At 47.4% G+C, this 57,671-nt stretch carries 54 protein-coding genes (1 of these 54 running past the window's edge); 44 read left to right on the top strand and 10 right to left on the bottom strand.

Annotated features, from left to right (window positions below; translation table 11 throughout):
• On the top strand, positions 1 to 1,232 hold the 3' portion of the coding sequence (locus MUB35_RS26320; RefSeq protein ID WP_186971107.1) for a TM1812 family CRISPR-associated protein. 418 nt of this gene lie to the left of the window's left edge; 1,232 of the gene's 1,650 nt are visible here — the last part of the coding sequence; the start codon falls outside the window, past its left edge; its stop codon occupies positions 1,230 to 1,232.
• Between the two features lie 230 nt (positions 1,233 to 1,462).
• Here MUB35_RS26320 and MUB35_RS26315 read toward each other — a convergent pair whose 3' ends face one another.
• A complete protein-coding gene (locus MUB35_RS26315) occupies positions 1,463 to 1,819 on the bottom strand; it encodes an ATP-binding protein (RefSeq protein WP_052099077.1) in 357 nt (118 codons plus the stop codon).
• A gap of 511 nt (positions 1,820 to 2,330) precedes the next feature.
• Between MUB35_RS26315 and MUB35_RS26310 the strand changes: the two genes are divergently transcribed.
• The 3 genes from MUB35_RS26310 (at position 2,331) to MUB35_RS26300 (ending at position 3,975) form a co-directional block, all read left to right on the top strand.
• The gene (locus MUB35_RS26310) at positions 2,331 to 2,663 is read left to right on the top strand and encodes a PadR family transcriptional regulator (protein WP_033140028.1); all 333 of its coding nucleotides are present in this window, start codon (positions 2,331 to 2,333) and stop codon (positions 2,661 to 2,663) included.
• Entirely contained in the window at positions 2,635 to 3,147 is a 513-nt protein-coding gene (locus MUB35_RS26305; protein WP_331477655.1) for a DUF2812 domain-containing protein, read from the top strand. The genes MUB35_RS26310 and MUB35_RS26305 overlap by 29 nt, the downstream gene beginning before the upstream one ends.
• Before the next feature lie 78 nt (positions 3,148 to 3,225).
• Positions 3,226 to 3,975 (top strand): creatininase family protein, encoded by a 750-nt coding sequence (locus MUB35_RS26300; protein WP_244807115.1) that lies wholly within the window; start codon positions 3,226 to 3,228, stop codon positions 3,973 to 3,975.
• A 256-nt stretch (positions 3,976 to 4,231) separates the two neighbouring features.
• On the opposite strand, the gene MUB35_RS26295 is transcribed toward MUB35_RS26300, so the two are convergent.
• Complete coding sequence (locus MUB35_RS26295) at positions 4,232 to 5,707, bottom strand: alpha-L-fucosidase (RefSeq protein ID WP_186971109.1); 1,476 nt, start codon at positions 5,705 to 5,707, stop codon at positions 4,232 to 4,234.
• Between the two features lie 369 nt (positions 5,708 to 6,076).
• Between MUB35_RS26295 and MUB35_RS26290 the strand changes: the two genes are divergently transcribed.
• Positions 6,077 to 6,943 carry an AraC family transcriptional regulator gene (locus MUB35_RS26290; RefSeq protein ID WP_033140024.1) on the top strand — a complete coding sequence of 289 codons (867 nt, stop codon included), beginning with the start codon at positions 6,077 to 6,079 and terminating at the stop codon, positions 6,941 to 6,943.
• Between the two features lie 151 nt (positions 6,944 to 7,094).
• Positions 7,095 to 9,107 (top strand): DUF2264 domain-containing protein, encoded by a 2,013-nt coding sequence (locus tag MUB35_RS26285; protein WP_186971110.1) that lies wholly within the window; start codon positions 7,095 to 7,097, stop codon positions 9,105 to 9,107.
• Positions 9,108 to 9,153: 46 nt separating this feature from the next.
• Here the strand turns inward: MUB35_RS26285 and MUB35_RS26280 are convergent, their stop codons facing one another.
• Positions 9,154 to 11,400, bottom strand: coding sequence for a helix-turn-helix transcriptional regulator (locus MUB35_RS26280; protein WP_244807114.1), 2,247 nt, complete (start codon positions 11,398 to 11,400; stop codon positions 9,154 to 9,156).
• 359 nt (positions 11,401 to 11,759) lie between these two features.
• Here MUB35_RS26280 and MUB35_RS26275 point away from each other — a divergent pair, with 359 nt between their 5' ends.
• The 8 genes from MUB35_RS26275 (at position 11,760) to MUB35_RS26240 (ending at position 21,493) form a co-directional block, all read left to right on the top strand.
• Positions 11,760 to 12,704 carry an ABC transporter permease gene (locus MUB35_RS26275; protein WP_207727940.1) on the top strand — a complete coding sequence of 315 codons (945 nt, stop codon included), beginning with the start codon at positions 11,760 to 11,762 and terminating at the stop codon, positions 12,702 to 12,704.
• A gap of 12 nt (positions 12,705 to 12,716) precedes the next feature.
• The gene (locus tag MUB35_RS26270; RefSeq protein WP_033140021.1) at positions 12,717 to 13,616 is read left to right on the top strand and encodes a carbohydrate ABC transporter permease; all 900 of its coding nucleotides are present in this window, start codon (positions 12,717 to 12,719) and stop codon (positions 13,614 to 13,616) included.
• A gap of 22 nt (positions 13,617 to 13,638) precedes the next feature.
• Entirely contained in the window at positions 13,639 to 15,201 is a 1,563-nt protein-coding gene (locus MUB35_RS26265; RefSeq protein ID WP_054351776.1) for an extracellular solute-binding protein, read from the top strand.
• Between the two features lie 16 nt (positions 15,202 to 15,217).
• Positions 15,218 to 16,363, top strand: coding sequence for a glycoside hydrolase family 88 protein (locus tag MUB35_RS26260; protein ID WP_033140019.1), 1,146 nt, complete (start codon positions 15,218 to 15,220; stop codon positions 16,361 to 16,363).
• Positions 16,364 to 16,572: 209 nt separating this feature from the next.
• The gene (locus MUB35_RS26255) at positions 16,573 to 17,268 is read left to right on the top strand and encodes a response regulator transcription factor (RefSeq protein ID WP_033140018.1); all 696 of its coding nucleotides are present in this window, start codon (positions 16,573 to 16,575) and stop codon (positions 17,266 to 17,268) included.
• Positions 17,256 to 18,176, top strand: a complete 921-nt coding sequence (locus MUB35_RS26250) for a sensor histidine kinase (RefSeq protein WP_186971113.1) — start codon at positions 17,256 to 17,258, stop codon at positions 18,174 to 18,176. The genes MUB35_RS26255 and MUB35_RS26250 overlap by 13 nt, the downstream gene beginning before the upstream one ends.
• Positions 18,177 to 18,268: 92 nt before the next feature.
• A complete protein-coding gene (locus tag MUB35_RS26245) occupies positions 18,269 to 18,952 on the top strand; it encodes an ABC transporter ATP-binding protein (RefSeq protein WP_033140016.1) in 684 nt (227 codons plus the stop codon).
• A gap of 12 nt (positions 18,953 to 18,964) precedes the next feature.
• Entirely contained in the window at positions 18,965 to 21,493 is a 2,529-nt protein-coding gene (locus MUB35_RS26240) for an ABC transporter permease (RefSeq protein WP_186971114.1), read from the top strand.
• 109 nt (positions 21,494 to 21,602) lie between these two features.
• On the opposite strand, the gene MUB35_RS26235 is transcribed toward MUB35_RS26240, so the two are convergent.
• Positions 21,603 to 21,782: a hypothetical protein gene (locus MUB35_RS26235; RefSeq protein ID WP_054351777.1), complete on the bottom strand. Its 180-nt coding sequence runs from the start codon at positions 21,780 to 21,782 to the stop codon at positions 21,603 to 21,605.
• 137 nt (positions 21,783 to 21,919) lie between these two features.
• Here MUB35_RS26235 and MUB35_RS26230 point away from each other — a divergent pair, with 137 nt between their 5' ends.
• Entirely contained in the window at positions 21,920 to 22,744 is an 825-nt protein-coding gene (locus MUB35_RS26230; protein WP_103731157.1) for an AraC family transcriptional regulator, read from the top strand.
• Between the two features lie 13 nt (positions 22,745 to 22,757).
• Entirely contained in the window at positions 22,758 to 23,261 is a 504-nt protein-coding gene (locus tag MUB35_RS26225; RefSeq protein WP_054351797.1) for a GNAT family N-acetyltransferase, read from the top strand.
• 60 nt (positions 23,262 to 23,321) lie between these two features.
• Here MUB35_RS26225 and MUB35_RS26220 read toward each other — a convergent pair whose 3' ends face one another.
• Positions 23,322 to 24,671, bottom strand: coding sequence for an ArnT family glycosyltransferase (locus tag MUB35_RS26220; protein WP_033140012.1), 1,350 nt, complete (start codon positions 24,669 to 24,671; stop codon positions 23,322 to 23,324).
• A gap of 254 nt (positions 24,672 to 24,925) precedes the next feature.
• On the opposite strand from MUB35_RS26220, the gene MUB35_RS26215 reads away from it, so the two are divergent.
• Positions 24,926 to 25,465 carry a DUF3887 domain-containing protein gene (locus MUB35_RS26215; protein ID WP_148391833.1) on the top strand — a complete coding sequence of 180 codons (540 nt, stop codon included), beginning with the start codon at positions 24,926 to 24,928 and terminating at the stop codon, positions 25,463 to 25,465.
• 99 nt (positions 25,466 to 25,564) lie between these two features.
• Complete coding sequence (locus MUB35_RS26210; RefSeq protein WP_103731143.1) at positions 25,565 to 26,716, top strand: amidohydrolase; 1,152 nt, start codon at positions 25,565 to 25,567, stop codon at positions 26,714 to 26,716.
• A 217-nt stretch (positions 26,717 to 26,933) separates the two neighbouring features.
• On the opposite strand, the gene MUB35_RS26205 is transcribed toward MUB35_RS26210, so the two are convergent.
• Positions 26,934 to 27,650 carry an AroM family protein gene (locus tag MUB35_RS26205; protein ID WP_186971115.1) on the bottom strand — a complete coding sequence of 239 codons (717 nt, stop codon included), beginning with the start codon at positions 27,648 to 27,650 and terminating at the stop codon, positions 26,934 to 26,936.
• 56 nt (positions 27,651 to 27,706) lie between these two features.
• Positions 27,707 to 28,639 (bottom strand): DUF1177 domain-containing protein, encoded by a 933-nt coding sequence (locus MUB35_RS26200; protein ID WP_033140008.1) that lies wholly within the window; start codon positions 28,637 to 28,639, stop codon positions 27,707 to 27,709.
• A gap of 239 nt (positions 28,640 to 28,878) precedes the next feature.
• On the opposite strand from MUB35_RS26200, the gene MUB35_RS26195 reads away from it, so the two are divergent.
• The 7 genes from MUB35_RS26195 (at position 28,879) to MUB35_RS26165 (ending at position 37,043) form a co-directional block, all read left to right on the top strand.
• Positions 28,879 to 30,540 (top strand): ABC transporter substrate-binding protein, encoded by a 1,662-nt coding sequence (locus MUB35_RS26195; protein ID WP_033140007.1) that lies wholly within the window; start codon positions 28,879 to 28,881, stop codon positions 30,538 to 30,540.
• A gap of 94 nt (positions 30,541 to 30,634) precedes the next feature.
• Positions 30,635 to 31,597: an ABC transporter permease gene (locus MUB35_RS26190; protein WP_033140006.1), complete on the top strand. Its 963-nt coding sequence runs from the start codon at positions 30,635 to 30,637 to the stop codon at positions 31,595 to 31,597.
• On the top strand, positions 31,598 to 32,500 hold the full coding sequence (locus MUB35_RS26185) for an ABC transporter permease (RefSeq protein ID WP_033140005.1): 903 nt from the start codon (positions 31,598 to 31,600) through the stop codon (positions 32,498 to 32,500).
• A 14-nt stretch (positions 32,501 to 32,514) separates the two neighbouring features.
• On the top strand, positions 32,515 to 33,696 hold the full coding sequence (locus MUB35_RS26180; protein WP_033140004.1) for a M20 family metallopeptidase: 1,182 nt from the start codon (positions 32,515 to 32,517) through the stop codon (positions 33,694 to 33,696).
• Positions 33,697 to 33,709: 13 nt separating this feature from the next.
• On the top strand, positions 33,710 to 34,729 hold the full coding sequence (locus MUB35_RS26175; protein WP_033140003.1) for an ABC transporter ATP-binding protein: 1,020 nt from the start codon (positions 33,710 to 33,712) through the stop codon (positions 34,727 to 34,729).
• Positions 34,719 to 35,705, top strand: a complete 987-nt coding sequence (locus MUB35_RS26170) for an ABC transporter ATP-binding protein (RefSeq protein WP_033140002.1) — start codon at positions 34,719 to 34,721, stop codon at positions 35,703 to 35,705. The genes MUB35_RS26175 and MUB35_RS26170 overlap by 11 nt, the downstream gene beginning before the upstream one ends.
• Positions 35,706 to 35,780: 75 nt before the next feature.
• Positions 35,781 to 37,043, top strand: coding sequence for a M20 family metallopeptidase (locus tag MUB35_RS26165; RefSeq protein WP_186971116.1), 1,263 nt, complete (start codon positions 35,781 to 35,783; stop codon positions 37,041 to 37,043).
• An 869-nt stretch (positions 37,044 to 37,912) separates the two neighbouring features.
• Here the strand turns inward: MUB35_RS26165 and MUB35_RS26160 are convergent.
• The gene (locus MUB35_RS26160) at positions 37,913 to 38,776 is read right to left on the bottom strand and encodes an AraC family transcriptional regulator (RefSeq protein ID WP_244807113.1); all 864 of its coding nucleotides are present in this window, start codon (positions 38,774 to 38,776) and stop codon (positions 37,913 to 37,915) included.
• A gap of 351 nt (positions 38,777 to 39,127) precedes the next feature.
• Between MUB35_RS26160 and MUB35_RS26155 the strand changes: the two genes are divergently transcribed.
• The 10 genes from MUB35_RS26155 (at position 39,128) to MUB35_RS26110 (ending at position 49,338) form a co-directional block, all read left to right on the top strand.
• Positions 39,128 to 39,580, top strand: coding sequence for a VOC family protein (locus MUB35_RS26155; RefSeq protein WP_033139649.1), 453 nt, complete (start codon positions 39,128 to 39,130; stop codon positions 39,578 to 39,580).
• A 33-nt stretch (positions 39,581 to 39,613) separates the two neighbouring features.
• Entirely contained in the window at positions 39,614 to 41,068 is a 1,455-nt protein-coding gene (locus MUB35_RS26150) for an extracellular solute-binding protein (RefSeq protein WP_052098963.1), read from the top strand.
• 84 nt (positions 41,069 to 41,152) lie between these two features.
• Positions 41,153 to 42,010, top strand: coding sequence for a carbohydrate ABC transporter permease (locus MUB35_RS26145; RefSeq protein ID WP_186971117.1), 858 nt, complete (start codon positions 41,153 to 41,155; stop codon positions 42,008 to 42,010).
• Positions 42,011 to 42,022: 12 nt separating this feature from the next.
• A complete protein-coding gene (locus tag MUB35_RS26140; protein WP_033139651.1) occupies positions 42,023 to 42,907 on the top strand; it encodes a carbohydrate ABC transporter permease in 885 nt (294 codons plus the stop codon).
• A gap of 8 nt (positions 42,908 to 42,915) precedes the next feature.
• Complete coding sequence (locus MUB35_RS26135; RefSeq protein ID WP_244807112.1) at positions 42,916 to 43,650, top strand: SDR family NAD(P)-dependent oxidoreductase; 735 nt, start codon at positions 42,916 to 42,918, stop codon at positions 43,648 to 43,650.
• Between the two features lie 25 nt (positions 43,651 to 43,675).
• The gene (locus MUB35_RS26130; protein ID WP_244807111.1) at positions 43,676 to 44,827 is read left to right on the top strand and encodes a Gfo/Idh/MocA family protein; all 1,152 of its coding nucleotides are present in this window, start codon (positions 43,676 to 43,678) and stop codon (positions 44,825 to 44,827) included.
• A gap of 29 nt (positions 44,828 to 44,856) precedes the next feature.
• Entirely contained in the window at positions 44,857 to 45,327 is a 471-nt protein-coding gene (locus tag MUB35_RS26125) for a VOC family protein (RefSeq protein ID WP_033139654.1), read from the top strand.
• 16 nt (positions 45,328 to 45,343) lie between these two features.
• Complete coding sequence (locus MUB35_RS26120) at positions 45,344 to 46,177, top strand: sugar phosphate isomerase/epimerase family protein (protein WP_244807110.1); 834 nt, start codon at positions 45,344 to 45,346, stop codon at positions 46,175 to 46,177.
• Positions 46,178 to 46,329: 152 nt separating this feature from the next.
• Positions 46,330 to 47,685, top strand: coding sequence for a GH1 family beta-glucosidase (locus tag MUB35_RS26115; protein ID WP_244807109.1), 1,356 nt, complete (start codon positions 46,330 to 46,332; stop codon positions 47,683 to 47,685).
• A gap of 186 nt (positions 47,686 to 47,871) precedes the next feature.
• A complete protein-coding gene (locus tag MUB35_RS26110; RefSeq protein WP_130179623.1) occupies positions 47,872 to 49,338 on the top strand; it encodes an alpha/beta hydrolase in 1,467 nt (488 codons plus the stop codon).
• 89 nt (positions 49,339 to 49,427) lie between these two features.
• Here the strand turns inward: MUB35_RS26110 and MUB35_RS26105 are convergent, their stop codons facing one another.
• Positions 49,428 to 50,741 carry an FtsX-like permease family protein gene (locus tag MUB35_RS26105; protein WP_103731153.1) on the bottom strand — a complete coding sequence of 438 codons (1,314 nt, stop codon included), beginning with the start codon at positions 50,739 to 50,741 and terminating at the stop codon, positions 49,428 to 49,430.
• Positions 50,731 to 51,498 (bottom strand): ABC transporter ATP-binding protein, encoded by a 768-nt coding sequence (locus MUB35_RS26100; RefSeq protein ID WP_103731154.1) that lies wholly within the window; start codon positions 51,496 to 51,498, stop codon positions 50,731 to 50,733. The genes MUB35_RS26105 and MUB35_RS26100 overlap by 11 nt, the downstream gene beginning before the upstream one ends.
• A gap of 198 nt (positions 51,499 to 51,696) precedes the next feature.
• Between MUB35_RS26100 and MUB35_RS26095 the strand changes: the two genes are divergently transcribed.
• From MUB35_RS26095 to rplA, 9 genes are all read left to right on the top strand, one after another.
• Positions 51,697 to 52,854, top strand: a complete 1,158-nt coding sequence (locus MUB35_RS26095; RefSeq protein WP_244807108.1) for a radical SAM protein — start codon at positions 51,697 to 51,699, stop codon at positions 52,852 to 52,854.
• Complete coding sequence (locus MUB35_RS26090) at positions 52,844 to 53,458, top strand: TetR/AcrR family transcriptional regulator (RefSeq protein ID WP_033139660.1); 615 nt, start codon at positions 52,844 to 52,846, stop codon at positions 53,456 to 53,458. Before MUB35_RS26095 ends, MUB35_RS26090 begins: the two co-directional genes overlap by 11 nt.
• 179 nt (positions 53,459 to 53,637) lie before the next feature.
• Complete coding sequence (locus tag MUB35_RS26085) at positions 53,638 to 54,786, top strand: hypothetical protein (protein WP_244807107.1); 1,149 nt, start codon at positions 53,638 to 53,640, stop codon at positions 54,784 to 54,786.
• Positions 54,787 to 54,789: 3 nt separating this feature from the next.
• Complete coding sequence (locus MUB35_RS26080) at positions 54,790 to 55,119, top strand: DUF1622 domain-containing protein (RefSeq protein ID WP_033139662.1); 330 nt, start codon at positions 54,790 to 54,792, stop codon at positions 55,117 to 55,119.
• A 193-nt stretch (positions 55,120 to 55,312) separates the two neighbouring features.
• The gene (gene rpmG / locus MUB35_RS26075) at positions 55,313 to 55,462 is read left to right on the top strand and encodes a 50S ribosomal protein L33 (protein ID WP_018597038.1); all 150 of its coding nucleotides are present in this window, start codon (positions 55,313 to 55,315) and stop codon (positions 55,460 to 55,462) included.
• A 21-nt stretch (positions 55,463 to 55,483) separates the two neighbouring features.
• Complete coding sequence (secE, locus tag MUB35_RS26070; RefSeq protein WP_033139663.1) at positions 55,484 to 55,687, top strand: preprotein translocase subunit SecE; 204 nt, start codon at positions 55,484 to 55,486, stop codon at positions 55,685 to 55,687.
• A 15-nt stretch (positions 55,688 to 55,702) separates the two neighbouring features.
• Complete coding sequence (gene nusG, locus MUB35_RS26065; protein ID WP_033139664.1) at positions 55,703 to 56,218, top strand: transcription termination/antitermination protein NusG; 516 nt, start codon at positions 55,703 to 55,705, stop codon at positions 56,216 to 56,218.
• An 80-nt stretch (positions 56,219 to 56,298) separates the two neighbouring features.
• Complete coding sequence (gene rplK / locus MUB35_RS26060; protein WP_033139665.1) at positions 56,299 to 56,724, top strand: 50S ribosomal protein L11; 426 nt, start codon at positions 56,299 to 56,301, stop codon at positions 56,722 to 56,724.
• A 79-nt stretch (positions 56,725 to 56,803) separates the two neighbouring features.
• Positions 56,804 to 57,499: a 50S ribosomal protein L1 gene (rplA, locus tag MUB35_RS26055; protein ID WP_033139666.1), complete on the top strand. Its 696-nt coding sequence runs from the start codon at positions 56,804 to 56,806 to the stop codon at positions 57,497 to 57,499.
• The last annotated feature ends 172 nt before the right edge of the window (positions 57,500 to 57,671 follow it).

Below are 57,671 nucleotides of genomic sequence, written 5' to 3'. Positions count from 1 at the left end.
GTGGCAATTCGGTTTCCTTTAAAGTGGTAGAACTGGATAAAAGAAATGTATCTCATGTGGAGCATTTAAAAAATGGAGAAAATCGAGAGCAGGATTTGAATAAAAAAGACGTTGTTTCCGCAGTAGGAAATGTAGTTGATATTATCCGATTATTAAAACGTAATAATGAGAAAATTAATTTGTATTTAGATATTCATGGCGGTCCAAGGGAAGATCAGGTGGTAATTGAAGCTATTATTAATCTGCTTGCTATGGAAGATATCTGCATTACAGATGCGTTTAGTATTAGTGGTGGTGGTCAGAATGTTCCTATTATGAACGTTACCGAACTCTTTAAAATCTTTAACTTCGTATCAGCAATGAATGAGTTTACGAACTTTGGGCTGGGTAAAAGTATAAAGGAATATGTGAGTGGACTTTCAAGAGAGACATATGAGGACGAATTTTATAAGGAAATATCCAACGGTATTGGAAGAATTTCAGATGCATTGCTGTTGTGTAGAGTAAACGAATTTGAGAGTGCTCTAGATAGTATGCAGAAGATTATAGAAAAACGCGATCATAAAATAGTAATAAATGATTACCTGGATATATTTATTAAAAATATTAAAAATAATTATGGTGTTTTGCTGCAAAAAAATAAAAGAAATCTGCAAAACGAAGTGCTTTGGGCATATAAAAAAGGGTTTTATCAGCAGTGCCTTGCAATCATTGAAGCAAAAACACCGGAATATGTATTTACAAATTTTTTTGAATACTCTGAAACAGATGGGGTGAAATGTGAAATATGGAATAAACAGAATAATTGCAGAAAGAAACAGATAAGTAAGCGGTACTTTTTAAACCGTATTTCAAGAGGAAGATGTAAAGATTCGGTAGAATCACAGTATGAGTATTTATCAAAAACATTGTTGTATTCAAAGCAAAAAATTAACCAGCGTAAAATATATGAAGTCATAGATTACGAACTAGAAAATAACAGAAAAGATAACAGAAAAGATAACAGAAAAGAAAAATATGATATTATATTTTATTGCAAATTTACGCAAGGTGAAGATTTTGCGGGATTTTTGAAAGAGTGGAAAGTGATAAAGGAAATCCGTAATAACGTAATGCATTTGAGAGAGGATAAAAAAGTTTCTATTAATCAAGAAAAGGTGTGGGTGACACTTACAGTCGTTCATGATCAAATAAAAGAATATCTACGTTTACTTAATAAACTTAAAATATAATAGTTAAGTAAAAAAATTGTAATCTGTATATGAGAAAGTAACTGCAACTGGTGGGATGACAGGTGAGATGATTTTATGTACAATCGTATCGGAAAGTATAGGATGGTATGAAGGCAAGATATTTGTATTACACAGGGGGGCTGTAGATTACGACCGTACAGGGCCGTAATCTACAGATGCCGATATTATTTAATTATAAATGCAGCAGCCAGTCGATCACATTTATCAATTTAATACCGTTGTAATTGGATGGATTCCAGCGGACGCATTTCTCTGGCAAAAGTTTCATCTCCGGTCATATCAGCTGTTACCTGGAAATAGGTGTATGCATTTTGATTCCTGGCAACAAAATCTACTTCTGTGTTGCCGAGTTTTCCAATATTAACTTGATAACCGTGACGAAGCAGTTCAAAATAGACAATATTCACGATTGAAAATCCCAAAACATACCGCTGCCACGGAAGGATATATCCACTAAGTCCAAAATCAACAATGAACCATTTGGAATTGGTTTTTAAGAGCTGCTTTCCTACAATATCAAAACGGTCTGCTTTGTAGAAGATAAAGGATTCAGAGAGAGCTTCCATATAATCACTTACAGTATTGGCAGATGTTTTTTTTCCGTTGGATGTGAGATAATCATTTTTACAGAAATGAGACTGCCGACAACACTGGAAAGATAGCAGGCTATTGACTTTAGAAGAGCAATATCTGTAATTTTTCTTTTATTCGGGTCATTTTCACGGCTGATCTGCCGGTCTTCCATATACTTAATAATAACTGTATTATAAATGCCTTTCAGATAGACGTATGCTTTTTCCGAAGTTTTTTTCATGGCGGACAGATAATGGAAGCCGCCATATTGCATATATTCTGCAAATACAATGTCTGCATACCTTCCTGTGTCCTCCATGGTGTAGTAATCCAGAAAGCAAAAGGGGAGTATGGAAATTTCAATGTATCTTCCGGTAAGGAGGGGTGTGAGATCACTGGGAAACAAATAAAATTCCGAAATCGGAATTACAATTACCTCTTGCGTTATGCCTCCCAAAGAGATATAATAATATTACACTAAACGTAATAAAGAAGGGAATATGCATGCGCGAATGCGGAAATGAAATATTGACCGAAATCTCCTATCTGGTATTGCTGGCATTCTGCAGTCCGAATCATGGATATGGAGTTATGCAGTTTCTGGAGGAGCACACAGAAGGCAGGGTAAAACCCGGGGCAGGAACACTTTACGGGGCAGTGAATGCGCTGCTGAAAAAGGAGTGGATCGCTCTATATGCCCGGGATGACAGGAAAAAGACGTATTTGATCACAGATAAAGGCAGAGCTGTTTTGGAAAGGGAAGTGAGAAGGCTAAAGCTGAATTATACATTGGGACAGCAGATATTGAATGGAGGGGATGAGAATGGAAGTGACTAAATTTTTTCTGTCCATAGAAAAGGAAGAAAAGTGGCTGAATGATATGAGCAGTGAAGGCTGCCGTTTCGTCGGAAAGCACGGGTTCTCTTATAAGTTTGAGCCCTGCGAAAAAGGGACATACCGGTACTGTATAGACCAAAGGGGATTTCTTAAAAACAGTGAGGAGTTTGTGGGATTTTTAGACGAGTTAAATATGAAACTTGTTCATGAACAATGGGGATTCTACTATTTTGAAGCAGATAGAAGCTGCAGTACGGAAAAAATATATACGGACATAAAATCTAAGTCCAGTTTTTACCTTCGATGCATTTTATGGCTTGCGTGTATCGGAATATTAAACATCTCCATAATAAACCATGCAAATGGTCCCTATTTTTTAAATATTTCAATTCCTATAGTTGCAAATACGGTTGTGTTATGCCTGGTATTATCTGCAATATTGAAATACGTTTGGAATATCCTTTTGCTGCATCTGAGAAAGTAGTTTGGTATTATGCCGGAGTATATTAAAAAACTTCATGCATCCATACAAAGAAGAGAATAAAAGAGGAGGAAATACCACATGACAGAAAAAGTCCTGTACGAAGAGCTATGCCCGGCAGAATTTCAGGACCGGCTGCAGGCGTGCCCTGTAGCGTACCTGCCGCTGGGGACGCTGGAATGGCATGGGCCTCATCTGCCCCTGGGAGCGGACGGAATTCAGTCGCAGGAATTATTTATACGGACAGCAGAAAGGATAGGCGGAATCGTATTGCCGAAACTCTTTCTCGGGCCTGACCGGTTTTACCATGACCCGGAGAGGGAGCTTTACGGTATGGATATCTGCACAGGCGGGACCATAGTGCCTTATGAAATGCAGCAGCTTCCCGGAAGTGCCTACTGGATGCCGGATGAGGAGTACCGAGGAATGATTCTGCGTATTGGAGCCAATCTGTCCAGAGCAGGATTTAAAATTCTTGCTGCCCATGGCCATGGGCCGTCCATCCGGCAGTTTGGTGCTCTGAAAGAAGAACTGCACAGCAAATGCGGTCTGATCGGGGTGACAGCTTTTGATTTCATGGAAGATGACAGGCTGAGATTTCAGAATGACCATGCAGCAGCCAATGAGACTTCCATTACCATGGCGGTCCGCCCGGAACTTGTTCAGCTTGAAAGGATTCGGAACGGAGAGGAACTGCCCATAGCTGTGGCAGGGGCTGACCCGAGGACAAATGCCTCACGGGAATACGGAATGGAAATATTGGAGATGAATGTAAATGCCCTCTGCCGGGGAATCGGAGATCTGCTGAACATGGAAAAACTTACTTTGTAATGGCGAGAGGGTGCAAAGATAATACTGTTCAAGTTTAATGGTATATGCCCTGCCGAAAGTACGGGAGGGACTCATCTGCCGGTTTTTGCGGAGACAGGTAAGAACTGCTGGTTAGAGTCACCGTTTAACTGTGATTACGGAGGAGGAAAAGAACATCAAATGCCCCATAAATGTCATGATACAGGCACTTATGGGGCATTTTTACCATTAGAGTTATGACAAATGGCTGTGCGTCTTCTGCCATCCGAAAGAGCGGCTATTTGATTGTAATCTTAAACACTACGGGTTTGTCAGATTTCACATTCTGCGTTTCAATTTCCAGCCCGTTTTCTGTTCTTTTCCATATCGGGGATTCCTCAAAACCCAGCACTTCCACATTTTCAACGATGCCGTGGAATTTCGGCAGTCTGGATGCATCCTGTTCGGCCAGGGATTTTATGACAATGCGGCCGTCCTCAGGATAGGAAAGGCAGGCGGCATAGAGGTGTGATCCCTTAACTGTGAACCGGAAATCCTCTTTTGTAAAGACTTTGTCCTTACCATCTGTAAACTGTCCTTCTTCCACCTTTGTGGGACCTTCCGCGGCTGTGCGCCACACGCGGGAGCCGTAAATGGCCTCACCGTTTGCCTTCAGCCACGCTCCGATCTGCAGCAGTATCTCCGTGTCCTCCTCCGAGATGGTTCCGTCTGCCTTCGGGCCTACATTCAGCAGAAGATTTCCGTTTTTGCTGACCACATCCACCAGGTCACAGAGGATATCCTTTGCCTTTTTAAATTCATTATTCTCTGTATAACACCAGGAATTTTTTGCGGCAGCAGTATCTGTCTGCCAGTAAAATGGCTGTACGTCCGCAAACTGTCCCCGCTCAATATCCACCAGGGCGGTACCGAACATGAAGGCGTCGTGTTTATAGGCGATCACAACCTCTTCTTTCCACTCTGCGGCGCGGTTATAATAATAGGCAGCGATTTTCTGCAGATAGGGTTTGGCGCTGCTGTGCTGGATCCACCAGTCAAAGTACAGCTCTTTTACGTGGTAGCGGTCTATAAGCTCACAGGTCCGCACCATCCAGTCCTCCAGGAATTCTCTGGTGGGGACGGGTTCGCTGAATAAGTCCTGATGGTCCCCCTCCGGCATGGCAGGCCAGTACAGGTCTCCTTCTTTTTCAGAGCCGGTGATATCGCTGTCAAAATCCCGCCCATGTCCCATAAAAAACCAGTGTTCAATACGGTGGGTGGAGGCTCCGTTCACCAGCCCGTTTTTATGCATTTCCTCTGTCAGTTCTCCCAGGACGTCACGGTGCGGGCCCATTTCAAAAGCGTTCCAGTGGGAAATATCGCTGCGGTACATCTGGAAGCCGTCGTGGTGCTCTGCAACGGGAACCACATATTTGGCCCCGGCCTTTTTAAACAGGTCTATCCAGGCAGCGGCGTCAAAGTGTTCCGCTTTGAACAGGGGAATGAAATCCTTGTAGCCGAAGTCCTTCTGATCTCCATATACCCGGCGGTGGTGTTCGTATTCCGGACTGCCCTGTATGTACATATTCCGCGGATACCATTCGTTTCCGAATGCGGGGATAGAGTAGGCGCCCCAGTGAATAAAAATACCGAATTTTGCATCCCGGAACCAGGCGGGGGTCTCGTGGGCAGAGAGGGAATCCCAATTGGCTTTGTATGGCCCTCTGTTAATGACATCTTCAATTTGCTGTAAATACATTTCTTTGCTGTACATAGGCGTTCTCCTTTCCGTAACTGTCTCTATTGTATGTCCCGGCACAGGAAATAAAAAGACAGAAAAGCGTCCAGTTTCCTGTCGGGATGTCGTTATTTTCAGGGTGAGGACACCGCGTGCTCAAAACCGGTTTTCATATACGCGGAAAGCATGTATAATTACAAAAAAGGTGTAACTATTCAGCCAGCTGAATAGTTACGGGTATTCGCCCATTAAAAATCGCTTTGCGATGGGACGAATACCTGCTACCACTACTCTTATGCACGGTCAGCGCAGTAAATGCGCAGACCTGACTGAACAGTTATAAAAAGGTAACGATTCCGCCGGCTGAATACTTACCAAGTAAAGCTTCTGAAAAGAGGAAGAAAAATGGCAGATGTGAATTACAAAGTGAATCTGGACGGTGTACCGTTTCATATAGTATCTGTGGGACATGGAATCACAGGTCACATTAAGATGCACGTGCACAGCATAACCAGCTATGAAATTCATTACATAGAATCAGGAGAAGGCATACTGCGCCTCCGTTCGGGAGAGCACGGACTTAAAAAGGGGACCTTTTACCTGACAGGACCGGGAGTGGCACATGAACAGATCACAGTGTCCCGGGAGCCTATGGAGGAGCTGGTCCTCTATTATACGGTTCCCCTGTCCTGCAGGGCGCAGCGGCAGCGGGAGGACTGGATGGAATGCCTGCTGGACCAGCGTTTCTGGATTGGAGATGATGCGGGGGAGGTGTCGGATATCCTTCGGGGGATAATCCGTGAGACAGAGAGGAGACCTGCCGGTTTTCAGGCAATGATACCGCATCTGGCAGGACAGCTTTTTATCACACTTGGCAGGATGTACCGGGCAGGCCAGCCGGAGCAGGGGGAAGTGTACATGCCATGCTCCGATGAGGGGAAATATCTGCAGATAGAGAGAATGTTTCTGGACGACCCGGTACATATTACCATACATGGACTGGCGGAAGCGCTTGGGCTCAGTGTGCGTCAGGTGCAGCGCCTGATGAAGAGCCATTATGGGATCACATTCCGGCAGATGCAGATGGATAATAAACTGGAGCTTGCTTGCCGTCTGCTGGAGGATACCCGTGATTCTGTGGAAAAAATTGCAGAGAAGACCGGGTTTTCCGCGGCGGATTATTTTGGGTACTGCTTTAAAAAGAAATACGGGATGTCTCCCGGTAAGTTCAGAAAAGAGGCGGGCCAAAGACCGTGGATAACCGAGGAATAGTGTACGGTATTTGCAATGTTTTGTATAAAAATAGGAATAAAAAAATTCTTCATTCATGATATCATTCTATAGTGCTGGACACAGCAATACATAACACTGTCCCGACTGTATAATATCTATACATTAGAGTCCGGGCAGGGAGAGGAGATACATGAAGTTCAGAATAAATAACCCGGATCATGAGAAAAGTCCCTATACCGGAATGACAAGAGAACACTGGCTGGATGCTGCTCAGTTTCTGTTAGATGGGATCTTCTCCAACATCGGGGATTTTGATACGCCCATATACTGTCCGAGAACAGAATTTGCGGTCAGTTATCCCAATAAAAACAGCGGGGAATGGAAAACATTTGCCGCCAGATTCGAGGGCCTGGCAAGGAGTTTCCTGATAGCGGCTCCGCTTCTTCACAACAGACCGGAGGCTGAAGCAGGAGGATTTTCCGTAAAGGAGTATTACAGAGAACATATCCTTCGCGCAGTCACAAAGGGAACCGGGGATTATATGCTTACCTACAGAGAACTGGATGCCATGTCCGGGGAAAAGGAGCATTGCTTTCAGCATACCTGCGAGTGCGCGTCGCTGGCGATCGGCCTCTGGCAGTGCAGGGAAGTTATTTGGGATTCCTACACACAGCAGGAAAGGGATAAAATAGCGGAGTATCTGCGCGAATTCGGAGATGCAAGGACAGTGCCCCACAATTGGCGCCTGTTCAATATGCTGATCTTAGGGTTTTTGTGGAGCCAGGGATATGAAATTGATGAGCATAAGATGAAGGATCATGCCCAGACCATTCTTTCCTACTATGCCGGTGACGGCTGGTTCAGGGACGGACACCGTTTTGATTATTACAGCCCCTGGGCCTTTCATGTGTATGCTGCACTCTGGAATGTGTGGTACGGGTACGAGAAAGAGCCGGATATGGCAGAACGGATAGATGCGTATTCCAACTGCCTTCTTCAAAAATACACGGGAATGTTTGACAGAGAGGCCCATGTGACCATGTGGGGAAGAAGCGGTATCTACCGGAACGCCGCCACTGCGCCCTTTGCCTCAGTGTTCTTCCTGAAAAGACACGAGGTGGACCCCGGACTTGCCAGGCGGATCAATTCCGGAGCGCTTCTGCAGTTCATACAGAACGACAAAGTGTTTCAAAACGGTGTGCCTGTTCTTGGGTTTTACGGGGAGTTCCCGCCCATGCTTCAGGATTACAGTTGCGCAGAGAGTCCCTTTTGGATGGCAAATCCGTTCCTCTGTCTGAATCTTTCGAAAGACCACCCCTTTTGGACTGCGAAGGAGAATAACGGGGACTGGGACACTTTGAGGGAGGACGCGTACAGCTCTTATGTTATGGACGGACCGGGCATCGCGGCCTTTCATCAGGGTGCCAACGGGGCGGCGGAATTCTGCACAGCTAAAAATGTGTTCCACCCGCAGGATGATTACATTAAGGCGTATATACGTCTGGCGTTTCACAGCCGTTTTCCCTGGGAGGATTTTGACCGCCGGGGAGCAGAGGCCATGCAGTACAGCCTGCAGTACGATGGGGAACATCAGGCGCAGATTCCCAATATCATGCTGTATGGCGGGGTGCGGGACGGCGTGCTGTACCGCCAGGAGTATTTTAACTTTCAGTATAATTTTCAGGGGCTGGCATGTATGAATCTGGCGGATATTCCACTGCCTAACGGTATCCTGCATGCGGATAAAATGAGGATACATGAGAAACCCTTCACCCTTACTTTGGGAGCGTATGGTTTTCCGAAGGAGGGGAACGTACAGACAGAGCGCAGGTCAGATGGCACAGCGCAGGCCTTGATCGTGAAAAATGAAAAGCGGAGCCTGGCCTTTGTGAGTTATACCGGCTTTGACAGCGTTGAAATGAAGGAGCGCACAGGCGTAAATGCAGTCGCTGAGAGAAGTATTCTGCTTTACGGAAAATGCAGAAGAGAAGAGTATTATGAGTACAGGCCCTATGTGATGGTCTATGCTGTTCTGACCGCGGAGGGCAGGGAGTTTACCGGGGAGGAATTGTTCCCTGTCAGTGAAATCAAGTTTCAGGATGAGGAGCAATGCGGAGCTGCAGGGCCTGTGAGAATCACGCTGCGTTCAGGGAGAACGGTCTGTGTGGATTATGAAGGGCTTGAAGGTAATTTAAGTCTTTAAATAGGCACGTTTATGAACAGGAAAATGAGTCCGGGAAAACCCGGACTCATTTTTTTGCTTTATCAATAACATGTTCCGCATACTTCTGCGGTGTCATTCCCGTATATTTACTGAATACCCTGATAAAGGTATTAGAACTGTTGAAACCGGTCATAGCACTTAAATCTTTTGTCTTTAAAGACGGGTCCTTTTCCGGCAGCGCCCTGGCCTGATTGATGCGGTAATTGTTCAGGTAATCCTTAAAGTTATTGTCACTGAGCTGTTTAAAGAGAATCCCGCAGTATTTGGGGGAGATGTTGAACTGGTCTGCCAGGTCGTTGAGCATGATATTGTCCCTGTAATTCTGATGGATATAGTCAAGCATGCGGGACAAAATAGCTTCATCCTGTGTCTGGCTGCGCCTGTTTTTCTCCTTTATGATCTCAGAGATGACGGTTTTGATGCCTGTTATGGTCACGGAATCGGCCCAGTGTGTGTACCAGTGTTCATAATCAATGGACCGGCCGATAAATTCCTCGGGGCTTGTCTTAAGCTCCTGAAAAACCCTGTTTATGGTTCCGATCAGAGCGTAGACAAAGTTCTGGAGAACCTCCATGGACAATACCTTGTGGACAAGATTTTCCCGGATCAGGCTGTCGAACAGTTCCACTGCCTGTTCCCGGCCGTTGATGATCTCCTGGATCAGCTTGTTCTCCGTTGAGAGAGGATAAGAATAGGTGGCGGAATCTATAGCGGCGATCTGTTCGTGGGTAATGATCTTGTCATGGGGGAGCATGGGCAGATACTCTGCTATTTTCAGCGTCTCCTGATAACAGTGGTAGAGATTTTCAAATCCCCGTCTTACTGTGCTGAGCACGGTCTGCTCCTCCCAGTATTTGCCTGATTCGTCGCCTTCCATAGGCGCAGACAAAGCCCTGGCAGTCAGTAGTTTTGCGCTCTCCATACTGTCGGTTTTCAGGATCAGGGCGCAGCGGTACATGGAAAGCTTCACGAATACAATATCATCTCTCTTTACGCAGTTCTGGAAGATCAGGTTCTTGTACATTTCAAGCTGGCAGAATCCGCTGTCATCCAAAGTCTGGGAGGCATCCGGTGAAAACCATATAAGCCCCACACAGAACAGGCTGTTGTCAGGGAAATACGGTTTTTCTTTGGGGGCCAGATATCCATTGGGGTCTGTGAGCAGATTCTGGTAATACTGCTGGGCCAGAAGGGTGTTGGTGGTCTTCCTGGTTGCCATCAGGCTGTGGTTCAGACTCTGCATCTTTGCCAGGTTGTCGTTCAGGATCTGGAATTCATCGTAGCTTTTGGAACCTTTCTCTATATGAGGCTGCAGTACCTCGTATATGGGCCGGTACAGAAGGTTCACCACATAATAAAAGGCAGCGCTCAAAAGGATAAAAATGACCAAAACCGCCAGAAGAAAGAGGAATATGTTCATGGCATTGAAGCTATACCGGTCATACAAGTAAGAGATATTCCAGTTCATAGACAAAAGGTGGGCGTTGGCTATGTAATAACCGGATTTCTTTACGATATCCCTGCCTGTGTCCAGATTAGTTCCAAGGGATGTAAAGAGTGACACATCATGTTCATCCAGGGAACTGGGGATAAACAGACCGTCCGTGTTGGAAATCCAGTATTTTTCCGGTGTGGCAGTACCCACAAGGGAGCTTATGGGGATATCAGCCATGTAAATACAGGTGCGCGGCTGCTTATACCCCTTGATCAGATAATAAAGGGAAGCCAGCTCGCCCCGGTCATTGTAATGCGGAATCACATAGGGAAACATATTTTTATCAAAATATTCCTGTATATCTGTCAGATCATCTTCCGATAATCCCTTTTTCTTTAAAAATTCAGAGACAGAGAAAGAACCCTCAGGGGACAGGACACTGGAATGTGTGTTGTCATCAAGATCTGTCTGTCCGTTGTTGAGCAGAAGATACACCTGAAAGCGTGTTTCCACAGCGCCTGCGTATTTGAGAAGCGCTTTCTGTGCCCGGGAGGAGAGCAGATAAAAATCACGTGTGCCCTCTGAGACAGACCATTCCTTGATCAGGGAATCATTTACGATATCCGTCATGGTGTTGGATATCTCTTTCAGAGAGACTGCGCTCTTTTCCTCCAGGATCGTGCGGGATACAGAGATGGAGGTCTCATAATTCTCTTCTGAGCGCTGAGTCAGCAAGATGCCTGAGATGGAGGCCAGAACAAGAGTCACCACAGCGGCCAGAAGCAGGAATACGATTTTCAGTTTTTGGTGATATAATCCGGATGGCTGTTTCTGCATATCTGCTGTCTCCTTTTTTCTTTGATCCGAGTCAAGTTCCCGCTGCCAGGTTTATGTGCGAAATGGAAGGGGGATTTTCCTGACGAGATTAAATTATAATTGCATTTTGTTGATAATTCAAGTGGAAGCGCCTTTATTTATGGGCCTTGGGATAAAATGGTGATGATTTGAAAAATGGTGATGCCCCGGAAACAAGCGCTTCTTTGAAAAACAGGGACGAAGTGAAAAATGTGTATCCCAAAAATCCGGAAGAAAATAAGCCGTGGAATTTGATGATTTACATTTCAAAAAATTTCCGTTAAGGTGTGGATATCGACTCGAAGCGCTTCGATAAAGGAGAAAGGAGAGAGAAGAGGACTTTGGCTAAACAACAAATAAAAATACAGAAGAAAAGAAATTTTTCTTTTGTCATAAAAAAGATAGCTTCAAGTAAGGAATTATACCTTCTGCTGCTTCCCGGTATTATATGGTATCTTCTATTTGCTTACCGCCCAATGACAGAACTCAAGATAGCATTTTACGACTACAATGTATTTCAGGGTATTAAAGGAAGTACATTTGTGGGACTGCAGAACTTTATGGAATTTTTCAGAGGGAAGGATTTTCCCAGGGTATTAAAGAATACTTTAATGATCTCCTTCTGGCAGCTTTTGATCTGTTTCCCGCTTCCGATTGCCCTGGCAGTCTGTGTGACGGAGATGAAGAATAAGTTTGTCAGCAGGATGACACAGATGTCCACATTACTGACACATTTCATATCAGTCGTGGTTGTCTGCGGTATCGTGATCAACTTCCTGTCTCCAAGTACGGGGGTCATCAACCTGGTGCTGGAGAAAATCGGTGTGGACCCTGTATACTTTATGACGAAACCGGAATATTTCAAGGGAATCTACACATTAATGACCTTATGGCAGAACGCGGGATTTGACGCCCTGGTGTATATCGCGGCGATCATGGGAATTGACCCGCAGCTTTATGAGGCGGCAACCGTGGACGGCGCGGGGAAAATGAAGAAGATTTTCCATGTGACGATTCCCGCCATTGTGCCCACGATCGTGACGATGCTGATCCTGAAGCTGGGAGGTATTATCAAGGTGGGATACGAGGCAATCTTACTGTTATACCAGCCGGCAACGTATTCTGCGGCTGATGTGGTCTCTACATATTCTTATCGTCTGGCATTTGAGAATGGAAACTATGGGCTGTCTGTTGCTGCGGGACTCTTTGAATCCGTGGTGGCATTTATCATGGTAATTCTTGCAAACAGATTCAGCAAGAAGATTTCCGACAACGCGTTATGGTAAGGGGGAAGAGAGATGGCAGGAAATAAAAGAAAACAGGGGCAGGTCATCGGAATGGGAGAGCGTGTCTTCAATGCGGTAATGATCGTTCTCGGTATCGTAATCACATTCATTGCCCTGTACCCCATATATTATGTATTGATCTCCTCCTTCAGCAAGCCTTTCTTCGTGGAGAATGGGGATGTGCTGCTGAAGATCAAAGAATTTACCACAGCCAGCTATGAAGCTGTGTTTAAGAGGGACGGACTGTGGACTTCCTATGGCAATGCCATTTTCTATACCGTGTTCGGACTCATGGCAAATATGTTTTTTACCACGACCATGGCATACGCATTGTCCAAGAAATATCTGATGGGAAGAAAGCTTCTGACCCTGTTTACGGTATTCACCATGTGGTTCAGCGCAGGTATTATTCCGACTTATATGAACTTCAATAACCTGGGTCTGCTGGATACAAGGACAGCGATCATTTTCGGATTTGCCATTGAGACCTATAACCTGATCATTATGAAGAGCTTTTTTGAACAGGTACCGGAAGCGCTGGAGGAAGCGGCATTCATTGACGGGGCAGGGCATTTCAGGGTATTCTGGAATATATATCTTCCTCTTTCCAAGCCGGCGCTTGCCACAGTGGGGCTATTCTATGGTATCAGCCGCTGGAACGGATACTTCTGGGCAATGCAGCTTCTGAAAGATGACAATAAGATACCCCTTCAGGTTTTCCTGAAAAAACTGATCGTAGAGCGGGTTTCCAATCCGTCGGATGCAGCTATTGTGACAAAGGCATCCTTAACATCACCAACTACACAGGTATACGCACTGATCATTCTGGCAATCGTTCCGATGATCGTGGTATTCCCGTTCATTCAGAGATATTTTAAAACAGGCCTCACCGTCGGCGGTGTAAAAGGCTGATCATAAACGGAGGATTATTATAATGAAGAGAAAACAGATCACAGCATTATTACTGACAGCAGTTCTGGGAGCATCCATGGCGTTTGGAGTGACTGGCTGCGGCAAGGAAGAAAGCAGCAAAGAGACAGCATTAGGCAAGGACGGCAGCAAGGAGTTTACTGCCTTCATGTTCCTGTCAGGGACACCGTTCAATTCTGACTGGGAAGTGTGGAAAGAAGTGGAGAAAAAGACAGGCGTGAAACTAAAAGGCGTTGTGGCTTCCTCCAACTCAGACTACGCCACTGCATTCCAGAACATGGTTGCATCCGGTCAGCTTGCCGATATCATTGCCTGCGACCTGACTACAGATATAGAGAAACTGGGCAAGGACGGCGGAGTTATTCCCTTAAATGACCTGATCGAGGAACATGCACCACATATCAAGGAAGCCCTGGACAGCGACCCGAACCTGAAATACCAGGCGACAGCAGAGGATGGGAATATCTACAATATTCCGTTGGGAAAAGAATTAAAATCTTCACAGTTCTACTGGATCCGCCAGGACTGGCTGGATAAGCTGGGCCTGGAAGCACCTACAACCGTAGATGAGCTGCACGATGTACTGACAGCATTCAAAAACAATGACCCAAACGGAAACGGACAGGCTGATGAGATCCCGCTGTTTGACCGCTCCGCTACCGCAGAAACGGAGATGGGTGAATATCTGGCCTTATGGGATTCCAGTGCTTCCTTCTATCCCCGCGACGGCAAGATCACTTACGAACCGCTGACAGAGAATTATAAAAACGCGGTGAAGAACCTTGCCCAGTGGTACAAGGAAGGACTGATCGATCCGGAAATCTTCACAAGGGGAATGTCAGCAAGGGATACACTTTTGAGCAACAATACCGGCGGATTTACCCATGACTGGGTAAGTACAGGAAACTACAATGACTCCCTGGGTGAGGAAATTCCGGGATTCCAGATGACAGCCATCGCTCCGCTGAAGGACCAGAACGGAAATGTGAAAGAGCGTGACTATCGTTACGCAGAGTGCGGATGGGGCATTTCCTCACAGTGCAAGGACCCGGAGAGCGTGATCAAGTTCATGGATTTTATGTTCACAGAGGAAGGTTCCGATCTGATGAACTGGGGCATTGAGGGCAAGACCTATACAGTGGATGACAAGGGAAATAAGGCATTTACAGAGGAAGTATTTAATTCCGGGCTGGCTCCTGTGGAGTATCTGCGTTCTTTAGGCTCCCAGTACCGTGCAGGCTATGTACAGGCAGCAGACTATGAATACGCTACCATGAATGAAGCAGGCAAGGCGGCAAATGAGCTGTACGATGCACATGACGAATGGTTTAAGGCACCGAAACTTCCGGAGCTGAAGCTGAGCACCGACGGAATGGATGAATATAAGAGTATCATGTCAGGAATTGAGCCTATTGTATATGAAAAACTGCAGAGCTGGATCTTAGGCTCCAGCAATATTGACGATGAGTACGACGCGTTTATCCAGGAGCTGAAGGACAGGGACATTGAGAAGGCCATTGAAATTCAGCAGAAAGCATACGATAACTACGTAAAAGTGACAAAATAGATAAAAGGAGGATGTCATGGAGCGGCAAAAATTGCAGAGAGCTGCAGATACGGCGGTATCCATTCTGAAGGAGAACCTGAAGGATTATACCTTTTGTTTTCCCGGTTCCAACAGTGAAAATCAGTTCTACCCTGCAACGGAGAATGTAGAGTGGACCACAGGATTCTGCACCGGGACTTACTGGCTGGCCTATGAGCTGACAAAGGATGAGGCATTCAGAAAGTCAGCGGAAATACAGGCGGACAGCTTCTATAACAGAATAAAAAATAAAATTGACGTGGAACACCATGACATGGGATTCCTATATACACCGTCCTGTGTGGCAGCCTATCAGCTTACGGGAAACGAGAGGGCAAAGGAGGCTGCTGTCATGGCAGCCGAACAGCTTATCAGCCGTTTTCAGGAAAAGGGCGGTTTCATCCAGGCATGGGGGCCTCTGGGAGCGGAGGACAACTACCGCCTGATCATTGACTGCCTGCTGAACCTGCCCCTGCTTTACTGGGCATCCGATGTGACCGGAGACGGAAAGTACAGGGAGATTGCTGTGCGCCATACAAAGACCAGCATACAGAATCTGGTGAGGGAAGATTTCTCCACATACCACACATTTTTCTTTGATCCGAGGACCGGGGAACCGGTGCGCGGAGTGACGGCACAGGGATATAAGGATGACTCCGCATGGGCCAGAGGCCAGGCATGGGGAATATACGGAACGGCTTTGGCATACCGCTACACAAAAGACGAGACATGTAAGGATTTGTTCCGTAAAGTGACGGCGTTTTATATGGATCATCTTCCGGAGGATTTGGTACCCTACTGGGATCTGAGCTTTTCCCGGGGAAGCGGTGAACCCAGAGATACCTCCGCAGCCGCAGCCGCGGTATGCGGTATGATGGAAATGTGCAGGAACGGCAGTTTAGATAAGAAGGAGAAGGCTTTTTATGAGGAAAAGGCAGACCAGATGCTGGAAAACCTTATAGACCACTATGCAGTCACATCCATAAAAGAGTCAAACGGTCTGCTGCTTCACGGGGTCTATGCCAAGAGCAGCCCTTACAACAGTGTGACAGACAGAGGTGTGGATGAATGCAATCTGTGGGGGGATTATTTCTATCTGGAAGCGCTGACCAGAAAACTGACGGACTGGAAAACATATTGGTAAGAAATGAAACAGAGACAGACACGGTTGCCGGTGACGGCAATGGTGTCTGTTTTGTAATTCGGCTGAATGCGGTGCGGGGGAAGAAAAATATGGTTTCTGTCATTCCGGGATAGGATTTCCCATAAGAAAATGCTATACTGATTACAACTTTTATATAACGGATCATCAGGAAATCCCTGAAAATACAGCAAAGGAAAGTGCAGCAGCCTATGAATAAAATACTGTTGATCGAAGATGACAAAGACCTGAACACAGGCCTTACCTATGACCTGGAAGCAGAAAACTACAAAGTATACTCCGCGCTGACTCTGGGCGAGGGCATGTCTGTCCTCAGTGAAAATGAGGTGGATCTGATCCTCCTGGACGGCAACCTGCCGGACGGTGACGGGTTTGACTTCTGCAGAGCCATAAAAGCGGAAAAGGACATTTCCATCATATTTCTCACTGCCCGGGATATGGACCGGGACGAGATGCGGGGGTTTGACTGCGGAGCGGATGACTATATCACAAAACCCTTTAAGATGCCTATTCTCCACAGAAGGCTTCAGGCAGCCCTGCGAAGGACTTCTGCAGGCGCAGGGGAGCGGATCCAATACGATGACGGCTGTCTGAAGATAGATTTTGATACCATGACAGCCACCCTGGAGGGAGAACCTCTGGCTATGACACCTACGGAATTTAAGATCCTCCGGCTTTTGATCGCCAACGCCGACAGGGTTATGACAAAAACTCTGCTGCTGGAGAAAGTCTGGGACAACACCGGGAACTTTGTGGATGAGCACGCCGTGGCAGTGAACATCAACAGACTGCGCAGGAAGATTGAATCCGGGGACCATGCCTACATTAAGACGCTGTATGGTATGGGATATCAGTGGAAGGGGAAGAAAACAGAATGGAAAAATTAATATTGGCTGTTTCCCTTATCTGCCTGCTGGCGTCTGCCGTTATCATGGCATTGGTGAGAAAGCGGCTGCTCCAGTACAGCCGTCAAATGGGGGAATGCCTGGATGCCATGATCGCAGGCAGCAAAGAGATCGTATTTCAGGAGGAAGAAGATACCCTGACCGGAAAACTGCAGTCCAAGCTGCACCGCCTCTGTGAGATCCTGGATCAGAAATCACAAGAGAATGAGATACAGCGCCGGCAGCTTGAAACTATGGTGGCGGATATCTCCCATCAGGTGAAGACACCTATAGCCAATGTAAGGATGTATCACAGTCTTTTAGAGAAGAAGAACCTGGATGAGGAGAAACGGCAGCAGTTCCTGGCAGCAGCGGAACGTCAGACAGACAAGCTGGAATTTCTCATGAAGAGTATGATCAAAATGTCCAGGCTGGAGAACGGCATTGTGAAGGTACAGCCAAAGGAAAACTCCATCCGACAGCTCCTGGAACAGGCAGTCTGCGATGTCGCGCTGAAAGCGGATGAAAAACAGATTCATATAGAGATGGCATGCGAGGACAGCCTGAAAGCCGTCTTCGACAGAAAATGGACTTTGGAGGCAGTGTTTAACATTCTGGATAACGCGGTAAAATACACCGGTGTGGGAGGAAATATCCGCATACAGGCGCAGGTGACGGATTTTTATGTGCGGATAGGCATAGAGGACGACGGAAAAGGCATTGAAGAGTCACGGATCACAGAAATCTTCAAGCGCTTTTACCGGGAACCGGAAGTGGCGGACCAGGACGGCGTGGGTGTCGGCCTGTATCTGGCAAGAGAGATTGTCATGAAAGAGAGAGGTTTTATAGAGGTACGGTCAAAAGCGGGAAAGGGCACCAAGTTTTATGTCAACCTGCCTGTGGTACAGTAGAGAGATTATCTCAAACTTGTTACTTTTTTGAGAAGAGTTTGAGATAATCTTTTTGTATGCTATATTCATCAAAGGAAAGGCAGGAAAAAAATATGGAATATATTTTAGAGACAAAGAATCTGAAAAAATATTACGGACAGGAACCAAATATCACCAGAGCGCTGGACGGCGTTGACGTACAGGTGGAGCGGGGAGAATTCGTATCCATTATAGGCACCAGCGGCAGCGGAAAATCAACGCTCCTGAATATGCTGGGAGGACTGGACATTCCCAGTTCCGGCAGCGTGAAGATAGGGGGCAGGGAGATTGGTAAGATGAACGATGAACAGCTCACCGTTTTCCGCAGAAGAAATATAGGATTTGTGTTCCAGAACTATAATCTGGTTCCTATTTTAAATGTATATCAGAATATTGTTCTCCCCATAGAGCTGGACGGAAACAAAGTGGATAAAAGCTATGTGAAAGAGATTATCCGGCTGCTCCATCTGGAGGAGAAACTGGACAATCTTCCAAACAACCTCTCCGGCGGCCAGCAGCAGAGGGTTGCCATCGCAAGAGCTCTGGCCAGCAAGCCGGCCATAATCCTGGCAGATGAACCTACCGGCAACCTGGACTCCAGGACCTCTCTGGAAGTCATGCAGCTTCTGAAAATGACCAGCACGGAGTTCAGCCAGACACTGGTTATGATAACCCACAACCCGGAACTGGCGCAGATCGCGGACCGGATGATTCACATTGAAGACGGGAAAATCGTGGAAAGAAAAGAAAACTTTTAGGAGGACAAGGTAATGGTGCTGAACAACAACAATAAAAAATTTATCAAAACCCTGTCCAACAACTGCCTAAAGGCAAACAGAAACAGGAACATCATAGCAGTGCTTGCCATTATTCTTACGGCAGTATTATTTACGGCGCTTGCAACCGTGGCACAGGGGACAATGATATCCACAAAAGAGCAGATGTTCCGCCAGGCAGGGACCAGGTATATGGTATCCATTAAAGGGCTTTCCAAAGGGCAGGCAGATGAGCTGGCAGAGGACCCGGTATTTACAGAGACGGGTATGGAAAGAAGTATTGCCATTGCTGTAAACCCGGAATTTAAGAATTTGACAGCCACAGTCGGCTGGATGAGCAAGGCAGCCGCGGAAAACAGTTTCATGAACCTGGAAAAGGGACATTACCCGGAAAAAGATAACGAGATAGCCTGTGATACCGTAGTTCTGGATCTCCTCGGACTTCCCGAAGAAACCGGCACATCTTTTACACTGGAATATGAAACCATAGAAGGTAAAAAAGAAGCGCAGATGACAGTATGCGGAATCTGGAAGGGAATGGAACATGAACAGCGCACCACGATCATGGTAACCGACAGTTTTGCGGATAAAGTGATCGGGGAACTCAGTTCTCAGTATGCTGAATCGGAGAGGGACAGCTATACGGTCAGAGGAACCTTCGCCTCTGAAAAGAAAATCAGGGAAACCCTGGACAGTATCGTGAAAAAGATGGGTTATAACCCGGATGCGGAACGTGGTGAGGAAGGATTTATCATTCACCATGTGAATCCTGTATACGAGACAAAATCCATGGATTCCGGACAGACCATAGTGATCATGGCAGTAGGGGTGCTGCTCATTTTACTGGCCGGTTATCTGATCATATACAACATTTTTAAGATTTCCATTGAGAAGGACATTCGCCTGTACGGTCAGCTCAAGACCATCGGGACTGCACCGAGGCAGATCCGTTACATGGTAAGCCGTCAGGGCATGATGCTCTCCCTGGTGGGGATTCCGGCAGGCCTGGTACTGGGATGGCTGCTGGGCAATGCGCTGCAGCCTTTGGTCATGGCCAGTACATCTTACAGCGAAACCGTATTTATTAAGCCAAATGTGTGGGTATGGCTGTTTGCCGCTGCATTTACACTCCTTACGGTGAGGATAAGCTGCAGCAGGCCCGGAAAAATAGCCGGAAAAATCTCGCCGGTAGAAGCCCTAAAATACCATGGGGCCGGGAGCGGAAAGAAGAAACAGAAAAAAGGCAAGGATTCCAGGAACCGCATCCTGCAGATGGCAGCAGCCAACCTGGGAAGAAGCAAGGGGAAAACGGTTCTGGTGATCTTATCCATCTGTCTGAGCGTTATTCTCCTGAACAGCGTATTAAATTTTACCGGAAGTATGGATAAGGAAACTTATGTAAACCATCAGACCGCCGCGGATTTTGATGTGCGCAGTGATGAGTATCTGAAGAGTATGACGGAAAATTATCTCAAAGTGGTTCCCCGCAAAGCAGCACAGGAGCTTGCCGGACTGGAAGGCATAAAGGATTTCAGCCAGGTATATGTGCGGATGGTCCCCGATGAGGAGAATACAGAGGATCAAGCAGACCTGGCAAAGGTGACGAAGATAAACGGAGAGGCAACACCTGACGATATAACAAAGTTTGACAGAAACAGGATGATGTATGGTTTTGATGAAAATGCTTTTATGAGAGCAGAGGTGATTGAGGGAGAGATTGACTATGAAAAGCTCTGTTCCGGTGATTATGTTGTGGCGAACGGCTTCCTCAGCGACAGAGGAGAATATAATTTTGATGTACAGGAGTTTCACGCGGGGGATAAGATAGAACTGGATATCCAGGGGAATAAGAAGGAATATACTATAATGGCTGTGATCGGTACAATGAATTCCCTGAATATGTCCTACAGTTCAGGCGGATACGAATCGATTACGTTTGCGGAACCGGTCTTTGCACAGATGTTCCCGGACAGCCAAAGTCCGATTCACTGTCTGTTTGACACAGAAGAAGGTTATTTTGACAGCATAAATTCCTACATGCAGGATTATTCAGAAAAAAACGGATTGTCCGTGCTGACCAGGCTGACAGCGGAAGAGGAGTTTAAAGAAACCCAGGGAACTTACAATGCGGTGGGAATTATTGTATCCCTGATCCTGGGAGTGATCGGTGTGCTCAATCTGATCAACGTGATCTTTACAGGTGCCATAGCAAGGCAGAGGGAATTTGCGTCTATGAGGAGCATTGGCATGACAAAGGGACAGCTCAGAAAATTATTTATATATGAGGGCATCATGTACGCTATACTGGCAGGCACAGCGGGAATCGCCATCAGTGCAGTGGTTTCCCTGACATTGGTTAAAGGTCTGACGGCAGGATGGTGGTTTGCCAGATACCGGTTTGCTATTCTTCCGGCGGTTGTCACTGCGCTGATCTGTCTTCTTCTCTCAGCCGCTATTTCTGCCATTGTGGACAGACTTTGGAACAAAGGCAGTGTGGTGGAGCAGTTAAGGGAGATCGAGTAGGAAAAATAAAGATGTGAATAAGAAAAACAGCAGGCGGCTTTTGATAGCTTATCCTGCTGTTTATTCGTTCCGGTGTGTTTTGAACTGTTTCTCTCTCATAGCGGTTATATTATTTTTTTGTCGGCACGTAATAACCGCCGTTCATCATAATGATACCCGGTGCGATGATGTCTACATTTTCAATCATATAGTTTATGAAACGCTCCCATAAGGATGCTTTCTTTTCTTCTTTTGCTTCCGCTGTCTGGATAGCCCCTGCAGTACCCGCATACATTGTGTATTTGTTCATAATGAAATCTCCTTTCATTTTTTGCTTTTCCTTACTACGTATATTATGTTATCATGAGTTAACAGCAGATTTTAGATATTTCTTTAGCTATTTATTAGGGCAATGTTGACATTGACGGAGGTATTTATTTGCAGAAAATGATTTATGAGCCGTTGTTCGAGCTTGAGAAAACAGGGATCCATATTGCCTACCATACAAAGAAGGGACGGTACAGCCCGCCCCACTGGCATTCCGCCATTGAGCTGATCTATGTGCTGAACGGGACGGCGACTATTACTATAGAAGGAAAAGACCACAGTCTGGTGGCAGGGGAATTTCTTGTTGTGGATTCCAACCAGATCCATGAGGCACAGTGTGCCAGAGTCTCCATGATGGTGGTGATCCACTATTCCAGGGCCATTATGAAGAATTATATGTCAAAGATTGACGAGTACCGTATCCATTGTTCCAGACAGACGCTGAAAAAGGAAAAACTGGATAAATACCTGGAGATATGCGGACTTTTAAAGCGTCTGCCACCCCTGTATGTGACCAGGCCTCCGGGTTACCGACTGCAGAGCCAGGCTGTGGCTATGGAGGTGCTTTTTGAACTGGTGAACCATTTCTCTGCTGCGGAGGATTTTGCAGGAGCGGTGAACGATGAAACTGTTTTGGAACGTTTGGCGGAGATGACGGCCTATATTGAAGAACATCACGCGGAGAAAATATCTCTGGAGGAGATCGCATCCCATTTTTATTTGAGCAGGGAGTATTTCAGCCGTTTCTTCAGACAGAATATGGGCGTGACATTTTCGCGTTATGTAAACCAGATACGGTTGATGCATATTTACCATGATCTGTGCAGTACAGGGGAAGGGGTTATGGAACTGTCGGAGAAGCATGGGTTTGCCAATTATAAGCTGTTTAACAGAATGTTCCGGGAGATATACGGGTGTAAACCCAGTGATGTGAGGAAAAAATAAGGGAGGTGCGGATATGGATGTAAGGCCGGCGTATATAGGAGAGCTGCCGGAATTAAAGGCAATGTTCAGGGAAATAACAGACCATATGAACCACAGCAATGTCCGGATATGGGATGAGATCTATCCCTGTGCGTTTTTGGAGGAGGATATCAGGGCTGGCCGCCTGTATATACTCAAAAATGGGGATGACATAGCGGCAGCGTTTGCCTTATGTGAATCCAATGAGGGGGAACCTTTTGTGAAATGGGAAAATGCAGATGCAAAAGCTCTTTATATAGACCGGCTCGGTGTGAATGTAAAATACCTGCGGCAGGGATTGGGCAGGGTAATGCTTAGGAACGCGGCGGAACTTGCTTTTCGGAAAAATGCGGAGTATCTGCGCCTGTTCGTTGTAGATATCAATGAACCTGCAGTGCATTTGTACCGTGAGAATGGGTTTGCACAGGCAGAGGGCATTTATGAGGAGAAATTTGATGACTTTGTACTGCGGGAATATGGGTTTGAAAAAAGGCTGTAAATACAAGGGTATTTTACCGCAGAAAAAAAGCTTTCCGCACATGGCGTGCGGGAAGCTTTTTTAATAAATACGGAAAAATTCTTTTATGGTGATCAGTACCAGAGCACTGCAGAGAATAGCTGACAGGATATTCCGGTATTTCATTTTAGGGATAAAGCGTTCTGCCAAATATGTGATACCGCATACAGTGAAGTACATCATGGGCACAAGCCCGGGCAGCATATAGCGTCCCTGAGGCTGGTAATCCACCCAGTAGGAGTGATAAAAGTTCAGGATGACAGGCGTGAGGGCAGCGATCAGCATTCCCCAGTTGAAAACAGCCTTTTTCTGTATCTCCCCATCCTTCCGGATTCGGAACATTTTACCCGCCTGCATCAGGCATCCGATCAGTCCTGCTGTGAATAAAATGTAGTAAAGGACAATGATCCAGGAATCCACCCAGTATTGGAACTGCCCGAACACACCCACAAAACTGCGCAGGACATCAAACATCCAGTGTCCGGTGAGCATGGAGAGGATGGTGTAGCCCTGTGCCCGTCCGGAGGAGAGGGCAGTGGAGGGGCGGAACTGCTCCTGTGCATACCGGTCGGCAAAGTCGTTGCTGGTAGCCAGCCCCAGCCAGTCTCCGTCGTAAATCATATAATTGCGGACAAACCACCATCCGCAGATCAGGAGGCCGAAAGCCGCAACCACAAGCCCCCGTTTCAGCCAGTATTTCCAGTCAATCTGCTTTTTACTGTCGGTCAGGCAGCTCAGGGTAAAGACAAAAATGCTGCAGAGCAGAAAGCCGTAAGCGTTCAGATATGACATGGCGCACAGCCCAAGCCAGAGGCCAAGTAGTACACAGCTGGGGATATCCCAATTCCTCTCCATGCCAATGATCCAGTAGTATATGATCGCCGCGCCGCAGCAGATCGCCATGGCGTCGTTATTTACATAGACACCCATGAACAGAGCCTCAGGCAGAACAGCTACCAGACAGACAAAGAACCATTTGCTGTATCCGTCAAACAGTTTTTTGCCGGCGCGGAAGACAAAGAATACAGCTCCGGTGGTAAAGCAGGCAGATACAAGCCTGGCGGCCCACAGAAGATGCTGGGGGTCTGTGGAGAAAATGCTCATGATTTTCATAAACAGGGCTGATATTATATAGGATAATATGGGCAGAAACGCATAGGAGGTTCCCCATATTGGATTTCTTATGGAGGGGTCACCGCCGTGGGGGAGTCTGCCGTGTTCGTAAATGTACATGGGGATATCATAACGCATTTTTTCGTCAGGACCGGCATCCAGAGGCAGCAGGTGTGCCCAGTACGCGCAGAAGACAAAAATTCCCGCGAGAAAGACTAATTCACAGAGAACATAAATGCGTGAACGGTTAGAAAGTATGTTTTTAACTTGTAACTGCATGGTAAATCCTTTCTATTGAATATAGTCAACAGGTCAGTCCTATAGTAACGCATCTTTCCTGAAATGGCAACGGATAATCATCGACAATTTCTGAAGATTGGTAAAGAATGACATTATTATATGAAGAAACTATGTCGTTTTTGAGCATAAAAAACCATATTTTATGTAATGGTGCTTTGCGATTTTTAAAAGACATGGTATAGTGTAAGCAGAAACGAATTAACAGCGGCGCTGCCGCAGACAGGAGGAGTATAATGAGAAAAAAAGCATTAGTCATTTTAATGGCAGCAGCAGTATTTGCACTGGCAGGCTGCGGGGACAAGACAGATAAGGCTGATAAGGATACCGGTAAGGATGATAAGAAGCAGGAAGCTTCTGCAGACGCGGAGACACCGGGGGAAGATGTGCCGGAGGTTGATACGGAAGGGCCGGCAGCAGAGGCAGAACAGATTTCTGAGAGTGATGGAAGGAAGCTCATGGAGACTGCGGTTGCTTTTACAGAGGATCTGATTGCTGCCAATCATGATAATCTGGTAAATAATTATGAGTATGAGGATGAGATGAAAGCAATCGTGGACAGCGGGGAACTGGAACAGTCTATAACGTCTGCTGTGCAAGCGTCAGGTGAATATAAAGGAACAAAAGCCGCTTGGCTGGGAGATCAGGCGGGAGATTATTCCAATGTGCAGGTGCCCTGTGAATTTGCGGATCAGTCCTGGAATATGATGATCTCCTTTACCTCTGACGGCAAAATCGGCGGTGTACATACAGATGTGTATAAAGAGACTCCGTAAAGCCAGTGCTGCGAAAGGGTATTACTGAAAGCAGTATTGTCTAACTGCAGGAATTGCAGTATGATAACATAAGAGTAAAATTTTACGGAGGATAAGATTATGTTATGCATTAAAAATGGTCTGATTTACACAATGACACAGAAGGAACCCATCAAAGGAGATGTCCTGATCGAGGATGGAAAAATTCGCGGAATCGGTGCGGATCTGGAAATTCCGGAGGGGACAGAAGTAATCGACGCGGAGGGTCTGGAGGTGTATCCGGGGTTTGTGGAGGCACACTGCCACACCGGTCTGGACGGTTACGGAATCGGTTATGAGGGAAGGGATTACTGTGAACTCAACGATCTGGTGACGCCTCAGCTTCGCGCGATCGACGGAATCAATCCCTTTGACCCATGCTTCCAGCATGCAAGAGAAGCAGGAGTAACTTGCATCGGAACCGGTCCGGGCAGTGCGGATGTACTGGGCGGAACCTTTGCGGCAGTGAAGACTGCGGGTAAACGGATTGATAAAATGGTAGTGAAATATCCTGTGGCAATGAAGTGCGCGTTCGGGGAGAATCCCAAGAACTGTTACCAGGATAAGGGGGATACCTCCAGGATGACAACTGCGGCACTTCTCAGGAATGAGCTGTTTAAGGCAAAGGCTTATATGGAGAAGAAAGAGGCGGCAGGGGATGATGTGCAGAAGCAGCCAGAGTTTAATCTGAAGCTGGAGTCCCTGATCCCTGTACTGAAGAAAGAGATACCTCTGAAGGCACATGCACATCAGGCTAATGATATATTTACAGCCCTGCGTATTGCAAAAGAGTTTGGGCTGGATATTACGCTGGAGCATGTGACAGAGGGACATATGATCGCAGATGAGCTGGCGGGTGAGCACGTGCCTATGGCTGTGGGACCGACGCTTACTCATGCCACGAAGTTTGAGCTGCAGAATAAGAGTTGGACGACGCCGGGAGTTTTGGCTTCTATGGGATGCCAGGTTTCTATTATCACGGATGCGCCGGTGATTCCTCAGGAATATCTGCCGCTTTGCGCAGGACTTGCTGTGAAGGCGGGGATGGATGAGTTTGATGCTTTGAAGGCGATTACGATAAATCCTGCAAAACATTTGGGAGTTGAGGATAGAGTCGGGTCGTTGGAAGTGGGGAAGGATGGAGATATTGTTGTGATGAGTGGGAGTCCGCTTAAGGTGGAGTCTTTGGTGAAGTGGGTTGTTATTGATGGGGTGGTTGTTTATAACAATTAGGGATTTTTAATGGTTTACAGATGAAAGTGGCACACGGATGAAAGTGGCTCACGGACGGCATAAGCGAAGGAAGAGCAGGCAGACCCCAGCCGTTCTCTTTCGCGGGCAGCCTCCGCGGTCAAGTCCTGCTAAGCCAAAAAAAGGCCCCGGTCAAGGCACCGGGGCCTCGTTTTGCCTAAGCAGGACTAAGCCCGCTGCGGGATGGGGCTCCTGGGGGTCAGGAGCCGTAGAGTTCGTTTAGGAGGGAGGAGATGAAGGTGCGGGGGAGGAGGACTGGGGTTTTTAGGAGGGTTTGGAGCTGGTTTTTTAGGGTGATGCTGTAGCCCATGCAGTCGGGGAGGATCAGGGAGAGGTTTTCCTGCTGAAGGGAGCGGGCGCGCTCTTCCAGGAGGGTGGATTCAAGGTAGGGGGAGAGGGCACGGACCTTGATTTGAATGTCGCTCTCAGAGAACCAGCTTTCCGCCTGGGGGATTTGGGATTCGTCGGGGACCAGGAGGCCTATGGGGCGGTCATCGGCCAGCTTTTTGAGGACGCTGTGTATGAGGGGCTGGGGGATGATGAGCATCTTTTGGTGTTTTAGTTTGGGAAATTTGCCTGTGCATAGGAGGACGGTGGCCTGGCAGCCGTCGGCTTCGGCACGGGTGATGCAGGACTGGACCAGAGGGAGGATGTGCTCCTCACCGATGATGACCTGGGAGGCGTCGCGCATGCGGGTGACCAGAACGGAGCTGTCAGGGCCGGGGGCAAAGTTTTGGTTGATATAGTCAGCGTCAAAAGGGTCCAGGGCACCGTATTCCTGCAGGGTGATGTTGGGAGCCAATAAAGGACAGATGTCCCCGGTAATGTCGGTCCGGGGACTCTGTCCTATGGTGATGGCTCCTATTTTTGTCTGTGTCCGGCTGGCCGGAGTGTTGTTTATATCAGATTTTTTCATAGTGAGCACCTTGTCTTTTGTTGTGAGATTTGTATTTGTTTCGTAACTGTGTTTGTTTATTTGCCGAAGGTCTGGAAGACTTTCATTTCACCGTAGAGTTCCAGAAGGTGAGCGTATTCCTGTTCGTTGTAGAAGGAAATTTTGCCTTCTCCGTAATCTTTGGCTACCTCAACCGCGAATCTTGCTGCAGATTCTACGTCGAGAGGATGGCTGGCACCTGTTGCACAGCCGGCTACCGGCTGCTCTGTGGTGATGGCTACACCGACTACCGGGGCATCTGTAGCGGTTGCGGGCTGCAGGATACTGTTTAAGTGGTGCAGGTCATTGCCGTAAGGTGTGATGTCCTGCTGGGAAACCGGGAATACATAGGGCAGTTTTCCGGTCACGCGGGTCATTACGTCTAAGAGGTCATCGCTGACTTCCAGAATGTAGCCGCTCTTGATAGTTGGGGAGATGGCAAAGCCGTTGGTGTTGATGACTTTATTGCCCTTTGTGGTGTCAATGGAGATAATGGCATCCATGCGCGGGTCCACTTCTTTTTCGTTGTTGGTCTGCATGTCGATGGATGAATCCATGAACGGAACAGGATAGTGGTCCTGTGTAGGAGCATCCGGGCAGATGTGAGTGGCAACCAGGATGTCGCCTTTGAGTACATCGCCGTTTTTGTTCATCTCTGCCAGCTTGAGGCCTGCGGAGAGTGCTGCAAGAGCACCGTCGCCGTCGGAAACGAAGCCTGTCAGTTCCGGACGTGCGCCCAGACCGCCCAGACGTCCGATAATACCCAGAGTCGGTGCGCTGCCGCCGCTTGATTTTCCGTTGCTGCCCTTGATCAGTACAGTGATGCAGTCTGTGCTGCCTTTTTCACTTGTGACGGTTTCCACGGTTACTTCGTGTGCGCCGCGCTCTTTTAATAAATCTGTGATCTGTTTTCCGTTTGCTGACGGTGTGTCGAGCAAGTCGAATAATTCCAGAACCTGTCTTAATATCATTACAAATTCCTCCCATAAATGTGCGTTTTTATCCAGTCTATAACAATGACCGCTGAAAATCAATAGGAATTTGCATATTATGTCGAAAAAGGAGTTGCAATTTAAAGCACTAAAAGGTATAATACCTATAAAATTTGTCTCAGGCTACATTTCGTTGAGGAAAATTGGATAGAGATGGGGCAAATAAATAACTTTATCTTGGTAAAGTATTACAACAAGGCAGTAAAAGGAGGAAAATTATGAAAAGAAAGAGTTTAGCATTAGCTCTTGCTGCTGTACTCTGTGTATCCTCCCTGACAGCGTGTGGAAGCTCAGGAAACGACAGCAAAAAAGACACGGCTGACAAGGGAACCGAAGCAGGAACAGAATCCGGCGGCGAAACAAAACAGGTGGAAAAAGAAAAGATTGAAGTGCCTGATGAACCTACAAAGGGTGGTACCCTTACCGTATCCCTGTCCTCTTCACCGAGGAATCTGGACCCGGCTATGTATACAGGTTCCTATGAAGGCCAGGTAATCAACAATGTATGTGACAGAGTTGTTGAGTACAACAAGGATTTATCAGAAATCGTACCTTCACTGGCAGAGAGCTGGACAGTAAGCGACGACGGACTTACATATGTGTTCAAGATCCGCCAGGGTGTTAAGTTCCAGAAAGGTAAATACCAGGATGGACGTGAGATGACAGCAGATGATGTTGCTTATTCCTTAAACCGTTCCGCAAAGGAATCATCCCTGAACCGTCTGGATATGCTGGAGAACGCAGAAGTGACAGGTGACTGGGAAGTTACATGTACACTGGCTGAGCCGAATGCAGCATTCCTGACAGCCCTCACAGACGCAGGAAACTCCGTAGTTCCCAAAGAAGAAGTTGAGGGATGGGGCGATGAGTTCGGTGCGCATCTGGTAGGTACCGGTCCGTTCGCAATGGAATCCTTCGAGCTTGACCAGCAGTCTGTACTGGTTAAGAACCCGGATTACTGGGTAGCTGAACCGAACCTGGACAAACTGGTATTCAAAGTGATCACAGATTCCAACCAGGCAGCAAATGCCTTGAAAACTGGTGAGATCGACATCGCATCCAGTATTACCGGCGAAGCTGTTCAGTCCGTACGTGATGACTCCAAGCTGCAGTTAATGGAGATGCCGGGTCTGCACGTGGCTTACATTTACTTCAATCAGGTAAATGGACCGACAGCCGACATAAAAGTAAGAGAAGCATTGATTAAAGCAATCAACGTAGAGGAAATGACAGCCAGCATCTACCAGTACGGTGAAGCTGTTCCGGCTAAATTATCTCTGCCGCCGGGATCATGGGGATATGACGCATCCTGTGAAGAACTGGTTCCGGATTACGATCCGGAAGGCGCTAAGAAGCTCCTTACAGAAGCTGGATATCCGGATGGATTTGAATGCGACCTTTATATTTCAAACACAGCATTACGTGAAAAAATGGCAACTCTGGTACAGGCTTACTTAAAGACAAACCTGAATGTTACAGTAAACATTAACAAGAGCGAGTGGGGTACCTTCAGTGAGTCCGCATCTTCAGGAAACGCTGATATGTACGGTATGTCCTGGACATGGTATCCGGATCCGTACTTCTTCCTGAACAAACTGTTCTCCAGCAAAGAGATTGGTGCTCTTGGAAACGGACAGGGATTCTCCAACGCAGAAGTTGACCAGCTGCTTGACGATGCATTGAAAGCGACCGACCAGAATGAACGTGCGGAAATGTATAAAAAAGCACTTAGGATCGTTACAGAACAGCTGCCGGGTATCTTCTACTCTAATGAGAATGTTATCCATGGCCTGAATCCGGCTGTGCAGGATTTCGTACAGAAGGCAGACAACCAGATGTTCTTTGTAACACCTTGGACAAATGTCTGGAAAGTGCAGTAATCAGTTAAGTTAAGAGTAAATGAGGTTGCAGGGGGTATTGCTGTTCGCGATGCCCCCTGCTTGTCAGATTAAATGAAAAGGGCGGTAGAAATTCGTGTTAAAAACCATTTTGAAAAGAATTTTACAAAGTATTCCAACCCTCTTGATCGTAGTTACGGTGACTTTTGTTCTGACCAGAATGATTCCAGGTAATCCTGCCCGAAGCGTGCTCGGGCCCCAGGCATCTCCGGACGCCATAGCGGAACTGGAAGAGGAAATGGGACTGAATAAGAGTAAGGCGGAACAGTATGTAGATTACATGTTCAATGTCCTGAAAGGGGATTTCGGAAAATCCTATGTGTACAATAAACCGGTGACAACCCTGATCGCGGAGAGAATCCCAAATACACTTGTCATCACTCTCACAAGTCTTGTGATCGCTCTGATCATCGGACTTGCCATAGGCGTATTTTCTGCACTGCACCAGTATTCAATTCTGGATTACGTGTTCATGATCCTGGCGCTGGTGGGTGTGTCCATGCCAATCTTCTGGTTAGGTATGATGCTGGTTATGACCTTCAGTGTAAATCTGGGGTGGCTGCCGGCTCTGGGTATGGGAGATCTGAGTAATGGCCTGGGTGATTTCATCAGCCATATGATTCTGCCCTGTTTCTGTCTGGCAACCATACCTACAGCTACATTTGCAAGAATCACACGTTCCAGTATGCTGGAAGTTATCAATAATGACTCAATCAAATCCCTCCGTGCAAGAGGTATCAAAGAGAGCGTAGTCATCTGGAAGCATGCACTGAAAAATGCGCTTCCGCCAATCGTTACCGTGCTGGGCCTTCAGCTTGCCCAGGCATTTACCGGTGCTATCCTGACGGAGAGTATTTTCTCCTGGCCCGGAATGGGTACCATGATCGTAAGTGCCATTGACAACAGGGACTATCAGCTGATCCAGGGAACCGTTCTGTTCATCGCAGTGGTGTTCGTTGTGGTCAACCTGCTGGTGGATGTGGTCTACATGCTGATCAACCCGAGAGTAAGCTACGAAAGCGGAAAAGGAGGAAAGTAAATGAGCGCACAGAATACAGAAGCCTTAGGCGCAAAAGCCCATGAGGAAATGCTGAAAAAAGAACGCCGGGCCAATAATGTCTGGAACAAACTGAAAAGAAACAAGACTGCTATGATCGGCCTTGTCATCGTGCTGTTCATGGTGATCATTGCCATTTTTGCTCCTGTCATTACAAGCGTGGACCCGGATGAGATTCATCCTCTGGATACTTTCCTGACACCAGGACAGAACGGCCATATTTTCGGAACGGACGAGTTCGGGCGTGATCTGTTTGCCAGAATCCTTTACGGTTCCCGTGTTTCCATCATCGTTGCAGTGGGCGGTACCATTGTTGCAGGTATTATTGGAATCCTGCTGGGCCTGATCGCCGGTTACATGGGCGGATTCGTGGACGCGGTTATCATGCGTATCATGGACGGTCTTCTGGCTTTCCCATTCGTACTTCTGTCTATCATCCTGATGACAGTTCTGGGGCCGGGCGTGGTCAATGTTATCATAGCCATCGGTGTGGGTAATGTGCCCAGCTTCGCCCGAGTGGTCCGCGGTGAGGTACATATAGTCAAGAACGAGGAATACTGTAATGCGGGAAGAGTTATCGGTGTATCCAATATCAGGATGCTGTTCTCACACATTCTGCCGAACATTCTCTCCCCGGTTATTGTTTACGCTACATTAGGCGTTGCAGGTGCCATTATTTCCGAGGCTGCTCTGAGCTTTCTGGGACTTGGTATCTCCACACCTACTTCATCCTGGGGAAGTATCCTGCGTCAGGGTAAAGACTGCCTGAATACGGCTCCTCATGTAGCCATGATCTCAGGTCTGTTTATCCTTGTTACAGTTCTCGGATTCAACCTTCTGGGTGACGGTATCCGTGATGTCCTTGACCCGAAGATGAAGAAATAAGCAGGAGGTGCCAGATGAGCGATTTTAAAGAGAGAGTACAGAAGAGGGTAGAGGAGATTCTGCCTGAGCTGATCGGACTTTCCAACACAGTTTGGGAACATCCGGAATATAATTTTGAGGAATTTCATGCCTGTAAGTCCATGTCCGAGCTTCTGAAGAAATTCGGATTTGAAGTGACAACAGGTGTCGGAGGGATTGAGACCTCCGTAAAGGCCGTATACGACACAGGAAAAGAAGGACCCAATATCGGTATCTTCGGGGAGTTCGACGCTGTTCCCGGAATGGGTCATTCCTGCGGACATAATCTGATGTGTGCCATGGCTGTAGGAGCCGGCGAAGCAGTTCATTCCGTCATTGATGATATCGGCGGAAAAGTCACCGTATTCGGCACCCCCGCAGAGGAAGGCGGCGGCGGCAAGATCATCATGCTGAACAACGGCGCTTTCAAAGAACTGGATATTGCCATGATCCTGCACTCTGCCAGTGACACCGTGGTAAATGACATTTCCTATTCCAGAACAGACCTGATCGTGGATTACTATGGGAAGACATCCCATGCAGCCACATGGCCGGAGGAAGGTATCAGTGCCCTGAATCCCATCCTGGATCTGTTCCAGATCGTGAACTCCATGCGTCTGGAGCTGGCTGACAAAGGAAAAATTCTGGGTATCATCTCCAAAGGCGGAGAGGAACCCATCTATATTCCGGACCACTGCCAGGCCAGATTTACAATTCGTTCCTTCAGCATGAAGTATAAGCTGGAACTGCTGGAACGCTTTAAAAAGATATGTGAACACGTAGCGGAGATCACCAATACAAGACTTGAGATTTCCGACGACGGACTTGCCTATGAGGATATCCGTAACAATCAGTCTCTGGAAGAGGCTCTTCGGAAGAATTTTACAGATCTGGGCGAAATTGTTAAGCCAAGGGAAAGAGCCCTGGGTATCGGCTGTACAGATATGGGCAATGTGACCCATGAGATACCGGGACTTCAGTCTTATGTCCTGGTAGTGCCTGAGACCAGAGGTCATACAAAAGAGTTTGAGGATGCCTGCTACAGCGAGGCCGGACACAAGACGATCGCTGTTGGCTCCAAGGCTATGGCAATGACGGCAGTGGATGTTCTGACGAATCCGGAACTTTTGGAGGCGATCAGAAGAGACTTTAAGGAAATGAAGGAAAAATACGAATAGATGAGGAGTTATTATGAGTGATACCTTACTGACAGTAAAAGATTTGAAGACATATTTTTTCCTTGCAAGCGGCGTGTCAAAAGCGGTGGATGGTGTCAGTTTTGAGTTGAAAAAAGGTGAGACCATGGGAATCGTGGGAGAATCCGGCTCAGGAAAGAGTGTAAGCTCCTCATCCATCATACGTCTGCTCCCGCCGCGTACCGGAAAGATCGTGGGCGGTGAGATCAACTTTGACGGCAAGGATGTGCTGAAGCTTAATAAAAAAGAGCTTCTGGACTTCCGCGGCAAGGATATAGCAGTTATCTTCCAGGATCCTATGACAAGTCTGGACCCTGTATTTAAGATTGGAAACCAGATGGTTGAGATGATCTGTGCCCATCAGGATGTGGATAAGAAAACAGCCTGGAATATGGCAGTGGAAGCCCTGAATAAAGTGGGCATCCCCCAGCCGGAAAAACGTATGGAGGCATATCCTTACGAGCTGTCCGGCGGTATGTGCCAGCGTGTCATCATCGCTATGGCTGTGTGCTGCAAGCCGAAGCTGGTTATCGCCGATGAGCCTACCACTGCCCTTGACGTTACCGTTCAGGCACAGGTCCTGGCCCTTTTAAAAGAGCTGCAGGATGAGTACAATACCTCCATTCTGCTGATCACCCATAACCTGGGCGTTGTGTGGGAGATGTGCGATACCGTTATGGTCCTGTACGCAGGCAATACTGTTGAGTACGCAACCACCAAGGAGCTGTACTCCAAACCCCTGCACCCGTATACATGGGGACTTCTGGATTCCATGCCAAAGCTCTCTGACGAGAACAAGGGTATGCTGAACACCATTCCGGGTACACCGCCTGATCTGCGTCTGACAGGTAAATGCTGTAATTTCTACAACCGCTGCCCGTATGTGACGGAAAAATGCCGTGCTGAGGTTCCGCCTCTCGTTGAAGTGGAGCCGGGTCATTTTGTGGCATGTCACAGGCAGAATCTGGAGAACAAATTAGTCAGAGGGGAAGTGAACGAAGAAAATGAAGGATGAGAAAAAGGTTCTTATGAAGGTCAGGAATCTGACCAAAGAATTTAAAATAAAAGCCAGTAAATTCGGTGAGCAGCCCCAGATCCTCCACGCGGTCAATGACGTTTCCGTGGATATCTATGAGGGTGAGACACTGGGTATCATCGGAGAATCAGGATGCGGTAAATCCACATTTGGAAAGACTCTCATCCAGCTTCACAAAGCCACTTCCGGAAGTGTGGAGTACAATGGCAGAGACATTTTCTCCTTACAGGGGAAAGAGCTGAAGGATTTAAAGAGGGATATCCAGATGGTATTCCAGGACCCCTATTCTTCCCTGGACCCCAGAAAAACAGCGGCGAAGATCATTGCGGAGCCTCTTGTGGTACACAAGCTGGAGCCGGACAAGAAGAAAAGGGATGACAAGGTACTGGGCCTCATGCGTGAGGTCGGCCTTGATGTACAGCACGTAAACCGTTTCCCTCATGAGTTTTCAGGCGGCCAGAGGCAGCGTATCAATGTTGCCCGCGCCCTTGCCCTGAATCCCAAGCTGATCATCTGCGATGAGCCGGTTTCCGCACTGGACGTATCTATCCAGGCCCAGGTGCTGAACCTGTTTAACCGTCTGCAGAAGGAATATAACCTGACCTATGTGTTTATCTCCCATGACCTGGGTGTCATCAAGCATGTAAGTGACAGGATCGCCATTATGTATCTGGGAAGGATCGTGGAATTGTGTGACGCGGATAAACTGTACGACAACCCGCTGCATCCCTATACAAAGGCACTGCTGTCCGCGATTCCCACGGAATCTCCTTTTGTAAAGAAAGAGAGAATCGTCTTAAAGGGAGATATCCCCAGTCCTATCGGAGAACAGATAGGCTGTCCGCTGGCAGGCAGATGTCCGCAGTGCATGGAGCGCTGCCGTAAAGAAACACCTAAGCTGATGAATCAGGGAGAGGGCCATCAGGTTGCCTGCTTCCTGTATGATGAGAAATAAAATGGATATCATTTGACAGCAGTGGTTTGGCAAATGAGCCGGATTACTGCATTTGACAAGAAAGTGTGAGCGAAAATGAGTAATATTACAAGAGCAGAGATCCTGAAACTGGCTGAAAGCCAGACAGATGATTTTATTAAACTGGTTTCTGACCTGATCCGGATCCCAAGTGAAAATCCTACAGGAACACAGAGAGAAGTTGTAGACTTTGTTAAGAATTACCTGAAAGAGGCAGGTATTGACAGCGAGGAAGTTGCCGCGCATCCTGATTTCCCGTGTGTACTTGCGAAAATCGGCAAAGAGGACGGCTTCAGCGTGATCTTAAACGGACATGTGGACGTGGTTCCTGCCGGCGACAGAGAACAGTGGGACTTTGACCCCTTCTCCGGTGAAGTGACAGACAAGCTGATTCTGGGAAGAGGAACTTCCGACATGAAAGCCGGTGTGGCAGGCCTTCTGTTTGCCATGAAGATACTTACAGAGTCAGGTGCTCCTTTAAACGGAAATGTCCGTCTGCACATTGTATCCGATGAGGAGAGCGGCGGAGAATACGGTTCTAAATGGCTGTGTGAAAATGGCTATGCCAAGGATGCAAATGCCTGCCTGATCGCAGAGCCGACATCCAACAATACCATTGAAATCGGCCAGAAGGGTGGTCTGACCCTGATCATGAAGGCCTACGGCAAATCTGCACACGGAAGCCTGGGCGGATTCAAAGGGGAAAATGCCATCATCAAGCTTTCCAAGGTTCTGGATAAGCTGCAGGGTCTGACAAAGATTGAAGGCCATTTCAAGGACAGCCAGGCTCATGCCCTGGAGAACTCCAAGCTCATCGCGCAGCAGGAGATCGGCGAGCCGGGAATCGGTGAGGTGATCAGCCATGTTTCCGCCAATGTCGGCGTGATTCAGGGCGGAACACGCCCGAATATGGTTCCTGATTACTGTGAGGCGATCGTGGATGTACGTCTGCCTATCGGTGTGGACCATGAGGAGATTGAAGAGATGGTGCGCACTATCATCCGTGATAGCGGTGAGACAGGCATTGAGTACGAAGCACAGTGGAAGAGTGAAGGAAACTACACAGATGAGGATGCAGCCATTGTCCAGACAGTGAAGAAAAATGCAGAGGCACTGTGGGGAATCGACGTGATCCCGGCTTACCAGTGGGCATCCAGCGATGCCAGAGAGTACCGCGCACAGGGCATTCCGACCATTCAGTACGGTCCGTCCAATACGGAAGGTATTCATTCTTATAATGAGAATGTGGATATTGAGGATGCGGTGAATGCGGGAAGGATTTATATTCTGTCACTGTGTGATCTGATGGGAATTGAGTAAGTTGATATAAAAATATGAAAAACCGGAAAAAGGAATCTACTCCTTTTTCCGGTTATTTTTTGTGCAATATCACAGATTGCCTGTGCTCTGGATAAGTGCTATAATGTGAAGACGGATAGCCGTGTTGCAGGGTGGGATGGCCTCTATTCTATAGAATGGAGGTGATGTCTATGAAAAATCATTTCGATTTTCAGGATATAATGACCTTTGGTCTGTTCTTATTGGCATTACTTACATTCATATTTATGTTTTGTAAGTAATCTACATAGCTACATAGAAAAACCACCCTGAAACTTTGACCGGTCGAAGGGTGGTCTTTCTATACCTTATGATGGTCAACTCACCTTGTGGGCGGCTGTCCTTTATATTTTTAATATATCATGCATTCGCATATTTGTAAAGATATACTTTGCAATTTTTATCCGAGAAAATAATTTACCTTTCTATACGAGTTCGGTGTAGATAAGATTTTCCTAAAGACCGGAAGATGGGACGTTAATCCTTCTTCCGGTTGCTTTTTGTGCAAAATTACAGATTGCTTATGCTATAAGTGAATGCTATAATGTAAAGACGGATAGCCGTGTTGCAGGGTGGGGTGGCCTCTGTTCTATAGAATGGGGGTGATGTCTATGAAAAATCATTTCGATTTTCAGGATATAATGACCTTTGGTCTGTTCCTATTGGCATTACTTACATTCATATTTATGTTTTGTAAGTAATCTACATAGAAAAACCACCCTGAAACTTTGGCCAGTGGACGGGTGGTCTTTCTTCTCATCATAACGGTCAACTCACCTTGTGGGCGGCTGTCCTTTATATTTTCAATATATCATGTATTTGCATGTTTGTAAAGACATACTTTGCAATTCCTATCCGGGAAAATGATCAAACATCTTCCTGAATTGGGATGGCGTGCAGTTATTGATCTGTTTAAATGTTCTGTTAAAAGACGGCAGACTGGAAAAACCCGACTGCAGCGCAACATCCATAATGGACAGGTCCGGATTCTCCAGGAGTTCCGTTGCGCGTGATACCCGCAGGGATGTAATATATTCAGGCAGGGACATCTGGTAATATTCCTTGAAAATCCTTGAAAAATGGTATTTGCTGAATCCGGCAAAGGCAGCCAGGTCTTCCAGGCTGATCTGTTCGGTATAATGTTCTTTTATGTATTCTGTAACCGCATCGAATTTTCTGTCATATGCTTTCTGCTGCGGTGTTTTCTGGGCAGAGAGTGAATTCTTGATCTGATAATTATGTTCCCCTATCACAATGAAAAAATGGAGAAGTTCTTCATACAGACACATTTCCTTGAAACTGATATCGCTGTAGAACAGTCCCTTGATCTTTATAAGTATTTCCAGCGGATTGTCGGAAAATGGTACGGCGTCCGTCACGTCAATGACAGGCTGGCAGCAGAGGAGTTGTCTGTGAATGATGAAATCATGGAGCTGCGGCAGCAGCATATTGGAAAACTGCAGAACCAGACAGGGTACCGTACTGTTTTTAGTCAGAGAGTGCAGGCTGCGGGGAGGTATCAGGGCAAACTGGTTTTCCGTGAGTGCATATGTTTCATTTCCAAGGGTGATAGACATGTCATTGGACAGCGGTGCCACAATCTCCATAAAACTGTGCCAGTGCATGGGAAAGTGGGAATAGTAATGTCCATAGGATACATTGATGGACATATCATGTTCAAAGTACATAGGTTCTGATAAATCGGCTTTGATCATAACAAATTACTCCTTATGATTTTAATTGTAAAAAAGCATAATAAAATATTGTAAATGATAATTAAATAGACAAATTTTAACAAACACACACAATAGATTCTTATACTAGATATTATAGGTTAAATATTGCGATAAATAAATGTGCATATTACACAAAAATGCCACGGTTAATGTGTGAGAATGTGCTAATTACATATTGATAATTTGCATTACTTCAAAATATAAAGCAATAAATAGTGACTATATAGCAATAAATTAATAGAAAACACTCTGCTTCAATGCTATAGTAAACATATCGAAACCGAAGCGCGTGAAGGTTAAAACGAATACAAGCAAAGAAAGGATTTATTCATGGGAGTAATTGATGGCAAGACGATCTGCCAGGTAGCCCTGGTGGTGAAAGACCTGGAAAAGACAACAGAGGAGTACGCAAAACTTTTCGGCGTTCCGAAGCCGGAGATATTCCGGGTTCCCGAGGAATCCGTGGCACACACACAATTCAAGGGGATGCCCAGCAAAACAAGAGCAAAACTTGCGGTATTTAATCTGGGCCAGGTAGTTCTGGAGCTTACAGAGCCTGATGAGGAACCGAGTTCCTGGAAGGATTTCCTGGAGAAAAACGGGGACGGTATCCACCATATTGCGTTTATGACAGATGACAGAGATGCGGCAGTAAAATACTTTGAGGAAAACGATATGCCAATCCGCCATTACGGGGAATATGAGGGCGGAAATTACACAGTCTTTGACAGCAAAGAAAAACTGGGGACATTTGTACAGGTGAAATACGAACCGAAAAAATAAGGTATAGAGGGTAAAGCAGGAAAGGAGAAACGTATGAAGAAAAAATTAGCAGCAGCATTCTTAACGTTATGTATGGCAGCAGGTACACTGGCCGGATGCGGCGGAGACAGCAGCTCTGCATCGGGGGACACGTCCACCACGGGGACAGAGGAAAATAAGACGGAAGAAAAAGGGGAAACCACAGAGGCGCAGGAATCCGTAAAGATGTCTGCAGAGGAATTAAAGTCCATGGGGCTGGAGGCCGAGGATACGGATCTGACAGGTGAATTTACATATTGGTCGGCATTTACCGGGGATTCCCAGGTCTGGGACCAGAGCCGCGTGGATGCATTCAATGAATTATATAAAGATAAAGGTATCAAATGCAACGTACAGTTCGTACCTGACGGCGCAGGCATTAACAACGGCAAGCTCCTCTCTGCGATCGCCGGAGGCCAGGCACCTGACCTGGTAATATGCGATAATGCGACAGCGGCATATTCCTATGCGGCCAACGGCAGCTTTGAGATGCTTGAGCCTTATCTGGAACAGGTAAACCTGAATGTGGACAACTTCTTTGACGGCTGTAAGGATGTAATTTACTACAAGGATGAGCCATACCTGATTCCTCAGGATACGAATGTTATGCTTTTATACTACAATCCTGATATAGCAAAAGAAGCAGGGCTTGACCCGGAGAATCCGCCGAAGACCCTGGACGAATTAGATCAGTGGGCGGAGGCCATGACCATTCAGAACGACGACGGAAGCTATGCCAGATTTGGTCTGATCCCGTGGCTGGATCTGAAGGATGACGCGTTTACCCTTCCCTTCTTCTTCGGAGCTGATGTGTATGATGCGGATACAAACAAATTAAACCTTACCTCCCCGCAGATGGTATCCTGTATGGAATGGCTGCAGTCCTACGGCGAGAAATATGATCCGGAAAGGATTTCCTCCTTCACCTCAGGTCTTGGCGGAATGTTCTCACCTGACCATGCTTTTATGACAGGAAAAGTCGGCATGACTATCACAGGCAACTGGTTCTCCAATGCACTGCGTGTGTACGCTCCTGATGTAAACTATGAAGTATGCGCAGTTCCGGTACCGGAAGGCGGACGTGCGGACAGCACCACATTCCAGACAAATGTGTTTGCGGTTCCGAAAGGTTCCCAGAATCCTGAACTGGCAGCACTGTTTATCAAATTCTGTATGTCAGGTGCAGTCAATGAGGATAACTTTGCACAGTGGAGAAGTATTCCCACAAGTGATGCTGAGTTTGACAATGTAAGTCTGACAAAAGACGGAGATGAAATGTATAAACTGGAGAGAGAACTTGCCAATTCACCGGAAAACGGAATCCCTGCACTCTGCTCCTGCTCCGCAGAACTTGCAAAAGCATTCGTAACGTTCCGTGAAGGTGTGATTTACGGTAATATTACGGACATTCAGGGTGAACTGCAGAAACTTCAGGATAAATATCAGACGGAACTGGATAACGCCGAATAGGCGGCATAAAATCCCGCGGGAATTCCCGTACAGCAGTTTTGCTGCTGTGCGGGGCACTCCTGCCGGGGAGAAAGGAGATTTGAGATGGCTAAACCACAGAGGAAGAGAAAACAAGGGAAAATTCCCAGCCTGGAAGTCATATTTCTGTATGCGTTTTTGATCGTCCTGGCGGTTCTGTTTATTCTGCCCATATTTTATCTGTTTATGGGTTCCTTTAAGGCGGAGAGCGAACTGTTCCGCGTGCCCTTTAAATGGCTGCCGGATAAGTTCCAGTTCGGGAATTTTATCAACATGTTTTCGTCCATTCCCTTTTTTAAATATTTAAAGAACACAATGATCATCGTAGTATGTAATATTGTCGGTTCCCTGCTGTCCTGTTCCCTGGTGGCTTACGGTTTTGCCAGGCTGCGCTGGCCGGGACGTGACAAAGTGTTTATCCTGGTGCTGATCACGATGATCCTCCCTTATCAGGTTACACTGGTTCCTCTGTTCCTGATGTTCACGAAAATGAAGTGGATCGGAACCTTCCTTCCTCTTACGGTTACCTGCTTTTTTGGAAATCCGTTCTTCATCTTTCTGCTGCGCCAGTTCTTCACAGGGATTCCTCAGGATATCTCAGAGGCTGCCAGAATAGACGGGGCAGGGGAGTTTACCATTTTTTCAAAGCTGGTCATTCCTATGGCTAAGCCGGCACTGACAACGGTTGCGATCTTTGCATTTATCCGCTCCTGGAATGACTTCCTGGGACCTCTGGTATTTCTTGGGAAGGATGAACTTTATACACTCTCCCTGGCAGCTTCCATGCTGAAATCCAATCTGGACCCCAACTGGAGTCTGCTGCTGGCACTGGGCGCTGTGATGATTCTTCCTGTACTCATTCTTTTCTTTGTGATGCAGAAGTATTTCATCCAGGGTATCGCAATGTCGGGAATCAAAGGTTAAGGAGGCGGAACAATGAAGAAAATGAATATGAGAAAAAAAGAAGCCATTCATGGTCTGCTGTTCGTCTCTCCGTGGATCATCGGTTTTCTGGTGTTTACCTTGTACCCGATCTGCTCCTCCCTGTACTATTCCCTGTGTGATTACCAGGTCATCAAGGAACCTGTTTTCATCGGGCTTGGGAATTATAAGGCACTGTTTCAGGACAAGACATTTTTAAAGGCATTGAGCAATACCGTGTATATGGTTATCTTCGGAGTACCGATTACCACATTCATTGCGGTGGCAGTGTCTATTATACTCAACAATAAAAAGTTAAAGTATACCGGTCCTTTCCGTGTGATCTTCTTTATCCCCACACTGGTGCCCACAGTTGTAGCGTGTCTTCTGTGGATCTGGGTTATGCAGCCGGAGACAGGTATTGTCAACCGTCTGCTGGGATACATTGGCATCCAGGGGCCGGGATGGCTTTCCAGCATGTTCTGGTCAAAGCCGGCTTTGATCATCATGATGGTGTGGACCTGCGGCAATGCCATCATCATCTATCTGGCAGGACTGCAGGATATACCGGACAGTCTTTATGAGTCAGCGGCCCTGGACGGGGCAGGATTTTTCCGCCAGACCATGTCCGTTACCATACCGCTTCTGCGCTCCACTATTCTGTATAATGTGGTGACACTGATCATTGCCGTGTTCCAGTGGTTTGCAGAGCCGTACATAATGACCAGCGGCGGGCCGGACAATCAGACCATGTTCTATTCCCTGTATTTGTATCAGAACGCGTTCTCTTACTTTAAGATGGGATATGCGTCCGCAATGGCCTGGATTCTGCTGTTGATCGCACTGGCGATCATCCTGGTGCTGTTCAAGGTCTTCCGGTTCGGAGAGTCAGATTATTAGGAGGCAATATGATTGGATTAGTGACTGGCGCCAACCGGGGGTTGGGCTATGAGATGATAAAAGAAGGGCTGCGCCGCGGCCACACCATGCTGGCAGCCTGCAGAAACACCGGGGATGAAACCTCAGTCGGTGGCCTGCTGAAATTAAAAGAGCAATATCCCGGCAGCCTGAGGATCCTGGAGATGGATGTCACGGACCGGGAAATGACAGAGAAAGCGGCGTTACAGGTGCAGCAGGAATTCGGACATATAGATTTCCTTGTGAATAACGCAGGGGTACTGTTTGAAAAAATGGTGATGCCCGGGGATGCCATTGCTGACCTGGATGTGGAGAAGTTCAGAAAAACACTGGATGTAAATGTGACAGGCACTGCCATAGTGCTCAAATATTTTATACGCCTGCTGTATGCGTCCGAAGATGCCTGTATCATGAACATTACATCTGAGGCAGGGCATCTGAGTCCTCAGGGCTACAACTATCTGGCATATTCTGTGTCAAAGCATGCGGCAAATATGTACACCCAGAAGGTACGGAACTATCTGGCAGAGGAGCAGGCAGACCGGCATATGCGGATCTACATGATTCATCCGGGCCGTATGGACACCATTATGGGAAAAGAAAATGCCCAGATTTCGCCTTCCGAGTCAGCAGCAGGACTGTATGACATTCTGGACAGGAAGAAACAGATACCGGATATGGATGTCCCCTTCATCAACTACAGGGGTGAGCCAATGCCGTACTGAGGTGCAAGATCGTGAGGAAGCGAATATGAGAAATGTAAATGTGGGAATACTCGGATGCGGAGTCATCAGCAATACCTATATCCGGGATATCAAGCGTTTTTATCCCTCCCTGCATCTGGCAGTCTGCGCGGATGTGAATGTGGAGCTGGCAAAGAGCCATGCGGAGAAGTATCGGATACCTGTAGGCTGCTCTGTGGAGGAGATGCTTGCCATGGAGGAAGTGGAGCTGGTGGTGAACCTGACGCCGCCGCAGTTTCATACGGAACTGAATAAGAAAATTCTGCTGGCAGGAAAGCATGTGTTCTGTGAGAAACCATTTGCACCAACAGTTGCCGGGGCCAGGGAGGTCATGGCGCTGGCGGATGAAAAAGGACTTCTGGTGGGCAGTGCTCCGGATACTTTTCTGGGGTCTTCCCTGCAGACATGCAGGAAAATACTGGATGACGGATGGATTGGGCGGCCTCTCTATGTGACTGCCAATATGATGTCAAACGGTGTGGAGACCTGGCACCCGGCCCCCGGTAATTTTTACCGGCGGGGAGCAGGGCCTCTGTATGATATGGGACCGTATTATTTTACGGCACTGGCAGCACTGCTTGGACCGGTAGAACGTGTCAGCGCATTTTCCGGCACCGGATTTCCCGTCAGGCGGATATACGCCGGGCCGCTGAAAGGGCAGGAGATACAGGTGGAGACGCCTACCCATTATTCGGGTACCGCGGAGCTTGCGTCCGGGGTGATCGTGAGTATGAATATCAGTTTTGACATCTGGCATTCCAATCTGCCCATGTTTGAGATATACGGGACGGAGGGAACACTGGAGGTGCCGGACCCCAATATGTCCGGCGGCAGACCAAAGGTCTACAGAAAAGAAAGGACCCTGGATGTGCTGTATGATGACAGTGAAGAGACAAAGGCCAGGCAGAATATCAGCGTGGAGCTGCCCGAGCTGTATCCCCATATAGGTGAGTATACCAGGGGAATCGGTGTACTGGATCTGGCAGATTCCATAGTCAGCGGCAGAAAGCCCAGAGTAAATGCAGAGATGGCCTGCCATGTGATCGAGGCCATCACAGGCATGATGGAATCAGCACGTGATAAAAAAGTATATGAAATGAAAACTGCCTGCGAGAGACCGGAGCCTGTGAGGACCGGAACACCGGTGGGAAGAATATAAAACAAAAAAGGTAAAGTGAGGAAAGAATTATGAATGGAGTAGTAGGTACAGATTTAGTTTGTCAGGTTGGGTTTATTGTAAAGGATATCAACGCCACGAAAAAGAAATGGGCAGAGTTTTTAGGCGTTGAGGAGCCGGAGGCAGCTCTCTGCGGTGAATATGAGACCACACAGACGGAGTTTAAGGGCCAGCCTGCACCGGAGGCCAACAGTTATCTTGCATTTTTTGATGTGGGACCGGGACTGCAGCTTGAACTGATCCAGCCAAATGAAGCACCCTCCACATGGAGGAATTACCTGAACGAACACGGTGAGGGCATCCACCATGTGGCATTCAATATCAAAGGAATGAAAATGCCGGAAGCGGTAAAACGCTGCGAGGATTTTGGCATGGTTCTGGAGCAGAAGGGCGAATACGGCGATGCCAGCGGAAGATATACTTACATGAACGCTTATAAAGACCTGAAATGTATCGTAGAACTGCTGGAGAGCGACAGATAATCGGGAGGAAATGCGGATGAGACTGGGATTATCCAGCCCTCTGGAGCATAAAAGTCCATGGGAATGGGCTGAAAAAATGCACCGGATGGGATGTACTTCTGTGAATTTTCCTGTGGACTATACCTGTGACCGGGCACTTTTGGAACAATACACGGAGGCTGCCAAAGAGTACGGACTGATGATCGCGGAGGTGGGAGCCTGGTGCAACCCCATTTCCCCGGATGACAAGGTCAGGGAGGCAGCATTTACAAGATGTGTGGAACAGTTAAAGCTGGCAGATAAGATTGGCGCCAGATGCTGTGTAAACGTCTCCGGTTCCAGAGGAGAGCGGTGGGACGGTCCCTATAAGGAGAATCTGACAAAGGATACCTGGGAACTGGTGGTGAAGAGCATCCGGGATATTATAGATGCGGCAGATCCGAAAAATACCTATTATACGATTGAGCCGATGCCCTGGATGTACCCTATGGGTCCGGATGAATACTTAAAGCTGATTCACGATGTGGACAGAGAGCGGTTTGCCGTGCATATGGATGTGTTCAACTGGATCACAACACCTGAACGGTATTTTTACCACGAAGAGTTTATGGAGGAGTGTTTCCGTAAGCTTGGGCCGTACATCAGGAGCTGTCATTTGAAGGATGTGGTTCTTGGACAGGAGTTTACCCTTCAGTTCAGGGAAACTGCCTGCGGCAGAGGCGGTTTAAATCTGGAGAAGTACGCCGGCCTTGCGCGTGAGGCGGACCCGGATATGCCGCTGATCATTGAACACCTGGATGGAGACGAGGCTTATCTGGAAAGTCTTTCCTATGTAAAGCTGCGTTTTGGACGGGCAGGGATAGAAATATAAACATAAAGACCAAGCGGGTAGGGAAGTTAAATGCTGCCGACGCTTTGGCGCAGGAGTCCGGTTTTCCGGACTCTTTTTCTACGGACAGTTGTAAACAGAGGGTTTTTCACTTAGAATGGAAGTATATAACAGCATATACAGGAGGATATTTTATGGGATTTCCAGAGAGTTTTTTATGGGGTACAGCAACCGCTTCTTACCAGATAGAGGGCGGTGCATTTGAAGACGGCAGGGGGTACACGGTATGGGATGATTTCTGCAGGACTCCGGGCAAAGTCTTCTCCATGCATAAAGGAGATGTGGCCTGTGACCATTATCACCGCTACAAGGAGGACGTAAAGATGATGGCGGATATGGGAATCCGGGCATACCGTTTTTCGATTGCATGGTCCAGGATCCTGCCGGAGGGAAGAGGAGAGGTTAATCAGAGCGGGATAGACTTCTACAACGCATTGATTGATGAGCTTTTAAAGTACAATATTAAACCCTGCCTGACACTGTTTCACTGGGATCTGCCCTTTGCCCTGCACCGGATGGGCGGCTGGCAGAACCCGGAAATCGTCAATTGGTTTGCAGAGTATGCGGCAGTGGCGGCCAGGGCATTCGGTGACAGGGTCAAATTCTTCATGACCTTCAATGAACCGCAGTGTTTTGTCGGATTGGGGCACGTGAGCGGAGAACACGCTCCCGGCAACATTATGTCCCGCCGCAGTGTACTGGAAATGGCCCACCATGTGATGATGGCACATGGCAAGGCGGTACAGGCCATCAGAAGCCTGGTACCGGATGCGCAGATCGGATATGCGCCTACCTCCAATCCGGTGATCCCCGCGTCGGACACCCTGGAGGATATTGAGGCTGCACGGAGAGCTTATTTCGCGGTGGAGGATAAACCGGATTATATGTGGTCCGTGAGCTGGTGGAGTGACCCGGTCATGCTGGGCAGATATCCGGAGGATGGGCTGAAACTTTTTGAGAAGGATATGCCGGAATTTAAACCGGAGGACCTGGAACTGATGCATCAGCCGCTGGATTTCTACGGACAGAATATTTACAATGGATACAGGGTAAAAAGTGATAAAAAGGGCGGATGGGAGACTGTGGAGCGCCCTGTAGGCTACCCCAGGACAGGCAATGGATGGCCTGTGGTTCCGGAGTCTCTTTACTGGGGCCCGCGGTTTTTGTATGAGCGCTACCGGAAGCCTATCGTCATCACAGAAAACGGATGCTGCTGTGCGGATGTGGTGTCCCTGGACGGTAAGGTCCATGATCCGGGCCGGATTGATTTTTACCATAGATATCTGCGGGAACTTGGGCGCGCCATAGAGGATGGAGTGAGGGTGGATGCTTATTTTGCCTGGTCCGTGATTGATAACTTTGAGTGGGCAAAGGGATATTCCGACAGGTTCGGTATGGTTTACGTGGATTTTGAGACACAGGAACGTATATTAAAGGATTCTGCAAACTGGTATGCAGAAGTAATCAGGAATAACGGTGCAAATCTGTAGGGGGAACTGCCAATAATTTAGTGAACAGAGGGTACAGAAAATGTGAGCCTCTGCCGGTACGGATTACAGCAGCTTACGTTATTCTCTGTTTTCTGTACCTTGTGTTAAGGCAGTTGTGATTTTGGGACCGTGTGATATAGTGAAGCCAACAAAGAAAATAACAGACAGTGGTAAGGAGGTTTCGCTATGAAAAAGAAAATGATCATAACCATTCTGGGTATTGCTCTTATGGCGGCGCTTGCAGGCTGTTCCGGCAAGGGCAATGAGAAAGACAAAGGCACAGAGGAAAAGGAAGAGAATACACAGAAGGAAGACAGTACTGCAGAAAAAGAGGACGGAGCATCCGGCGGGAACAGTTCCGGGGATGAGAAAGAAGGGGCTGCAGAGAGTCAGGATAAAGCAGATGCCCGGACGGATGATCAGAAGCTTTTGGAGACTGCCGAGGCATTTGTGAAGGATTTAATTGCAGGCAGTGAAGAGAATATCAAGGGCAATTATGAATACACGGATCAGATGAAAGCTGCTGTGGATAGTGGTCAGATTCTTTCTGCTTTTCAGAGTACCCTGGATGCAGTGGGCGAACTGAAAGAGGTTCAGCCTGCATGGGAGTCGGAACCGCAGGCCGGTTATAATACAATTCAGGTTCCCTGCGATTTTACCGTACAGCCGCTGAATATGGTAATATCCGTGCTGGACGGCAGGATAGGAGGCGTCCATACAGGTGCGTATCAGGAACAGAAAGAAGCGGTATCCATACCGGAAAATGTGACGGAGACAGATATGGATCTGAGTATAGCGGGAGGACGCACGCTGCCCGGAACATTTGCGGCACCTAAAAATCTGAAAGAATATCCCGCTGTGGTATTCGTACACGGCTCAGGCAGCGGCGACAGGAATGAGGCGCTTGGGCAGATCAAGCCATTTCAGGATTTGGCATGGGGACTTGCCGAGAGAGGAATCGCCTCATACCGTTATGATAAGATTTCTTATGTGTATGGAAAGGAATTAGCAGAGGATAAAGATTTTACCGTATACGATGAGACGGTAAATGACGCTGCAGCGGCAGTTAAGATGCTGCGTGAACAGGAAGGCGTTTCAAAGGTATATGTGGTTGGCCACAGCCAGGGCGCCCAGATGATGGGGGCAATCGCAAAGGAAGGCCAGCCGGACGGCTGTATCATGATGGCCGGACCGGCAAGAGGGTTTGCGGATACCCTGGAAAGGCAGTATAAGTTTCTTCAAAGCCTGAACTCTGAGCCGACCGAGCAGGAGAAGGCAGCTTTTGAACAGGGGCTTGCAGCAGTGGAACAGATGAGGAATATAGATTCTTTGCCCGAGGATGAGAGGATCATGGGCCAGACCCAGACTTATATGAAGAGTCTCCTGGACTATGATGCCGTAAAGGAAGCGGCAGACATAACCGTTCCTGTGCTTGTCCTGCAGGGTGAGGAAGACTATCAGGTGACCATGGATGATTTTCAGATATGGAAAGAAAATTATGAGGGCAGTGATAACTGGAAGTTTGTGTCCTTCCCGGGACTTACCCATCTATTTACAGAAGGCAGATATGACGACGGCCCTGCCAGCTATCAGGGAACAAAACATGTCCCCGATGATGTGACAGAGACCATCGCCGCATTTATCAATCAATAAAACAGTATCCCGGAGCTTTGCCGGGCATGGATACGGAGCAGCCTGTTCCGTATTCCTGCCGGCGAACCCCGGGATTTCTAATGTTGTTCCTAAGAAATATTCTTTATATTTGTATGGTAAACCAGATAAAAATACAGGAGATAAAGCAGGGTAAAGCAGATCAGAAACCCCACAGCCCCCTGAAGCACCAGATGCGGTGTCCTCAAAGCGAGGGTTAATTTATGGTCAGACAGCAGAACGGCAGGCAGCATCAGAATGGCCCAGGGAATGAGCGGGATGGAAAATTTCAGACAGATCTGCAGGGCCATAAGTCTTGTCACCTGGAGCCGGTTTTTTCCCAGATACTGCAGAACCTGCAGCCCATGAGCCTCTTTGCGGATGCTTACGATCTGCTGCACAGACAGAACGGAAAAATAGATGACAATAAAAGCAGAGCACATGCAGATCTGAAGAAATCCCATCCATCTCTGTGAGACCGCATCCATAACTGCATCCTTGGCCTGCAGCATGACCCATCCGCATAGAAAAGAGGAAAAGGAGAAAAGCAGACAGGTGCAGAGGACACTGTTTATAAGGATATCGGATCTGCTGTCTGAAAGCAGCAGGGCTGCGGTGTAAAGCCGGTTTTTGTGGTACAGGTGTTCATTTTTCTGCTGTCGGTATTTATTGCCGTTTATATAGGACGCCTTATAAAAAGAAAAGACGAAAAACAGCATAACCGGAGCGATGCAGGAAACGAACGCCATACCTTCATTTCCCGGAAGAAAGGCAATGGCAGACACGAGAGAGCAGAAAAGAAGAAAGCTGATAAGCGAAGCTGCCGGCCATATTCTGCTGAAACGGGTGACAGAGGCCTGCCGGTTCTTCTTTTGAACGGTCATAAGCTGGATGATTTCCAGACGGCTGATAATCCTCCGGCAGTTCAGGAGGGACAGAACCTGTATGGCCATAAAGTAAAAACCGGTCTGTGCAGCAGCCTGCAAAATCAGGATAAGGTTTATCTGTGATCTGTCAAGGAAACGGGAAAAGGGGAGGGAAAGCCCATAGTATAACAGTATTCCAACAGCAAGTCCCAATATAAAACAGAGCAGTCCGAGAAACAAAAATTCTGTAAAGTACATCCAGGACAATCTGTTTTTTTCCATTCCCATCAGAGCATAGGCAGCAAACTCCCGTGCTCTCTGGTTCAGAATAAAGCGATTCATGTAATTCAGCAGAAGGAGGATAATGACTGTTATGATGAGCGGCAGAGAACTCGTCTCAAAGCCTGCCTCCATTTTTCCCGCAGCGGCAGTGAGGTCGGACAACATCATGACCCCGATCAAAATAGTAAGCGTAGTCATATAGATCAGATAATCATGGCCCGAACGCCTGGCGTTTCGGAGAGCAAGTCTAAGATACATATCCGGAATCCCCCATTACTTTTGCAGTGGTATTTAATATTTCCATAAAATAACCCCATTGGTCCTGTTTTTGGTGTGCCAGGGAATGGACAATCTTCCCATCCTTCATAAACAGAATCGTCTTGCAGTAGCTGGCTGAGAAGGCGTCATGGGTGACCATAAGGATTGTGGCGCCAAACTCCCTGTTAAGCATCACCAGGGTCTCCATCAGGTTCCTGGCAGAGTGGGAATCCAGGGCACCGGTAGGCTCATCAGCCAGTATGAGCCGGGGACTGGCAGCGACTGCCCTTGCACAGGCGCATCGCTGCCGCTGTCCGCCGGATACCTGGCAGGGGAACTTGTCCAGGATATCTTCTATTTCCAGTCTGGCTGCAGTCTCCAATGTGATTTTGGTGATCTCTGCTCGGGGAAGTTCTTTTATTGTGAGGGCAAGCGCTATATTTTCCCGCAGGGTCAGAGTGTCCAGCAGGTTATAATCCTGGAAAATGAATCCCAGATGCTCTCTGCGGAACTGTGCCATTTGGTTTGGGTGTATCTGGGAGAGGTCTGTACCGTCAAGTATGATCCGGCCGGAGGTGGTCCGGTCAATGGTGGAGATAAGGTTCAGCAGTGTGGATTTTCCGGAGCCGGAGGCCCCCATAACCCCTATAAAACTTCCTTCAGGTACAGAAAAACTGACATCGTCCACGGCCAGGGTCTTCAGGCCGTCGGCGGAGTATTCTTTTTTTACATGGTTTAATTCCAGTATATTTTTCAAAGAGGTTTCCTCATTTCATATGCGTGCGGATGCGGGTGTCATTTACTGTGATTCTTATATTTTAACATTCATTTCCAAAGAAGTCATGATTTATTTTGCTTGACAAGCTAGTGAATACTAGCTACAATGAGATAAAGAGCTAGTGATTGCTAGCCTGAGGAGCAGAGAGTCTATGCAGAGAAAGGGAGAGGGAAGTGTATGGAAAAATTACAGTTGGAACAATATCTTAACCGCGGGGTGGAAAATATTATCAGAGGCATGAAGAAAGCGTCTATTACAAATCCGAGATCCGCCGTATTTTTGGTGAAATATGCACAGGCAGCCAGACAGGCGGCGGGGAAACGAAGGAAGGCTGAAGAAAATGGGGAGCATATCCCGCCGTTTCTGATCGCCAGCATCACCAGCCGGTGCAACCTCCGCTGTAAAGGCTGTTATGCATGGGCCAATCGTGCCTGCAGCAGCGGGGCTGAGCACAATGGGATGCGCGCTGAACAGTGGGATGATATTTTTGCGCAGGCAGAGGATATGGGGGTGGGCTTCATACTGCTGGCAGGCGGGGAGCCTTTGATGAGGCCGGATGTGCTGAAAGCAGCAGGAATGCGAAAAAATATCTTGTTCCCTGTTTTCACCAATGGTACTATGATTATTAACAATACTCTGCCGGACAGCGGGAAAAGCGGGCCGGACTCGGAGGGAGATGCCTGCCTGCAGCTATTTGCGGATAACAGGAATCTTCTGCCGGTTCTCAGCATTGAGGGGGACAGAGAGAAGACGGATGCCAGAAGAGGCGCCGGGATCTATGACTGTCTGCTGCAGACCATGGAGGCGCTAAAGGCGCGGAATATCTTATATGGAGTGTCTGTTACGGTGACAAAAGAAAATATGGAGGAAGTAACTGCAGATACTTTCTCTGAAAAACTTTCCCTATTGGGCTGCAGAGCTGTGATTTATGTGGAATATGTACCTGTGGACAGAGATACGGCAGGTCTTGCACCGGATGATGAGGATCGGGTATATATGGCAGACAGGCTGGATGCGCTGCGGGAGACGCAGAGGGATATGCTTCTGATTTCTTTTCCGGGAGATGAGAGGGCATCCGGAGGGTGTCTTGCCGCGGGGCGGGGATTTTTCCATATCAATGCCCGGGGCGGGGCGGAACCGTGTCCCTTCTCCCCCTATTCGGACACCAGTCTGCAGGATGTAAGCCTTAAGGAAGCCATGCGTTCTCCGTTGTTTCGCAGACTGCGGGAGGATGGAAACCTCACCGGTATACATACAGGGGGCTGTGCATTGTTTGAACAGGAAGAGACTGTGAAAAAATATCTGGAAGGGATACAACAAAGTTATGTCAACTAAAGAGCGGATTGTGGAGGAGGCCCTGACACTTTTTTCAAGCAGGGGGTATCAGGGGACCAGTGTAAAAAATATCGCGGATGCGGTGGGAATCAAAGATAGTTCCCTGTATAAGCATTTTAAAAGCAAAAAGGAGATTTTTGAGACCATTGTGGAGGAGATGGCCAGAAGAATGGAGGCCATGAGCCACACGTTTGGCCTTCCGGATGATACCACTGTGGAGGCGGCAGCATTTGCCTACGGAGTCATAAGCGTGGAGGAGTTGGTGGAGCTGAGCAGGAAGGTCTTTCTGTTTTACCTGCAGGATCCTTTTGCGGGCAGGTTCCGCAGAATGCTCACCATAGAGCAGTACAGGGACAGGGAGATTGCGGCAGTGTACAGGAAGATTTATATGGAGGACAGTATCCGTTATCAGACGGTTTTGTTTGAGGAAATGATACGTCAGGGAGTCTTTCGAGAGGCGGATGCCAGGGCCATGGCAATTAATTTTTATGCCCCCATATTTTTTCTGCTGAATAAATATGACAGCCCGGAATGCAGTGTGGAGGACGGACTTGAGGAACTGGAGCGGCAGGTAAGAGAATTTGCCCGCATTTACCACAAATAAAAGAAATGTGGAGTGGTTCGGCTGCCCTGCAGTCCGATATTTTAGCCGTAGCACCTGAAGCTGTGGGCGGGATACAGGGTAAGATGATATGTAACTGTAGAAATTAAGAGACAGCAGATTGATCAACAGCCGGGCGTATTTGCCGTACAGGCTGTTTTGAGAGGATGAATGAGCAGATTATGGGCAGAATAAAAAAGAAAAGACAGAGACTGTGGCCGCAGATGATCGTGGGAGCCGTGATCGGCGGAGCGTGCGGGTACTTTGGCATGATGTTTGTGGAGAGAATGCATGGAGGAAAGGTCAGGATTGCGGAAATTCTGGCAGGTCTTGCGTGGATAATCCTGTGCCTTTATGCGGCTGCATTTCTGCAGACGATCGTACATGAAGGGGGACATTTGGTCTGCGGGCTTCTGAGCGGATATAAGTTTTCTTCCTTCCGTGTGGGAAAAGTGATTCTGGTTAAGAAAAAAGACGGAATTAAGCGGGGCCGGTATTCCCTTATGGGAACAGGGGGACAGTGCCTTCTGGCACCGCCTGACTTGGTGAATGGAAGTATGCCGTATCTGCTGTACAATCTGGGCGGAAGCCTTTTTAATCTGCTGTCTGCTGCCATATCCTTAATGATCTGTTTTGCAGCAGACGGACACGGGTATCTGCAGATCCTGTTTATGGCATTTGCTGTTGTCGGTGTCTTTCTTGCACTGATGAATGCAGTGCCCATGCGGCTTGGCGGGATAAACAATGATGGATACAATGCGCTCCATCTGGGGAAGGATAAAGAGGCAGTGCGCTGTCTGTGGCTGCAGCTAAAGATAAATGAACAGTTTACATTGGGAGTACGCTTGAAGGATATGCCACAGGAGTGGTTTGAACCTGTACCGGAAGCGCTGTGGGATAATGCCCTGTGTGTGGCAACCGGTGTATTTGCCGCCGGCCGGAATATTGACAGGCAGGACTTCCCCGCAGCCCTGAAAATAGGCGAAAGGCTGCTGGAACATGCTTCCGGTCTTATAGGAATCCAAAGGTCCATGTTGGAGGCGGAGATGATTTTCTGCAGACTTATGCTGGATGGCCCCGGAGAAGAACTGAGCAGAGAGTATGAGAAGACCGGGATTCAGGAGTTTTTGAAGCGCTCCTCCTCCATGCCGTCCGTGCTGCGTATCCAATACGCCTATAATCTGATCCAGAATCAGGACAGGGAAGCGGCACAGAAATGGAAGCGGCTGTTTGAGAAAGTGGAAAAAAACTATCCCTTTGACGGCGATATTGCCAGTGAGAGGGAGTTGATGGCATATGTAGATAGTTTACATGATGACGAGAGAGGGTAGTCTATGCTGTTTTTAGAAGAGGTGCTGGGTATAATCGTGGACCTGGCGATTCTGTTATTTGAATATATCGGCGTGGGAGTTATTATATTTGCAGGGATCAGAGGGATAATCCACTATGTCAAGCGGGACCCGGGTACAAAGCTGCTTCTTGCAAAAGGACTTGCCATGGGGCTGGAGTTCAAGCTGGGAAGTGAGATCCTGCGCACGGTGGTGGTGAGGGAGCTGTCCGAGATTTATATTGTGGCGGGGATCATTGTGCTGAGGGCAATCCTGACGATTTTGATCCATTGGGAGATCAAGAATGATGAAGGCGAAAAAATGGCCGGGGGTTGAGATAACAAAAGAAAAATAAATTGACAAAGACCTATTTCTATGCTAAACTGGACAAGCGACAGTGGAAGTAGGTCTTTTTTTTGTGCCTAATTTTCAGGCAGAAAATAGGATCTTGTCGCAGGAAACCGAAACGTTGCATGCGGCAGAGACGTGAATCTGCCGGAGATAAAAGACACATGGAGGTGGAGAAGTCGTGCGCGTAAAAATAACATTGGCATGTACTGAATGTAAACAGCGTAATTACAACATGACAAAGGAAAAAAAGAACCATCCGGAACGTATGGAGACAAAAAAATACTGTAAGTTCTGCAAGGCTCACACTATGCACAAAGAAACCAAATAATTTGGCTTGAGAGGTGAAGCTATGGATGCAGAAAAGAAGGTAAAAGCTCCTAAAAAGAACTGGACCAAAGGACTTCAGGCTGAATTCAAGAAGATTATCTGGCCTGACAGGCCGACGCTGGTAAAGCAGACAGTTGCGGTTGTGGTGATCACTGCCATTCTGGGAGTGCTCATTGCCGTGATTGACAGCGGAGCCCTGCAGATTCTGAATCTATTAATCAAATAAGGACAAGGTGATTTTATGTCAGAAACAAATTGGTATGTTGTGCATACCTATTCAGGGTATGAGAACAAGGTAAAAGCCAACATTGACAAGACAATTGAAAACAGACACCTGGAAGATCAGATTTTGGAAGTCCGTGTTCCCATGGAGGACGTTGAGGAAATGAAAAACGGCCAGAAAAAACTGGTGCAGAAGAAGATGTTTCCGGGCTATGTCCTTATTAACATGGTGATGAATGATGATACCTGGTATGTTGTCAGAAATACACGAGGTGTCACAGGATTCGTTGGTCCGGGGTCAAAACCGGTTCCTTTGACAGAGGAAGAGATGGATCGTCTGGGTATCCAGAACGTAACGCTCCAGATCGACTTTGAAGAGGGTGACAGTGTTGTTGTTACAGGCGGTGTTTGGAAAGATACTGTGGGCGTTGTCCAGAGCATCAATGAAGCAAAACAGATTGTAACAATAAATGTTGAGCTGTTTGGCCGCGAAACGCCAGTTGAAATCAGTTTCGCAGAAGTTAAGAAAATGTAACGAAGATGAAAGGGCCATACGTCACATGGCTCGTGGGAGGGAAATCCCCGACATTACCACATAATTAGGAGGTGCCGAAAATGGCAAAGAAAGTAACAGGCTATATTAAATTACAGATTCCTGCTGGAAAGGCAACACCAGCACCACCGGTTGGACCTGCTCTGGGTCAGCACGGTGTAAACATTGTACAGTTTACAAAGGAATTCAATGCGAGAACAGCAGACAAGGGTGATCTGATCATCCCGGTTGTTATCACAGTATATGCGGACAGAAGTTTCAGCTTTATAACCAAAACTCCGCCGGCAGCAGTTCTGTTAAAGAAAGCCTGCAACCTGAAATCCGGTTCAGGTGTACCGAACAAAACTAAAGTTGCTACAATTTCCAAAGCGAAAGTTCAGGAAATTGCAGAAATGAAAATGCCGGACTTAAATGCAGGTTCCTTAGAAGCAGCAATGAGCATGATCGCAGGTACTGCAAGAAGTATGGGAATCACTGTAGAGGAATAAGGCCAGGCCTTGCCTTTTGAACTATTGAAACGAACGTGGGAGGGACATTCCCGCAATTACCACTAGGAGGTTATTTAATATGAAACGCGGAAAGAAATATGTAGAGGCTGCAAAAGCAGTTGATCGCGCAAACTTATATGATACAGAAGAAGCTATCGCTTTAGTTAAAAAAACAGCAGTAGCTAAATTTGACGAAACAATCGAAGCTCATATCAGAACAGGTTGTGACGGACGTCATGCAGACCAGCAGATTCGTGGTGCGGTTGTACTGCCGCACGGAACCGGTAAAACTGTTCGTGTATTAGTATTTGCAAAGAATGCCAAAGCTGACGAGGCTCAGGCTGCAGGTGCAGACTATGTTGGAGCAGAGGAACTGATTCCGAAGATCCAGAACGAAGGATGGTTAGATTTCGACGTTGTTGTTGCTACACCGGACATGATGGGTGTTGTTGGACGTCTGGGTCGTGTACTCGGACCGAAAGGCTTAATGCCAAACCCGAAAGCCGGAACCGTGACAATGGACGTTACAAAAGCTGTTCAGGATATCAAAGCTGGTAAGATTGAATATCGTCTTGATAAAACAAACATCATTCACGTGCCAATCGGAAAAGCTTCTTTCACAGAGGAGCAGTTAGCGGACAACTTCCAGACGCTCATGGGAGCTATCACAAAGGCTAAGCCAAGCACACTGAAAGGTCAGTACCTGAAGAGTGTAACACTCGCTTCCACAATGGGACCGAGCGTTAAGCTTAACCCGGTTAAGTTAGCTCAGTAATAGATGAAATGAAACAGGCCGCCGCATTGAGAAATCAATGCGGCGGCCTGTTTTTATGTGCGCCTGGCGGCGCACGTTTCCAACGAGTGAAAGTCTCGAATCCGCCCGGTAGTGGGAAGGATATAGCCGAAAGCAAGGGTGTCCGCCGTGAGACGGAATCGGAAGGAAGCTG

Origin of the sequence: Blautia sp. NSJ-175, from assembly GCF_022867815.1 — a bacterium.
Taxonomy (GTDB): domain Bacteria; phylum Bacillota; class Clostridia; order Lachnospirales; family Lachnospiraceae; genus Blautia; species Blautia celeris.
Note: the sequence above shows the minus strand (reverse complement) of the source record. Positions and strands in the feature narration are given on the sequence as shown.

Excerpts from the sequence above, each read along its gene's own strand:
- MUB35_RS26090 (WP_033139660.1), top strand. The coding sequence starts at position 52,844 with ATGTCAACTAAAGAGCGGATTGTGGAGGAGGCCCTGACACTTTTTTCA.
- MUB35_RS26310 (WP_033140028.1), top strand. The coding sequence starts at position 2,331 with ATGCGCGAATGCGGAAATGAAATATTGACCGAAATCTCCTATCTGGTA.
- MUB35_RS26175 (WP_033140003.1), top strand. The coding sequence starts at position 33,710 with ATGAGTGATACCTTACTGACAGTAAAAGATTTGAAGACATATTTTTTC.
- MUB35_RS26215 (WP_148391833.1), top strand. The coding sequence starts at position 24,926 with ATGAGAAAAAAAGCATTAGTCATTTTAATGGCAGCAGCAGTATTTGCA.
- rplA (WP_033139666.1), top strand. The coding sequence starts at position 56,804 with ATGAAACGCGGAAAGAAATATGTAGAGGCTGCAAAAGCAGTTGATCGC.
- MUB35_RS26225 (WP_054351797.1), top strand. The coding sequence starts at position 22,758 with ATGGATGTAAGGCCGGCGTATATAGGAGAGCTGCCGGAATTAAAGGCA.
- MUB35_RS26095 (WP_244807108.1), top strand. The coding sequence starts at position 51,697 with ATGGAAAAATTACAGTTGGAACAATATCTTAACCGCGGGGTGGAAAAT.
- MUB35_RS26140 (WP_033139651.1), top strand. The coding sequence starts at position 42,023 with ATGAAGAAAATGAATATGAGAAAAAAAGAAGCCATTCATGGTCTGCTG.
- MUB35_RS26210 (WP_103731143.1), top strand. The coding sequence starts at position 25,565 with ATGTTATGCATTAAAAATGGTCTGATTTACACAATGACACAGAAGGAA.
- MUB35_RS26120 (WP_244807110.1), top strand. The coding sequence starts at position 45,344 with ATGAGACTGGGATTATCCAGCCCTCTGGAGCATAAAAGTCCATGGGAA.
- MUB35_RS26250 (WP_186971113.1), top strand. The coding sequence starts at position 17,256 with ATGGAAAAATTAATATTGGCTGTTTCCCTTATCTGCCTGCTGGCGTCT.
- MUB35_RS26245 (WP_033140016.1), top strand. The coding sequence starts at position 18,269 with ATGGAATATATTTTAGAGACAAAGAATCTGAAAAAATATTACGGACAG.
- MUB35_RS26305 (WP_331477655.1), top strand. The coding sequence starts at position 2,635 with ATGGAGGGGATGAGAATGGAAGTGACTAAATTTTTTCTGTCCATAGAA.
- MUB35_RS26205 (WP_186971115.1), bottom strand. The coding sequence starts at position 27,650 with ATGAAAAAATCTGATATAAACAACACTCCGGCCAGCCGGACACAGACA.
- MUB35_RS26285 (WP_186971110.1), top strand. The coding sequence starts at position 7,095 with ATGAAGTTCAGAATAAATAACCCGGATCATGAGAAAAGTCCCTATACC.
- MUB35_RS26155 (WP_033139649.1), top strand. The coding sequence starts at position 39,128 with ATGGGAGTAATTGATGGCAAGACGATCTGCCAGGTAGCCCTGGTGGTG.
- MUB35_RS26290 (WP_033140024.1), top strand. The coding sequence starts at position 6,077 with ATGGCAGATGTGAATTACAAAGTGAATCTGGACGGTGTACCGTTTCAT.
- MUB35_RS26270 (WP_033140021.1), top strand. The coding sequence starts at position 12,717 with ATGGCAGGAAATAAAAGAAAACAGGGGCAGGTCATCGGAATGGGAGAG.
- MUB35_RS26160 (WP_244807113.1), bottom strand. The coding sequence starts at position 38,776 with ATGATCAAAGCCGATTTATCAGAACCTATGTACTTTGAACATGATATG.
- MUB35_RS26295 (WP_186971109.1), bottom strand. The coding sequence starts at position 5,707 with ATGTACAGCAAAGAAATGTATTTACAGCAAATTGAAGATGTCATTAAC.
- MUB35_RS26080 (WP_033139662.1), top strand. The coding sequence starts at position 54,790 with ATGCTGTTTTTAGAAGAGGTGCTGGGTATAATCGTGGACCTGGCGATT.
- MUB35_RS26195 (WP_033140007.1), top strand. The coding sequence starts at position 28,879 with ATGAAAAGAAAGAGTTTAGCATTAGCTCTTGCTGCTGTACTCTGTGTA.
- rplK (WP_033139665.1), top strand. The coding sequence starts at position 56,299 with ATGGCAAAGAAAGTAACAGGCTATATTAAATTACAGATTCCTGCTGGA.
- MUB35_RS26185 (WP_033140005.1), top strand. The coding sequence starts at position 31,598 with ATGAGCGCACAGAATACAGAAGCCTTAGGCGCAAAAGCCCATGAGGAA.
- MUB35_RS26255 (WP_033140018.1), top strand. The coding sequence starts at position 16,573 with ATGAATAAAATACTGTTGATCGAAGATGACAAAGACCTGAACACAGGC.
- MUB35_RS26125 (WP_033139654.1), top strand. The coding sequence starts at position 44,857 with ATGAATGGAGTAGTAGGTACAGATTTAGTTTGTCAGGTTGGGTTTATT.
- MUB35_RS26150 (WP_052098963.1), top strand. The coding sequence starts at position 39,614 with ATGAAGAAAAAATTAGCAGCAGCATTCTTAACGTTATGTATGGCAGCA.
- MUB35_RS26200 (WP_033140008.1), bottom strand. The coding sequence starts at position 28,639 with ATGATATTAAGACAGGTTCTGGAATTATTCGACTTGCTCGACACACCG.
- MUB35_RS26135 (WP_244807112.1), top strand. The coding sequence starts at position 42,916 with ATGATTGGATTAGTGACTGGCGCCAACCGGGGGTTGGGCTATGAGATG.
- MUB35_RS26105 (WP_103731153.1), bottom strand. The coding sequence starts at position 50,741 with ATGTATCTTAGACTTGCTCTCCGAAACGCCAGGCGTTCGGGCCATGAT.
- MUB35_RS26280 (WP_244807114.1), bottom strand. The coding sequence starts at position 11,400 with ATGCAGAAACAGCCATCCGGATTATATCACCAAAAACTGAAAATCGTA.
- MUB35_RS26170 (WP_033140002.1), top strand. The coding sequence starts at position 34,719 with ATGAAGGATGAGAAAAAGGTTCTTATGAAGGTCAGGAATCTGACCAAA.
- MUB35_RS26085 (WP_244807107.1), top strand. The coding sequence starts at position 53,638 with ATGGGCAGAATAAAAAAGAAAAGACAGAGACTGTGGCCGCAGATGATC.
- MUB35_RS26180 (WP_033140004.1), top strand. The coding sequence starts at position 32,515 with ATGAGCGATTTTAAAGAGAGAGTACAGAAGAGGGTAGAGGAGATTCTG.
- MUB35_RS26145 (WP_186971117.1), top strand. The coding sequence starts at position 41,153 with ATGGCTAAACCACAGAGGAAGAGAAAACAAGGGAAAATTCCCAGCCTG.
- MUB35_RS26265 (WP_054351776.1), top strand. The coding sequence starts at position 13,639 with ATGAAGAGAAAACAGATCACAGCATTATTACTGACAGCAGTTCTGGGA.
- MUB35_RS26235 (WP_054351777.1), bottom strand. The coding sequence starts at position 21,782 with ATGAACAAATACACAATGTATGCGGGTACTGCAGGGGCTATCCAGACA.
- MUB35_RS26220 (WP_033140012.1), bottom strand. The coding sequence starts at position 24,671 with ATGCAGTTACAAGTTAAAAACATACTTTCTAACCGTTCACGCATTTAT.
- MUB35_RS26130 (WP_244807111.1), top strand. The coding sequence starts at position 43,676 with ATGAGAAATGTAAATGTGGGAATACTCGGATGCGGAGTCATCAGCAAT.
- MUB35_RS26315 (WP_052099077.1), bottom strand. The coding sequence starts at position 1,819 with ATGGAAGCTCTCTCTGAATCCTTTATCTTCTACAAAGCAGACCGTTTT.
- nusG (WP_033139664.1), top strand. The coding sequence starts at position 55,703 with ATGTCAGAAACAAATTGGTATGTTGTGCATACCTATTCAGGGTATGAG.
- MUB35_RS26165 (WP_186971116.1), top strand. The coding sequence starts at position 35,781 with ATGAGTAATATTACAAGAGCAGAGATCCTGAAACTGGCTGAAAGCCAG.
- secE (WP_033139663.1), top strand. The coding sequence starts at position 55,484 with ATGGATGCAGAAAAGAAGGTAAAAGCTCCTAAAAAGAACTGGACCAAA.
- MUB35_RS26240 (WP_186971114.1), top strand. The coding sequence starts at position 18,965 with ATGGTGCTGAACAACAACAATAAAAAATTTATCAAAACCCTGTCCAAC.
- MUB35_RS26115 (WP_244807109.1), top strand. The coding sequence starts at position 46,330 with ATGGGATTTCCAGAGAGTTTTTTATGGGGTACAGCAACCGCTTCTTAC.
- MUB35_RS26230 (WP_103731157.1), top strand. The coding sequence starts at position 21,920 with ATGATTTATGAGCCGTTGTTCGAGCTTGAGAAAACAGGGATCCATATT.
- MUB35_RS26300 (WP_244807115.1), top strand. The coding sequence starts at position 3,226 with ATGACAGAAAAAGTCCTGTACGAAGAGCTATGCCCGGCAGAATTTCAG.
- MUB35_RS26260 (WP_033140019.1), top strand. The coding sequence starts at position 15,218 with ATGGAGCGGCAAAAATTGCAGAGAGCTGCAGATACGGCGGTATCCATT.
- MUB35_RS26110 (WP_130179623.1), top strand. The coding sequence starts at position 47,872 with ATGAAAAAGAAAATGATCATAACCATTCTGGGTATTGCTCTTATGGCG.